The organism is Mycobacterium triplex, assembly GCF_000689255.1.
Lineage (GTDB): Bacteria > Actinomycetota > Actinomycetes > Mycobacteriales > Mycobacteriaceae > Mycobacterium > Mycobacterium triplex.
Genome location: NZ_HG964446.1, coordinates 4,370,264 through 4,427,934, shown reverse-complemented (window position 1 = coordinate 4,427,934; position 57,671 = coordinate 4,370,264). Strand labels below are relative to the sequence as shown.

General features: G+C 67.0%; 49 protein-coding genes, 3 tRNA genes and 3 pseudogenes (2 of these 55 running past the window's edge). 35 read left to right on the top strand and 20 right to left on the bottom strand.

Features of this window, described 5'->3' with window-relative positions; all coding sequences use genetic code 11:
* On the top strand, positions 1–918 hold the 3' portion of the coding sequence (locus BN973_RS20455; RefSeq protein WP_036470495.1) for a helicase HerA-like domain-containing protein. 621 nt of this gene lie to the left of the window's left edge; the window shows 918 of its 1,539 coding nt (coding positions 622–1,539); the start codon falls outside the window, past its left edge; the stop codon is at positions 916–918.
* 87 nt (positions 919–1,005) lie between these two features.
* On the opposite strand, the gene cmrA is transcribed toward BN973_RS20455, so the two are convergent.
* Complete coding sequence (cmrA, locus tag BN973_RS20450) at positions 1,006–1,812, bottom strand: mycolate reductase (protein WP_036470494.1); 807 nt, start codon at positions 1,810–1,812, stop codon at positions 1,006–1,008.
* A gap of 90 nt (positions 1,813–1,902) precedes the next feature.
* Here cmrA and BN973_RS20445 point away from each other — a divergent pair, with 90 nt between their 5' ends.
* A complete protein-coding gene (locus BN973_RS20445; RefSeq protein ID WP_036470492.1) occupies positions 1,903–3,252 on the top strand; it encodes an MFS transporter in 1,350 nt (449 codons plus the stop codon).
* On the opposite strand, the gene BN973_RS20440 is transcribed toward BN973_RS20445, so the two are convergent.
* The 4 genes from BN973_RS20440 to BN973_RS20425 all read right to left on the bottom strand — a co-directional run bounded on the left by BN973_RS20440 (position 3,249) and on the right by BN973_RS20425 (position 6,306).
* Positions 3,249–4,046: an MmpS family transport accessory protein gene (locus BN973_RS20440; RefSeq protein ID WP_036470490.1), complete on the bottom strand. Its 798-nt coding sequence runs from the start codon at positions 4,044–4,046 to the stop codon at positions 3,249–3,251. The two genes, BN973_RS20445 and BN973_RS20440, sit on opposite strands and share 4 nt — an antisense overlap.
* Positions 4,047–4,115: 69 nt before the next feature.
* Positions 4,116–4,760: an SACE_7040 family transcriptional regulator gene (locus tag BN973_RS20435; protein WP_036470487.1), complete on the bottom strand. Its 645-nt coding sequence runs from the start codon at positions 4,758–4,760 to the stop codon at positions 4,116–4,118.
* Positions 4,761–4,827: 67 nt separating this feature from the next.
* A complete protein-coding gene (locus tag BN973_RS20430; protein WP_051641381.1) occupies positions 4,828–5,319 on the bottom strand; it encodes a nuclear transport factor 2 family protein in 492 nt (163 codons plus the stop codon).
* Positions 5,320–5,370: 51 nt separating this feature from the next.
* Positions 5,371–6,306, bottom strand: coding sequence for an alpha/beta hydrolase fold domain-containing protein (locus BN973_RS20425; protein ID WP_084163475.1), 936 nt, complete (start codon positions 6,304–6,306; stop codon positions 5,371–5,373).
* Between the two features lie 242 nt (positions 6,307–6,548).
* On the opposite strand from BN973_RS20425, the gene BN973_RS20420 reads away from it, so the two are divergent.
* From BN973_RS20420 to BN973_RS20390, 8 genes and pseudogenes are all read left to right on the top strand, one after another.
* Complete coding sequence (locus BN973_RS20420) at positions 6,549–8,135, top strand: carboxyl transferase domain-containing protein (protein WP_036470485.1); 1,587 nt, start codon at positions 6,549–6,551, stop codon at positions 8,133–8,135.
* A 5-nt stretch (positions 8,136–8,140) separates the two neighbouring features.
* Entirely contained in the window at positions 8,141–10,132 is a 1,992-nt protein-coding gene (locus BN973_RS20415; RefSeq protein ID WP_036470483.1) for an acetyl/propionyl/methylcrotonyl-CoA carboxylase subunit alpha, read from the top strand.
* A complete protein-coding gene (locus BN973_RS20410) occupies positions 10,129–11,289 on the top strand; it encodes an acyl-CoA dehydrogenase family protein (protein WP_036470481.1) in 1,161 nt (386 codons plus the stop codon). Before BN973_RS20415 ends, BN973_RS20410 begins: the two co-directional genes overlap by 4 nt.
* Positions 11,286–11,793: pseudogene (locus tag BN973_RS30695) on the top strand (MaoC family dehydratase). Before BN973_RS20410 ends, BN973_RS30695 begins: the two are co-directional and overlap by 4 nt.
* Positions 11,793–12,609: pseudogene (locus BN973_RS20405) on the top strand (HpcH/HpaI aldolase/citrate lyase family protein). The pseudogenes BN973_RS30695 and BN973_RS20405 overlap by 1 nt, the downstream one beginning before the upstream one ends.
* Before the next feature lie 138 nt (positions 12,610–12,747).
* Positions 12,748–13,581, top strand: a complete 834-nt coding sequence (locus tag BN973_RS20400) for a mycofactocin-coupled SDR family oxidoreductase (protein WP_036470480.1) — start codon at positions 12,748–12,750, stop codon at positions 13,579–13,581.
* Between the two features lie 165 nt (positions 13,582–13,746).
* Positions 13,747–14,169, top strand: a complete 423-nt coding sequence (locus BN973_RS20395; protein ID WP_139830375.1) for a hypothetical protein — start codon at positions 13,747–13,749, stop codon at positions 14,167–14,169.
* 200 nt (positions 14,170–14,369) lie between these two features.
* On the top strand, positions 14,370–15,269 hold the full coding sequence (locus BN973_RS20390) for a bile acid:sodium symporter family protein (protein WP_036470478.1): 900 nt from the start codon (positions 14,370–14,372) through the stop codon (positions 15,267–15,269).
* Between the two features lie 3 nt (positions 15,270–15,272).
* Here BN973_RS20390 and BN973_RS20385 read toward each other — a convergent pair whose 3' ends face one another.
* On the bottom strand, positions 15,273–16,043 hold the full coding sequence (locus tag BN973_RS20385) for an enoyl-CoA hydratase (RefSeq protein ID WP_036470477.1): 771 nt from the start codon (positions 16,041–16,043) through the stop codon (positions 15,273–15,275).
* 113 nt (positions 16,044–16,156) lie between these two features.
* Here BN973_RS20385 and BN973_RS20380 point away from each other — a divergent pair, with 113 nt between their 5' ends.
* Entirely contained in the window at positions 16,157–16,426 is a 270-nt protein-coding gene (locus BN973_RS20380; protein WP_036470476.1) for a YdeI/OmpD-associated family protein, read from the top strand.
* Between the two features lie 6 nt (positions 16,427–16,432).
* Here the strand turns inward: BN973_RS20380 and BN973_RS20375 are convergent, their stop codons facing one another.
* Entirely contained in the window at positions 16,433–17,122 is a 690-nt protein-coding gene (locus BN973_RS20375; RefSeq protein WP_269147650.1) for a cutinase family protein, read from the bottom strand.
* A 112-nt stretch (positions 17,123–17,234) separates the two neighbouring features.
* Between BN973_RS20375 and BN973_RS20370 the strand changes: the two genes are divergently transcribed.
* Positions 17,235–17,981, top strand: a complete 747-nt coding sequence (locus BN973_RS20370) for a maleylpyruvate isomerase family mycothiol-dependent enzyme (RefSeq protein WP_232232122.1) — start codon at positions 17,235–17,237, stop codon at positions 17,979–17,981.
* A gap of 47 nt (positions 17,982–18,028) precedes the next feature.
* Entirely contained in the window at positions 18,029–18,631 is a 603-nt protein-coding gene (locus tag BN973_RS20365; RefSeq protein WP_051641624.1) for a TetR/AcrR family transcriptional regulator, read from the top strand.
* A 96-nt stretch (positions 18,632–18,727) separates the two neighbouring features.
* Here the strand turns inward: BN973_RS20365 and BN973_RS20360 are convergent, their stop codons facing one another.
* The 5 genes and pseudogenes from BN973_RS20360 to BN973_RS20340 all read right to left on the bottom strand — a co-directional run bounded on the left by BN973_RS20360 (position 18,728) and on the right by BN973_RS20340 (position 23,227).
* On the bottom strand, positions 18,728–19,360 hold the full coding sequence (locus BN973_RS20360) for a hypothetical protein (RefSeq protein ID WP_139830374.1): 633 nt from the start codon (positions 19,358–19,360) through the stop codon (positions 18,728–18,730).
* A gap of 1,729 nt (positions 19,361–21,089) precedes the next feature.
* A pseudogene (locus BN973_RS31780) lies at positions 21,090–21,635 on the bottom strand (PPE family protein); the annotation flags it as partial.
* A 335-nt stretch (positions 21,636–21,970) separates the two neighbouring features.
* Positions 21,971–22,258: a hypothetical protein gene (locus BN973_RS20350; protein ID WP_036470472.1), complete on the bottom strand. Its 288-nt coding sequence runs from the start codon at positions 22,256–22,258 to the stop codon at positions 21,971–21,973.
* A gap of 75 nt (positions 22,259–22,333) precedes the next feature.
* Positions 22,334–22,951: a GAF and ANTAR domain-containing protein gene (locus tag BN973_RS20345; protein WP_232232121.1), complete on the bottom strand. Its 618-nt coding sequence runs from the start codon at positions 22,949–22,951 to the stop codon at positions 22,334–22,336.
* Positions 22,952–23,150: 199 nt separating this feature from the next.
* Positions 23,151–23,227, bottom strand: a tRNA-Arg gene (locus BN973_RS20340).
* A 185-nt stretch (positions 23,228–23,412) separates the two neighbouring features.
* Between BN973_RS20340 and lipQ the strand changes: the two genes are divergently transcribed.
* The 5 genes from lipQ (at position 23,413) to BN973_RS20315 (ending at position 32,495) form a co-directional block, all read left to right on the top strand.
* On the top strand, positions 23,413–24,660 hold the full coding sequence (gene lipQ, locus BN973_RS20335; RefSeq protein ID WP_036470471.1) for an esterase LipQ: 1,248 nt from the start codon (positions 23,413–23,415) through the stop codon (positions 24,658–24,660).
* A gap of 183 nt (positions 24,661–24,843) precedes the next feature.
* Positions 24,844–26,316, top strand: a complete 1,473-nt coding sequence (locus BN973_RS20330; RefSeq protein WP_036470470.1) for a WS/DGAT/MGAT family O-acyltransferase — start codon at positions 24,844–24,846, stop codon at positions 26,314–26,316.
* Positions 26,313–28,079 (top strand): HAD-IB family hydrolase/lysophospholipid acyltransferase family protein, encoded by a 1,767-nt coding sequence (locus BN973_RS20325; protein ID WP_036470469.1) that lies wholly within the window; start codon positions 26,313–26,315, stop codon positions 28,077–28,079. Before BN973_RS20330 ends, BN973_RS20325 begins: the two co-directional genes overlap by 4 nt.
* Entirely contained in the window at positions 28,076–30,430 is a 2,355-nt protein-coding gene (locus BN973_RS20320; RefSeq protein ID WP_036470467.1) for a glycerol-3-phosphate 1-O-acyltransferase, read from the top strand. Before BN973_RS20325 ends, BN973_RS20320 begins: the two co-directional genes overlap by 4 nt.
* Before the next feature lie 37 nt (positions 30,431–30,467).
* Positions 30,468–32,495, top strand: a complete 2,028-nt coding sequence (locus BN973_RS20315) for a cytochrome c oxidase assembly protein (protein ID WP_036470465.1) — start codon at positions 30,468–30,470, stop codon at positions 32,493–32,495.
* Between the two features lie 250 nt (positions 32,496–32,745).
* Here BN973_RS20315 and BN973_RS20310 read toward each other — a convergent pair whose 3' ends face one another.
* Positions 32,746–33,987: an HNH endonuclease signature motif containing protein gene (locus BN973_RS20310; protein WP_036470464.1), complete on the bottom strand. Its 1,242-nt coding sequence runs from the start codon at positions 33,985–33,987 to the stop codon at positions 32,746–32,748.
* 193 nt (positions 33,988–34,180) lie between these two features.
* On the opposite strand from BN973_RS20310, the gene BN973_RS20305 reads away from it, so the two are divergent.
* From BN973_RS20305 to BN973_RS20285, 5 genes are all read left to right on the top strand, one after another.
* Entirely contained in the window at positions 34,181–34,663 is a 483-nt protein-coding gene (locus BN973_RS20305; RefSeq protein WP_036472775.1) for a single-stranded DNA-binding protein, read from the top strand.
* A gap of 85 nt (positions 34,664–34,748) precedes the next feature.
* Positions 34,749–36,425 carry an energy-dependent translational throttle protein EttA gene (ettA, locus tag BN973_RS20300; RefSeq protein ID WP_036470461.1) on the top strand — a complete coding sequence of 559 codons (1,677 nt, stop codon included), beginning with the start codon at positions 34,749–34,751 and terminating at the stop codon, positions 36,423–36,425.
* Between the two features lie 101 nt (positions 36,426–36,526).
* Positions 36,527–41,359, top strand: coding sequence for an NAD-glutamate dehydrogenase (locus BN973_RS20295; protein ID WP_036470460.1), 4,833 nt, complete (start codon positions 36,527–36,529; stop codon positions 41,357–41,359).
* Positions 41,356–41,769: an acyl-CoA thioesterase gene (locus tag BN973_RS20290; protein ID WP_036470458.1), complete on the top strand. Its 414-nt coding sequence runs from the start codon at positions 41,356–41,358 to the stop codon at positions 41,767–41,769. Before BN973_RS20295 ends, BN973_RS20290 begins: the two co-directional genes overlap by 4 nt.
* A 32-nt stretch (positions 41,770–41,801) precedes the next feature.
* Complete coding sequence (locus BN973_RS20285) at positions 41,802–42,428, top strand: hypothetical protein (RefSeq protein WP_051641623.1); 627 nt, start codon at positions 41,802–41,804, stop codon at positions 42,426–42,428.
* An 8-nt stretch (positions 42,429–42,436) separates the two neighbouring features.
* On the opposite strand, the gene BN973_RS20280 is transcribed toward BN973_RS20285, so the two are convergent.
* From BN973_RS20280 to BN973_RS20270, 3 genes are all read right to left on the bottom strand, one after another.
* Positions 42,437–43,453, bottom strand: a complete 1,017-nt coding sequence (locus tag BN973_RS20280) for an NAD(P)/FAD-dependent oxidoreductase (protein ID WP_051641622.1) — start codon at positions 43,451–43,453, stop codon at positions 42,437–42,439.
* A gap of 76 nt (positions 43,454–43,529) precedes the next feature.
* On the bottom strand, positions 43,530–45,098 hold the full coding sequence (locus BN973_RS20275) for a glycoside hydrolase family 13 protein (RefSeq protein WP_036470455.1): 1,569 nt from the start codon (positions 45,096–45,098) through the stop codon (positions 43,530–43,532).
* 26 nt (positions 45,099–45,124) lie between these two features.
* Positions 45,125–45,520 (bottom strand): globin, encoded by a 396-nt coding sequence (locus BN973_RS20270; RefSeq protein ID WP_036472773.1) that lies wholly within the window; start codon positions 45,518–45,520, stop codon positions 45,125–45,127.
* 143 nt (positions 45,521–45,663) lie between these two features.
* Here BN973_RS20270 and BN973_RS20265 point away from each other — a divergent pair, with 143 nt between their 5' ends.
* The 3 genes from BN973_RS20265 (at position 45,664) to BN973_RS20255 (ending at position 47,081) form a co-directional block, all read left to right on the top strand.
* Positions 45,664–46,335 carry an HNH endonuclease gene (locus BN973_RS20265; protein WP_036470453.1) on the top strand — a complete coding sequence of 224 codons (672 nt, stop codon included), beginning with the start codon at positions 45,664–45,666 and terminating at the stop codon, positions 46,333–46,335.
* 67 nt (positions 46,336–46,402) lie between these two features.
* Positions 46,403–46,627 carry an aa3-type cytochrome oxidase subunit CtaJ gene (gene ctaJ / locus BN973_RS20260; protein WP_036470451.1) on the top strand — a complete coding sequence of 75 codons (225 nt, stop codon included), beginning with the start codon at positions 46,403–46,405 and terminating at the stop codon, positions 46,625–46,627.
* Positions 46,614–47,081, top strand: coding sequence for a DUF5130 domain-containing protein (locus BN973_RS20255; RefSeq protein ID WP_036470448.1), 468 nt, complete (start codon positions 46,614–46,616; stop codon positions 47,079–47,081). Before ctaJ ends, BN973_RS20255 begins: the two co-directional genes overlap by 14 nt.
* Here the strand turns inward: BN973_RS20255 and pepN are convergent.
* A complete protein-coding gene (gene pepN / locus BN973_RS20250; RefSeq protein ID WP_036470445.1) occupies positions 47,078–49,657 on the bottom strand; it encodes an aminopeptidase N in 2,580 nt (859 codons plus the stop codon). The genes BN973_RS20255 and pepN overlap by 4 nt on opposite strands.
* A 119-nt stretch (positions 49,658–49,776) precedes the next feature.
* Between pepN and BN973_RS20245 the strand changes: the two genes are divergently transcribed.
* From BN973_RS20245 to BN973_RS30675, 4 genes are all read left to right on the top strand, one after another.
* Positions 49,777–50,400 (top strand): DsbA family protein, encoded by a 624-nt coding sequence (locus BN973_RS20245; protein WP_036470444.1) that lies wholly within the window; start codon positions 49,777–49,779, stop codon positions 50,398–50,400.
* A 60-nt stretch (positions 50,401–50,460) separates the two neighbouring features.
* A complete protein-coding gene (locus BN973_RS20240; protein WP_036470443.1) occupies positions 50,461–50,940 on the top strand; it encodes a ribose-5-phosphate isomerase in 480 nt (159 codons plus the stop codon).
* Between the two features lies 1 nt (position 50,941).
* Positions 50,942–51,736 (top strand): Fpg/Nei family DNA glycosylase, encoded by a 795-nt coding sequence (locus BN973_RS20235; protein WP_036470442.1) that lies wholly within the window; start codon positions 50,942–50,944, stop codon positions 51,734–51,736.
* A 131-nt stretch (positions 51,737–51,867) separates the two neighbouring features.
* Entirely contained in the window at positions 51,868–52,113 is a 246-nt protein-coding gene (locus BN973_RS30675; protein ID WP_232232120.1) for a hypothetical protein, read from the top strand.
* Between the two features lie 67 nt (positions 52,114–52,180).
* On the opposite strand, the gene BN973_RS20230 is transcribed toward BN973_RS30675, so the two are convergent.
* Positions 52,181–53,368 carry a serine hydrolase domain-containing protein gene (locus BN973_RS20230; RefSeq protein WP_036470440.1) on the bottom strand — a complete coding sequence of 396 codons (1,188 nt, stop codon included), beginning with the start codon at positions 53,366–53,368 and terminating at the stop codon, positions 52,181–52,183.
* A gap of 31 nt (positions 53,369–53,399) precedes the next feature.
* Positions 53,400–53,470: transfer RNA gene (locus BN973_RS20225), tRNA-Gly, on the bottom strand.
* Between the two features lie 134 nt (positions 53,471–53,604).
* Between BN973_RS20225 and BN973_RS20220 the strand changes: the two genes are divergently transcribed.
* The 4 genes from BN973_RS20220 to clpP2 all read left to right on the top strand — a co-directional run bounded on the left by BN973_RS20220 (position 53,605) and on the right by clpP2 (position 56,450).
* A tRNA-Pro gene (locus BN973_RS20220) sits at positions 53,605–53,681 on the top strand.
* Between the two features lie 38 nt (positions 53,682–53,719).
* Positions 53,720–55,111, top strand: a complete 1,392-nt coding sequence (gene tig / locus BN973_RS20215; protein ID WP_036470438.1) for a trigger factor — start codon at positions 53,720–53,722, stop codon at positions 55,109–55,111.
* A gap of 116 nt (positions 55,112–55,227) precedes the next feature.
* Positions 55,228–55,818: an ATP-dependent CLP protease proteolytic subunit ClpP1 gene (gene clpP1 / locus BN973_RS20210; RefSeq protein ID WP_036470435.1), complete on the top strand. Its 591-nt coding sequence runs from the start codon at positions 55,228–55,230 to the stop codon at positions 55,816–55,818.
* Positions 55,815–56,450 carry an ATP-dependent CLP protease proteolytic subunit ClpP2 gene (gene clpP2 / locus BN973_RS20205; protein ID WP_025737256.1) on the top strand — a complete coding sequence of 212 codons (636 nt, stop codon included), beginning with the start codon at positions 55,815–55,817 and terminating at the stop codon, positions 56,448–56,450. The genes clpP1 and clpP2 overlap by 4 nt, the downstream gene beginning before the upstream one ends.
* A 19-nt stretch (positions 56,451–56,469) precedes the next feature.
* On the opposite strand, the gene mmuM is transcribed toward clpP2, so the two are convergent.
* Positions 56,470–57,381 carry a homocysteine S-methyltransferase gene (gene mmuM, locus BN973_RS20200; protein WP_232232223.1) on the bottom strand — a complete coding sequence of 304 codons (912 nt, stop codon included), beginning with the start codon at positions 57,379–57,381 and terminating at the stop codon, positions 56,470–56,472.
* Between the two features lie 288 nt (positions 57,382–57,669).
* Between mmuM and clpX the strand changes: the two genes are divergently transcribed.
* Positions 57,670–57,671, top strand: a 2-nt sliver of a protein-coding gene (gene clpX / locus BN973_RS20195) for an ATP-dependent Clp protease ATP-binding subunit ClpX (protein ID WP_036470433.1). Its footprint extends 1,279 nt past the window's final position; a 2-nt sliver of its 1,281-nt coding sequence is all that appears in the window; its start codon straddles the right edge of the window (only 2 of its three bases are visible, at positions 57,670–57,671); its stop codon lies off the right edge, out of view.

Here is a 57,671-nt window from a genome sequence, read left to right as displayed (position 1 = left end):
CTGCGCGCGCTGGTGAACCTCGAAGGCGAGGGTGGCGACACGTTCTTCGGCGAGCCGAAGCTGGATCCGCAAGACCTGCTGCGCGTCGACAACCAGGGCCGCGGCACCATCTCGCTGCTCGAGTTCAGCGGTCAGTCTTTGCGTCCGGTGATCTTCTCCACCTTCCTGATGTGGTTGCTGGCCGACCTGTTCAACGAACTGCCCGAGGTCGGGGACGTCGACAAACCCAAGCTGGTGTTCTTTTTCGACGAGGCACACCTGTTGTTCACCGACGCGTCCAAAGCGTTCCTCGAGCAGGTCGAGCAGACCGTCAAGCTGATCCGCTCCAAGGGCGTCGGGGTGTTCTTCTGCACCCAGTTGCCCACCGATCTGCCCAACGATGTGCTGTCCCAGCTGGGGGCGCGAATCCAGCATGCCCTGCGCGCGTTCACCCCCGATGACCAGAAGGCACTGAGCAAGACCGTCCGCACGTATCCCAAAACCGATGTCTACGACCTGGAGTCGGCATTGACCTCGCTGGGTATCGGGGAGGCCGTCGTCACCGTGCTGTCCGAGAAGGGCGCACCGACACCGGTCGCCTGGACGCGGATGCGGGTGCCGCGGTCGCTGATGAGCGCCATCGGCAGCGAGGAGATCACCAAGGCGGCCAAGGACAGCCCGCTGCGGGCCAAATACGGCCAGACGATCCAGCAGCCGCCGGAACCCGAACTACCGCAACCACCTTCACCGGCACCGGATGCCCCGCCGCCGTCGTATCCGGACGGCTACGACATTCCGCCGATGCCGGAACCGGCCGAGCCGCCAGGCCCGGCCATGTGGGAGGAGGTGCTGAAGAATCCGACCGTGAAAAGCGGCATCAACACCGCGATTCGCGAAGCGGTCAAGGCTGTGTTCGGCACCGGCCGCCGCCGGAGGTAGGCCTTTGATCGCGAGCGTAACGCCACGGGGAAATACCGGGCGGATTTCCGGCGTCAGGTTACGCTCGCGGCGCGACGGCCCCAGCGACTAGCCGCCGCCGAGCTTCTTGTAGAAGGAGCCGACGATCGGCGCCACGATCGCGCGGGGGGCATACCCGCTGCCGACCGACATCGCCTTGGACGTCAAGCCCGGCACGACGCGCATCTTGTTGCGCTGCAACGCATCCAGTGAGAGCCGGGCGGTGTGCTCGGTGGAGATCCACAGGAAGTCGGGCACCAGCCGTTCGACCAGTGACCGCTCGGCATCCTCGGGCAGGTCGGTGCGCACCGGGCCCGGCGCCAGCAGCGTGACGTGCACACCGGTACGGCGCAGCTCACCGCGCAACGACTCGCTGAAGGTGTTGACGAACGCCTTCGAGGCGGCGTACGTCGCGTTGTAGGGGATCGGCGAGTTGCCGGCGGCCGAACCGGAAATCAGGATGCCGCCCGCGCCGCGCTCGACCATCCCGGGCAGCACCGCCAAGGTAAGGTCGTGCACCGCCACGGCATTGAGTTGCACCTGAGCCTTTTCACCCGCCGGGTCGAGGCCGGACAGCGGTCCGAAGGTGCCGGTGCCCGCGTTGGCGCACAGGATGGAGATGTTGCGGGCCGCCAACTCGTCGCACAATTTTGTCCGTTCCGCGGGGTCGGCGAGGTCGGCGGGCCGCACTTCCACGGTGACGCCGTACTTCTCGCCCAGCCGGGCGGCAAGGTCGTTGAGCTTGTCCTCGCGTCGCGCGGTGACGATCAAGTGGTGTCCGCGCGCGGCCAATTCCGTGGCCAGCGCTTCGCCGATGTTCTGCGAGGCTCCGGTGACAACGGCGCGTGCATCGGGGCTGGGAGCGGGTACCGGCATGCGCCAATCGTAGACAGCGGCCAACCGGATGCGGCAACGGCCGCAACCGCGCGCGGGCGGCTTGGCGGCTCAACAAATAGAGTGCCGGGCATGGGTCAGCCGGAACCGGGGACGGGCGAGATCGCGCGATCTCGGGTGGTGGCATGGGCGCTGTGGGACTGCGGGTCAACGGGTCTGAACGCGATCGTGGCGACATTCGTGTTCTCCGTTTACCTCACCAGCAGCGTGGGCGAGGGCCTGCCCGGTAGGACCACGCCGGAGAGTTGGCTGGGCCGCGCCGGGGCGCTGGCCGGGTTGACGGTCGCGCTGCTGGCGCCGCTGGTCGGCGTGTGGGTGGAGTCACCGCATCGCCGACGGGTTGCGCTGAGCGTGCTGACCGGCCTGGCGGTGACGCTGACCTGCTCGATGTATCTGATCCACGACCGCCCCGCCTACCTGTGGGCCGGGTTGGTGCTGCTGGGCGCGACGGCGGCCTGCGGTGACCTGGCCAGCGTCCCGTACAACGCGATGCTGCGTCAGCTCTCGACCCCGCAGACCGCGGGCCGGATCTCGGGTCTGGGCTGGGCGTCGGGCTACCTGGGCAGCGTGCTGCTGCTGTTGCTGATCTACACCGGCTTCATCGCCGGCTCCGGCGACGGGCCCGATGCGGTGAGGGGACTGCTGCGAATACCGGTGGCCGACGGGCTCTACGTCCGGGAGGCCATGCTGGCCGCCGCGGCGTGGCTGGCGGTGTTGGGGCTGCCGTTGCTCCTTGTCGCACACCGGCTGCCCGACACCGGCGAGGTGTACCAGCCGACAACCATGCTCGGCGGTTATCGCAAGCTGTGGACCGAGATCTCCGCGGAATGGCGCCGCGACCGCAACCTGGTCTACTTCCTGGGCGCCAGTGCGCTCTTCCGCGACGGGCTTGCGGCGATATTCGCCTTCGGCGCCGTGCTGGGCGTCAACGTGTACGGCATCTCGCAGGCCGACGTGCTGATCTTCGGTGTCGCGGCCAGCATCGTCGCCGCCGTCGGCGCGGTGGGGGGCGGTTTCGTCGATCACCGGATCGGGTCCAAACCGGTGATCGTCGGGTCGCTCGTGGCGATCGTCGTCTCGGCGCTCACCATGATGGTGCTCTCGGGTCCAGTGGCCTTCTGGGCGTGCGGGCTGCTGCTGTGTCTGTTCATCGGGCCGTCGCAATCCTCGGCGCGCGCGCTGTTGTTGCAGATGGCCCACAATGGCCGGGAAGGTGTGGCGTTCGGGCTGTACACGATGACGGGCCGGGCGGTCGCGTTCCTCGCGCCCTGGCTGTTCTCCGTGTTCGTCGATGCTTTCGGCGCGGTGCGCGCGGGGCTCGGCGGGATATCGCTGGTGCTGATTGCCGGGCTGATCGCGATGATCGCGGTCCGCGTCCCGCCGCGGAACACCGCCGCGGTCGAACCGGTCGAGCAGACCTAGCGCCCGGCGGCGTCGCAGACGGTGATGCCGGCCCCGAGGCGTTGGCGTACTTGCACGCCGTTCACGGTGACCGAGCAGGTGACGTTGTGGCCGATGTTGATGATCGTGACGCTGGCCGGATGAGCGGCCGACTGCGACAGGCTGACCTGCTTGGTCCACGGCAGCGAGACGTTGAACTCGGTCTGGATCACGTCACCGGTATCCCAGTAGGTGATGCTGATCGCGCGGCCCTCGCCGCTGACGGTGTAGACCACGTCCTGCATCGCGCCCGGGGTGGGCGCGGGCCCGGCGGAGCCGCTGGGCGGCGGCACCGGCAGCGCGGTCTGCGACGGCCGTGACGCCCGCGTCGACGGCGTCGGCGTCGGGCTCTGCGCACTCGATCCGGGCATGGCGGGCAACGGCGGCACCGCGGTCTGGGTTTTCAGCGCGCCGTTGGTGAGAACCAGCGCGATCAACAGCGCGACGAGCAGTAGCACCGCCGCGCCGGCGCCGATCAACAGCCAGCGGGGCGATTTCGGGCCGTCCGGCGGCGGGGGAGCCATGCCCCCCGGCGGCATCCCGCCCGGCGGCTGGTCTTGGTCTTGCTGCCAGTAGGCGGGCAGCTGCTTTGTCGGGTTGGTCTCGTTCGGGCTCGGCGCCCATTGCGGGGCATACCCGCCGTAGGTAGGCGCATACGGCGCTTGGTCGGCGTAGGCCGGATCAGCGAGCGGCGCGTTCGGCGGGCCAATCGGCCCGGTCGGCTCCCATCCCGCTGGAGGGGGACTAAACCGCTCGGGTCGCCGTGGATCGTTCATGCCCACCTCACAGATTGCAGGGTACCTAAGCCGAGCGGCTGGGCGCGGAATCTCGCGATGACGTCCACCTCAGCGGACTTGGCCTCCGGCGCCCAGTGCGGCGATCGTCATGGCCCGCATGACGGCGCGCGAGCGTGCCCCGCGGGCCGGCTTTTCCGCCGCCTTCATGCTGTGCGGCGTCGAGTTCAGCAAGCCGAACACCGCGTGCGCCGCCAGCCGGGCATCGGCTTCGGCCAGCGCCGGATCCAGCTCGCGCAGCACGCCGACCCACACCTCTACATATTGGCGTTGCGCCTTGCGCACCTGCCGCTCGGCGGCCGCGGGCAGGTGGGCCAGGTCGCGGTCCTGGATGCGGATCAGGTCCGGTTCGCCGAACGCGAAGTCGAGGTGAAAATCGATCAGGCCTTCCAGTGCGTCGGCCGCGTCGGCGTTGCGGGCGATCACATCGCGGGCCCCGGCAAGCAGCCGGGCGCTGATCCCCACCAGCAATTCGACCAGCATCGACTCCTTGTTGGGGAAGTGCCGGTAGATGGCCGGGCCGCTGACCCCGGTGGCCGCGCCGATGTCTTCGAGTCGCACCGCGAGAAACCCGCGCTCGGCGAAGAGTCGTTCGGCGGATGCCAGGAGTTGCAGTCGCCGGTCGGATTTCAACTGGCTGCGGCGATTCGGCGGTTCGGATTGACCGGTCGGGGTGTCCGGGGTGGACGTTGTCATGACGGCGCTGGGCCTACCTCCGAAAGTTTCGGTTAATCATCGCTAACGTAGCACGGGTTATCGGTGATTAACTCAGCTCGCGCAGATATCCGGACACCGCCGCGACGTCGGCGACCGGCAGACCCGGGTCGATCAGGTCCAATTGGCGGAGTAATGCGGCCTGGTCCCAGTAAAGCCGTTCGCTTTCCATCAGGTCGCCCCGGAACCGCACGATGACGACCGCCGGCACTTCCACGGTGTCGCCGGTCGGCGCCAGCCCCGGCAGCAGGAACGGCACGTCCTGGTCGTGGGTCATCCGCATGATGAACTCGTCGACAAGCAGACCGTCACCGCAAGATCGGGCGATCGGCTCAATGGTGGTGTCGGCGGGAATGCCGGGAATGAATACCTCGGCGTAGTAGCGACGCAGGTTCTCCTTCCCGGCGCCGCCGCTCATCGTCGGCAGGTGCATGACGGTCGCGTCGTCGGTCATGGTGGAGACGGCCAGGTCGGCGTCTTTGACCGCGAATTCGCAGGCCATGTGGTGTTCCCATAACTCGATCAGCTGGTCGCGATTCATGTGTCTTCCTTTCCGCAGCTCCTGTTACGTGGCGGCGAGGGTGCGACGACGCTAGTAACCCAGCAACTGATGGTAGATCTGTGAGCGCACCGCGCGGGCCTCCGGCAGCCACGAGGTCATGGCCCAATCGTGCATGCCGCCGTTGCGCAGGTCGAAAGAGAAGTCGGCATCCGGTGTGATGAGCGATTTCTGTTGCAGCGCAAGGGCATCGGGGCCAAGTACTTCTAGCGAACCGGCGTAGACCGCGGTCGGGGGAAGCCCGCTCAACGACCCGTACAGCGGGCTGACGAGTGGATCGGCCAGATCCAGGTCGGCGGCCCACAGCGCGAAACTCGATTTGAGTAACTCGGCGCTCAGGACCGGGTCGTTGACGGATCGGATGTCCGGGTTGCTCAACGTGGCATCGAGCAGCGGTGACAGCAGGACCATCCGCGCCGGGACGGTTGCGTTGCGCCGCACCAATTCCTGCGCGGCGCACAGCGCGATGCCACCGCCGGCGGAGTCGCCGTAGATGCTCACGTTGTTCGGCCCGTGCTGGCCGATCATCGAGGTGATCAGGTCGGCGATCCGCGGTACGACGGTGCCGGCGCTGCCGTGCGGTGCGAGCGGATAGGCGGGGACGACCACCGTCGCCGCGGTGTGGCGGGCGATGGCCGCATAGTCCCGCCAGTGCAGGACGGTGGCCTCGCACACGAAGGCGCCACCGTGGATGGCCAGCACGTGCTTGCCCGACGGCGCCTCGGGCCGCAGTGTGCACAGGTCCCAGCCGCTGAACTCGCGGTACTGCACGGTCACGCCCCGGGTGGCATTGCGCGGCGGCCGACGGCTGGCCAGCAATTCGTTGACACGGGTGCTCAGGTCGACACCGACCAAACCGGCCAACGAGCGAAGCAGCCTGAACATGGGGGCGCTGATCCGGGCCTGCAACGAAGGCCGACCGGTGAATCCCGACCGTGCACCGGTCGCATGGGCAGGCGTGTCAGGCATGACTTCCCCTGAGGTGACAGCATTTTCTCGGCGGCGATGACCGATCAAAATGTAAGGAATTTCGCTGTCTCAGGAAAGCAAACCTCTGTTGTCTTTCGTCATCGGTTTGCCCGTCCGGCGTCGTACTCGTCCCTGGACGCGGCGACGGCGCCGATGGTATTCTCTGCGTCAGTTAATGAAGATTAACTGAAGTGCGACGGCGAGGAGGCTGCTTCGGCAATGGACGAGCTCCTGGAGCGGTCATGAGCGCGTCGGTCAAGGTCGCACCTTCGTTCGCCGACGAGCACCGTCGGCTGGTCGACGAGTTGAACACCAAACTGGCGGCCGCGGCGCTGGGCGGCAATGAGCGCGCCCGCGAACGTCACGTCAGCCGCGGCAAGCTGCTGCCGCGCGAGCGGGTGGACCGGCTCCTCGATCCCGGCAGCCCGTTTCTGGAACTGAGCCCGCTGGCCGCGAACGGGATGTACGACGACGAATCCCCCGGGGCCGGGATCATCACCGGCATCGGGCGGGTCTGTCAGCGCGAATGTGTGATCGTCGCCAACGACGCGACGGTCAAGGGCGGCACCTACTACCCGATCACGGTCAAGAAGCATCTGCGCGCCCAAGAAGTCGCGTTGCAGAACCGGCTGCCGTGCATTTACCTGGTCGACTCCGGGGGCGCCTTCTTGCCCCGCCAGGACGAGGTGTTCCCCGACCGCGAGCATTTCGGGCGGATCTTCTACAACCAGGCGACCATGAGCGCCAAGGAAATTCCTCAGGTCGCCGCGGTGCTCGGCTCCTGCACGGCCGGTGGTGCGTATGTGCCGGCGATGAGCGACGAGGCCGTCATAGTCCGCGAGCAGGGCACGATCTTTTTGGGCGGTCCGCCGTTGGTCAAAGCCGCTACCGGAGAGATCGTTTCGGCCGAAGACCTCGGCGGCGGCGACCTGCACTCGCGAGTCTCCGGGGTCACCGACCATCTCGCCGACGACGACGAGGACGCCCTGCGCATCGTGCGTGCGATCGCGGCGACGTTCGGTCCGCGCGAACCCAGCCCGTGGGAGGTGCGGCCCACGGTCGAGCCCAAGGGGGCGCAGACCGAGCTCTACGACGTCGTCCCGCCGGATCCGCGGGTGCCCTACGACGTGCACGAGGTCATCCTGCGGCTGGTCGACGGCAGCGAATTCACGGAATTCAAGGCAAAATACGGCAAGACGCTAGTGACCGGATTCGCCCGCATCCATGGCCATCCCGTCGGCATCATCGCCAACAATGGCGTGCTGTTCAGCGAATCCGCGCTCAAGGGAGCGCATTTCATCGAGTTGTGCGACAAGCGCAAGATCCCGCTGCTGTTCCTGCAGAACATCGCCGGCTTCATGGTCGGCCGTGACTACGAGGCCGGCGGCATTGCCAAGCACGGCGCCAAGATGGTCACCGCGGTGGCGTGTGCCCGAGTGCCCAAGCTGACCGTCGTGATCGGCGGATCCTATGGCGCGGGCAATTATTCGATGTGCGGCAGGGCCTACTCGCCCCGCTTCCTGTGGATGTGGCCCAATGCCCGGATTTCGGTGATGGGCGGCGAGCAGGCCGCCTCCGTGCTGGCCACGGTGCGCGGCGAACAGCTCGGCGCGGCGGGCAAGCCGTGGTCGAACGAGGAGGAAGAAGCGTTCAAGGCGCCGATTCGCGCGCAGTACGAGGACCAGGGCAACCCGTACTACTCGACGGCCAGGCTCTGGGACGACGGCATCATCGACCCTGCCGATACCAGAACGTATGTCGGGCTTGCCCTTTCGGTGTGCGCCCAGGCGCCACTGGAACCCGTCTCCTACGGCGTCTTCCGGATGTGAGTGCGATGTTCGAGACCGTATTGGTGGCGAACCGCGGCGAGATCGCGGTGCGAGTGATCCGGACGTTGCGCCGGCTTGGGATCCGGTCGGTCGCGGTCTACAGCGACGCCGACGCCGAGGCGCGACATGTGCTGGAGGCGGACGAAGCGGTACGGCTGGGGCCCGCACCGGCGCGCGAGAGCTACCTCGATATCGAGAAGGTGCTCGACGCCGCGGCGCGCACCGGGGCTCAGGCGATCCATCCCGGTTACGGGTTCCTTTCCGAGAATGCCCGTTTCGCCGTCGCGTGCGAGGGCGCCGGCGTGGTGTTCCTGGGCCCGCCGGCCCGCGCGATCGAGGTGATGGGCGACAAGATCACCGCCAAGAACGCGGTCGCCGCCTTCGATGTGCCGGTGGTGCCCGGGGTGGCGAAATCGGGGCTGACCGACGACGAGCTCGTCGCCGCGGCCGCCGAGGTCGGCTATCCGGTGCTGATCAAACCGTCGGCCGGCGGCGGCGGCAAGGGCATGCGGCTTGTTCAAGACGCGGCCCGGCTAGGCGAGGCGCTGGTCGGCGCGCGCCGGGAGGCCGCGTCCTCGTTCGGCGACGACACGTTGTTCCTGGAGCGATTCGTGTTGCGGCCCAGGCATATCGAGGTGCAGATACTGGCCGACGGCCACGGCAACGTGGTACATCTCGGCGAGCGTGAGTGCAGCCTGCAGCGGCGTCACCAGAAGGTCATCGAGGAAGCTCCCTCGCCGTTGCTGGATCCGCAGACCCGCGCACGCATCGGGACCGCCGCCTGCAACACCGCCCGCAGCGTCGACTATGTCGGGGCCGGCACGGTGGAGTTCATCGTCTCGGCCGAGCAACCCGACGAGTTCTTCTTCATGGAGATGAACACCCGTCTGCAGGTGGAACACCCGGTCACCGAGGCGATCACCGGCCTCGACCTGGTCGAGTGGCAGCTCCGGGCGGGTGCCGGCGAGAAGCTCACGTTCGCCCAAGACGACATCGAACTGCGCGGGCACGCGATCGAGGCGCGGGTCTACGCGGAGGATCCGGGTCGTGGCTTCCTGCCCACCGGCGGGCGCGTTCTCGAGGTCTTCGAACCCTCGGGTCCCGGTGTGCGAGTGGACTCCGCACTGCTGGCGGGCACCGTGGTGGGCAGCGACTACGACCCGATGTTGAGCAAGGTGATCGCCCACGGAGCCGATCGCGACGAGGCGCTCGCCGCACTCGACCGCGCACTGGCGCGGACGACAATCCTTGGCGTGCAGACCAACATCGAATTCCTGCGTTTCCTGCTCGCCGACGAACGCGTGCAGGCCGGCGACCTGGACACCGCGCTGCTCGAGGAGCGGCTGCCCGACTTCGCGCCGCTGCCCGCACCCGACGATGTGCTCGCGGCCGGCGGTCTCTACCGCCAATGGGTGTTGGCCCGTCGCGCGCAGGGCAACCTGTGGGCGCAGCCGTCGGGTTGGCGCGTCGGCTCCGACGCCGCGCCGGTGCGCACCGAGGTGCAGACGTCGCTGCGCACCGAGACCGTCTCGGTGTGGGGCGGGCCCGAGGGCGGGGTCGTGCAGGTCGGCAACGGCACAATCTATGGCGCGAGTGTGCAGCTCACCGGGCAACAGATCAGCGTGACGCTGGACGGACTGCGCCGGGAGTACCGCTGGGCGGAAGCCGATCGGCACCTCTGGATCGCCGACGGGCGCGGCACCTGGCACCTTCGCGAGGCCGAGGAACACAAGATTCACCGTGGCGCGGCAGCGCGACAGGCCGACATTCTGAGCCCGATGCCCGGCAGTGTGATTGCCGTGCAGGTCGATTCCGGCGCCGAGGTGTCCGAGGGCGACGCGGTGGTGGTCGTCGAGGCGATGAAGATGGAACACGCGTTGCCCGCGCCGGTGTCCGGAAAAGTGGAGGTGCTGGTGTCCGTCGGCGATCAGGTGAAAGTCGATCAGGTGCTGGCGCGACTGGTGCCGGATTCAGAAACAGAGGATCAGGAATCATGACTGCAACCGCAGGGACGTTGTCCAAGGAATACGAGGACCTTCGCGACACCGTCGCCGAGTTCGCGCGCACCGTCGTCGCTCCCGTATCGGCCAAACACGATGAGGAGCACAGCTTTCCGTACGAGGTCGTCGCCAAGATGGGGGAGATGGGGCTGTTCGGGCTGCCGTTTCCCGAGGAGTACGGCGGCATGGGCGGCGACTACTTCGCGTTGTCGCTCGCGCTCGAGGAACTCGGCAAGGTCGACCAATCCGTGGCGATCACGCTGGAGGCCGGGGTGGGTCTCGGTGCCATGCCGATATTCCGATTCGGCACCGCCGAACAGAAGGAGCGGTGGCTGCCCGACCTGGTGGCGGGTCGCGCGCTGGCCGGCTTCGGGCTGACGGAGCCGGGCGCGGGTTCGGACGCCGGCGGCACGCGGACCACCGCCAAGCTCGACAACGGTGACTGGGTGATCAACGGATCCAAGCAGTTCATCACCAATTCGGGGACCGACATCACCTCGCTGGTCACCGTCACGGCGGTCACCGGCAGTCTGGCCGACGAGAAAAAAGAGATCTCGACCATCATCGTCCCCAACGGCACAACGGGTTTCACCGTCGAACCGGTCTACAACAAGGTGGGCTGGAATGCGTCGGACACTCACCCGTTGACCTTCGCCGACGCCCGCGTTCCGGAGGAGAACCTGCTGGGCGTGCGCGGCAAGGGGTACGCGAACTTCCTGTCCATCCTTGACGAGGGCCGCATCGCGATTTCCGCGCTGGCGACCGGTGTGGCGCAGGGCTGCGTCGACGAGAGCGTCAAGTACTCCAAGGAGCGCCAGTCGTTCGGCCAGCCGATCGGCTCCTATCAGGCGATCAGCTTCAAGATCGCGCGCATGGAGGCACGCGCACACGTCGCCCGCACCGCGTATTACGATGCAGCCGCAAAGATGTTGGCGGGTAAGCCATTCAAGAAGGAGGCGGCCATCGCCAAGATGATCTCGTCGGAGGCGGCGATGGACAACGCCCGCGACGCCACCCAGATCCACGGCGGATACGGGTTCATGAACGAGTATCCGGTGGCGCGTCACTACCGCGACAGCAAGATCCTCGAGATCGGCGAAGGGACTACCGAAGTGCAACTCATGCTGATCGCGCGTTCGCTGGGACTGTCATGAGCTTGCCGGACCAAGCAGGCAAGTCGGTTGTCCAGCGGGGCTTGTGGTTTGAGGAGTTCGAGACCGGCACGACGTATTTGCACCGGCCCGGCCGGACCGTCACCGAGGCCGACAACGTGCTGTTCACCACGCTGACCATGAACACCCAGTCGCTGCACCTCGACGCGGCGTGGGCCGCGCAGCAGCCGGGCTTTCGCGGGGAGCGGCTGGTGAATTCGATGTTCACCCTCTCGACGCTGGTCGGGCTGTCGGTCACCCAGCTGACCCTGGGCACCATCGTGGCCAACCTCGGCTTCTCCGAGGTGTCCTTCCCGAAGCCGGTCTTCCACGGCGACACCCTGTACGCGGAGACCGTCTGCACCGGCAAGCGGGAGTCGAAGAGCCGCCCCGGCGAAAGGCATCGTCACCCTCGAGCACACCGGCCGCAACCAGCACGGCGATATCGTTGCGCGCGCCGTCCGCACCACCCTGGTGCAAAAGCGACCATCCGAAAAGGAGTCCTGATGGATCTGCGTGCCGCCGGTCCCGGGTGGCTGTTTCTGCCCGGCCGATCGTCCCGAGCGTTACGCGAAGGCCGCCGCCGCGGCCGACGTCGTGATCCTCGACCTGGAGGACGGCGTGGCCGAGGCCGACAAGCCGGCCGCGCGCAAGGCGTTGCAGGACACCCCGCTGGACCCCGAGCGCACCGTGGTGCGGATCAACGCGGCCGACACCGACGAGTACTCGCGGGATCTCGAGGCCCTGAAGGGGACGGCGTACACGACGGTGATGCTGTCCAAGACCGAATCGGCCGCGCAGGTGACGGCGCTGGCTCCGCTCGACGTGATCGCGCTGCTCGAGACCCCGCGCGGCGCGGTGTTCGCGACCGAAATCGCCGCGGCGCCGGGCACGGTGGCGTTGATGTGGGGTGCCGAGGACCTGGTCGCCGCGCTCGGCGGCAGCTCCAGCCGCAATGCCGACGGCAGCTATCGGGACGTCGCCCGGCACGTGCGGTCGACGGCCCTGCTCGCGGCGAACGCTTTCGGACGGGTGGTGCTCGACGCGGTGCACCTGGACATCCCGGATCTCGACGGTCTACGCGCCGAGGCCGAAGACGCCGTGGCGCTGGGGTTCGGCGGTACCGTCTGCATTCACCCGACTCAGGTCCCGGTGGTGCGCAAGGCATTTCGGCCCACCGAGGAGAAGCTGGACTGGGCACGCCGCGTTCTGGCGGCAGCGCAGAACGAGCGCGGGGTGTTTGCTTTCGAAGGGCAGATGGTCGACTCGCCGGTGCTCAAGCACGCGGCAGCCCTGGTGCGGCGAGCCGGAGACTTCGCCTAGCGCTGCCGCCCGGGCGTGGCGGACGCAAATTCGGCGAACCCGCGCGTTTTGAAAACATAAATTGTCGCCTCCGGGCCTGGTAATCGGCGGATACTCGGGCTGACGCTTGTCAGCATGCGTCGATCGCTCGGAGGGGCCATGGCAATGCAGTTCGACGGCAAGGTCGCGTTCATCACCGGCGCCGCCCGCGGGCAGGGCCGCTCGCACGCGGTTCGGTTCGCCGAAGAGGGTGCCGACATCATCGCGTTCGATCTGTGCGAGCAGATGGACAGCGTTGCGTACCCGATGGCCACCCCCGAGGACCTCGACGAGACCGTCAACCTGGTCGAGAAGGCGGGCCGGCGCATCGTCGCGGAACAGGGTGACGTCCGGGACTTCGACCGGCTCAAGGCCGCCGTCGCCGCGGGCGTCGCCGAGCTGGGCAGGGTCGACTTCGTGCTCGCCAATGCCGGGATATTCCCTGCTTTCGGCGACCAGGGTGGCGACATGTCGGCGTTCGTCGACGCGGTCGACACCATGCTCAACGGGGTCTACCACACGATCGAGGCGGCGGTTCCGGCTCTGGTGGAACAGGGCGACGGCGGTGCCATCGTGATCACCAGCTCGGCGGCCGGCTTGAACAGTTTGTGCCCGACGTTCAGTGTGCGCAACCACGGCTTCGCCGGCTATCACGCCGCCAAACACGGCGTGGTGGGTCTGATGCGGTATTTCGCAACCACCTTGGCGGAGAAGAACATTCGCGTCAATGCGGTGCATCCCTGCGGGGTGGCCACGCCGATGCTGGTCAACGAGCCGGTGGCGCGACGCATCGCCGAATACCCGGAGGGCAACGTCGCATTGGAAAACCTGCTGCCGGTCCAGTTGATCGACGCGATCGACGTGACCGAGGCGATGGTCTATCTGTGCGGGCAGTCCGGCCGCTACATCACCGGTATCTCACTTCCCGTGGATGCGGGCTACACCGCCAAATAACGGCCCGTGCAGTCGGTGGTGACGTTGCGAAACCGGTGTTTCGCGTCTTAACGAGATCGCAAAAAAGCGGAAACATTCGCGAACGCCCAGGTCGCAAATCTGTCGTAATCTTTGATCCGAACAGTTGCTCGCTGCACTGACTAGCTCCACGGAAGGAACGAAATCATGACCATCGCTCGGGGCTTCGCCGCAACCGCCATTTGCGCCGGGTTAGCTGTCGGTTCGGCCGGCACAGCGTGGGCTACACCGACGATGAACGGCAGCTACACCGAGACCGTGACGACGCCGAGCGGCAAGTCCATCGACAACAGCTGGGCGGTCAACTCCTGCGGCGACGGATGCCTGTGGATCAAGGCCGGGCTGGGCGCCAGCCAGGCTCGACTGATCGATGGTCAATGGGTGCTGGACACGATGAGCAACGTCAGTTGTGCGGACGGTTCCTACACCATCTATGGCACCACCACCCACACGGTGTGGGACCCGAACACTCTTGCCGGCACGTCCGCACACACCTACATCACCGGAGCCTGCGGCAACCCGCCCGGATACACCCAAGTCGACCAGATTCAGATCAAGTCGGCGTCCTGACCCAGATCGGCTCGTTAGCCCCTGAAACCCTTGGGATTCAGGGGCTTTGAGCTATCGCCCGCACGGCGTGCGTGGGGCCCGTGTCCGCGGTGGCGACGGCCGGCCGGTTGCCCGCCGGGCGCAAAGCTGCTGTATAAGGCAAGCTAACTGACTGCGCCGACCAAACCGCCGTCGGCCGCGCACCGAGACCGTGGAGCGTTATGGGCAACCAGTACTTTCCGTTGGTCATCGCGGTGGTCATGCTCGCCCTGGGGCTGACTCTGACCGTGGATGACTTCAAGCGGGCCGCCACGCTGCGGCGACCGCTGGCGGTGGCGCTGCTCTGCCAGACCCTGCTGCTGCCGAGCCTGTGCCTGCTGATCGCCGAGGCCTTCCACCTCGAGCCGCATCTGGCGGTAGGGCTGATGCTGATGGCCGCCACGCCGGGCGGCACGATGGCGAACATCGTCAGTCATCTGTTCAACGGGGACCTGGCGCTCAACCTGACGCTGGCCGCGATCAACGCCGCGCTGTCGGTGGTGGCCCTGCCGGCGATCCTGGCCGCGTCGATGACGTGGTTCCTCGGTGAGGGCCGCTTCATCCCGCTGCAGCTGGACAAGTTCGTCACGGTGTTCGCGCTGGTGCTCATCCCCACCGCGATCGGCATCGCGATACGCCACCGCTTCCCCGAGCTGGCCCGGCGGTTGAAGACGCCGGTCAAGATCGCCGCGGTGCTGCTGCTGGTCGCCGCGATCGTCGGGGCGATCGCCCAGGGCGAGACGACGCTGATGAACAACTTCGGTGTGGTGAGTGGGGCGGTCGTGTCCTTCTGCGCGGTCAGCTTGACCGTCGGCTATCTGGTGCCGCGCTTGATGCGGCTGGGCCCGCCCCAGGCGATTGCCATCAGCCTGGAAATCGGGCTGCACAACACCGTGGTCGCGCTGGGCGTGGCGCTCAGCCCGCAATTGCTCAACAGCGTTGAAATGGCAACTCCGGTAGCCATTTACGGCGCTCTGTCGCCGCTGATGGCCCTGACGTTCGTGGGCGCGGTCCGGATCCTGGACCCGGCGTTTCGGGTCAAGGCCGAGCCGGAGACCGTCGCGAGCGAGCCCGGCGCTTAGGCCTTACTTGCGCCGCGCCGCCGCCAGCCGGTCCGCGAACTCCGGTGACTGGATCGAGGCCACCTGTGGCCCCAGTTCGGTGCGCATCGCGAACTCGTGGTGCTCGTTGTCCAGCGATCCGGGGCTGGCGGTGGCACGCATACTGGCCTTGGTTGCCAGCACCACCTCGCGCGGGGCCGACGCGGGTCCGGCGGCCAGTTCCAACGCCGCGGCGACCGGATCGTCGGCAACGCTGAGTGCCAACCCGTGCCGCACGGCGGATTCGGCGTCCAAGCGCATGCCGAACAGCAGAGCGGCACGGGCGACCTGCGGGCCCACCGCCCGCTGCAGCATCCAGGTCGCGCCACCGCCGGGGTGCAGCCCCAGCTTCTGGAAACGGGGATCGAACAGTGCGCCGGGCCCGGCGATGCGCACGTCGGCGGCCAGCGCCAGGTTCAGGCCGGCACCGACCGCGGCGCCGTTGACCGCGGCGATCGTCGGCAACGTGCAACTGCCCACGGCCATGAAGCCGTCGTAGAGCTGCTGCAGGCCCGATTCGGCGGCTCCGGAGCCCGCGGCCCCCAGCGCGCTCAGGTCGGCGCCGGCGCAAAACGCCTTGCCGGCCCCGGTGACCACGACGGCGTGCACACCCGGGTCGGCCTCGGCTCGTTCGACGGCGGCGCGCAGCTGCGCTGAGCTCTCACCCGTCAGCGCATTGCGGCGATCGGGGTCGTTGACGGTGATCAGTGCGACGCGATTGTCCACGCTGAACAAGATGAGATCGGACTGAGCCATCGGGAACCTCCGCGGTCGATCGTTGGGCGAGCTAAAGGGTACTTCGGGCCCCCGCCGCACAGCCCGGGGTGGCGATACCCGCTCGCGTCGCAAGCCTGGTTAATCTGACTCAGGTGAGCGGCAACCAGGTGCCCGGTGGGGTGGTGCACAAGCTGCCCGCCGATCTGCGCGAGGCATTGACCGCGAACTCGACCGCACTCGCGGCGTGGAAGGACATCACGCCGCTGGCGCGCAACGAGTTCATCTGCTGGGTCGAGGACGCCAAACAGGCGGCGACTCGCCAGCGCCGCATCCGGCGAACCCAGGAAGAGCTGGAAGAGGGCCAGCGCCGGCCCTGCTGCTGGCCGGGCTGCAAGCATCGCGAGCGCACCGGCAAGCCGTAGCGGTCCTCAGAGTCGGCTCGCCACGAAAGTCGCGGCCTGACTGGGCATTCCGGAGTGCGCGTAGGACAGGTGCACCGGCGAAAACAGCTCGTCATGTGAAGGCAGCGCCAGGGCCCCGCCCGGTGTGCACACCGGGTCACCGGGCGCGCACAGGTCAATGGCCTTGGCGCCGTACCACGGGCTGACCTCGTTGACGGGCGCCCCGAGGTAGCGGTCCGACGGATTACCGAACAGGGCGAGCGCGGCGACGTGGTCGGCTTGGTCGGCCGTGAGGATGTCGGGGATCAATCCCGCAATCGGCGCTCGGGCGATGGTGGCCTCGTCGATCGCCATGGCGCCCAACGAATATCCGCCCAGCACCAGCTTGGTGGCGGGGCAGCTCGCGACCATGGATTGAACGTGAGCGTGTACATCGCTGCCGCCCGCGGATGCCGACGGGGCGAAATCCTCGCCGGCGGGGTAGTTGACCGGATACACGCCGATGGACCGGCCGCCGACCTGCGAGCGCAGGGCATCGATGAATTGCTGGCCGACCACACCGACGCCGGGCGGCTCGTTGGTGGCGCGGGCGAAGGTGACCTCGACGTCGGGGCAGGGGGCAGCGGATGCCGGGGCGACGAGGGTGATTGCGTTCAGTGGCGCTGCCCACGTCAGCACCGCGACACCCAGTGAAGAAGCGAACTGGCGTGCGTTCACGCCCCCATGCTGGCACATCGCCCAAAGACGCTGAAAGGCCCGGCTTGCTAGATATACATACGGTCTGTATCTTCATACATACCGTATGTATCTAATTGAAGGTGGGTTTCGCGTGAGTGACGTACTGAGAGCGATCGAAGAGGACCGCAAAGCCGTCTTGGCGGCGTGCGCGCAAATGCCGGAGTCGTTGTGGGCGAAGGAAAGTGGCTGCCCGGGCTGGTCGGTGCAGGATCTGCTGTCGCACATGGCGTGCAGCTTCTGGCTGGCCGTCGACCCGACCAAACTGCCCGATCCGGGAGGATTGCCCGCCGAGCGCGCGGCGGACCTCTATGTCGAATCGCGTCGGTCGATGACCCCGGAAGAGACGCTGGCCGACTACGAGCAGGTCAGCCGGCAGGGCCTGGAGATGCTGGCCGCGGTCGCGGGCCAGGACTTCGAGGTTCCGCTGGGTGACGTCGGTACCTATCCCGCCTCGGTGATACCGAACGCGTTCGCCTTCGAGGAGTTCATTCACCTGCGGTACGACCTGTTTGCTCCCAACGGGCCGATGGAGGGGGAGCCGCCGCCCGCCGACGAGCTGCGGCTCGCCCCGACGCTCGACTGGATCGAGGTCGCCTTGCCGCAGCAGAACGCGGATCTGCTTGCAGCGCTGGGAAACTCGGTCGAGGTGCGCCTTGACGGCTTGTGCGCGCGGACGCTGCGCATCGGCGCCGGTACGGACGTCGACGCCCACATCACCAGCGATTCCCTGGCGTTCGTGCGATGGGTCACCCAGCGGAGCACCTGGGGCGAGTTGGGCGTGCGGGCCGATGGGGATCCGGCAACCCTGGAAATAGTCCGCAAGTTGACGGTCATCTGAGGACCGTTGGCGCCGATCCTGCGTCGGCATGCGGTATGTATGAAGCCATGCAGGAAAGGCGGCGCACGCAGGCCGAACGTGCGGCCGACACGCGTGACGCGCTGATCGCCGCCGCCCGCCCGTTGTTCGCATCACCGGGCTTCGCCGACGTCTCGCTGGAGACCATCGTGCGCACTGCCGGGGTGACCCGCGGTGCGCTCTACCACCATTTCGCCGACAAGACGGAGCTGTTCGCCGCGGTGCTCGAGAAAGTCGAGGGCGAAATGTCCACGCGGATGGGTGCGGCGATCGCCGCCGCGGGGGAGACCGACCCGGTCGAGATCATGCGCCTGGGCTCGGCCTTTTGGCTGGACGCCTGCGCGGATCCCGAGGTGCAGCGCATTGTGCTGATGGACGCGCCCGGGGTGCTGGGGTGGGACCGCTGGAGCGAGATCGGGCAGCGCTACAACATCGGGTTGGTGCGGAGCCTGATCAGCGACGCCATCGAGTCCGGGAGCATCCCGCCGCAGCCGGTCGAGGCGACGGCCTTGACGATGCTGGGAGCCCTGCGCGAGGCAACGCTCTATATCGCCCGCGCCGACGATCAGCGGCAGGCGCGCGCCGACGCCGGCGCGGTGATCGATCGGCTGGTCGACTCCCTGCGCGCCTAGCGCCCCGTCCAGCGGCGCGGCAAATGCCTTTGTCCTGCGCAACAAGCACCCGGCTCTATTGCTCCAGGTGATTTCCTGAAATAGAAGTGCGTCGTTTCAAGCAATCGATATTGGGTCCAAACCGAAATCGGTTCGTACGGCCTCTACAAAGTCGCTGACGGCCGCACTCGAGGCCTGTTTCCAGTTATTCGTCGGTATGCCGGTCTCGGAAATGAGGGCAGCAAAAAGTGTGACGGTCGCGGCGTATTGTGCTTTTTGGAGTATGTCGTTAGGCATAATCAACTTCATTTCTGCCATAACGCTATTTAGTTCAACCATTTGAGGCGCCGCGGCGAGCGCCGCGCGAAAAGTGGCGGCCGCAATTTGCTCAAGTATGGGAGGAGTGGGTTCCGCTGCGGGCGATAGCAGCTCGAGCGCCTGGGAAGCCGTCGACGCGGCCGCGCCGGCTTGTACCTGCTCGACGAGATTCTTGACGTGTTGATTGGACGACACTAGTTCATCGAGCTCTGTAGATAATTCCCTGAACCTCGACGAGCTGATCTCGCCCTGCACGATATCCAAGATTTTCACGAAGCGAACCGATACATTGCGCATCAATACGTCATGCTGCCTTTTGGTTTCAAGGGTTTCCCCTCGATGAAATGCGGCCTTAGAGGACATGAATGTCGTGAAGCCGCCAACTCCGGCACCTAGCAACGTCGCAAGCGAAGTGAGTACAGCCTGATCCATGTGCATATGCGTAAATGTAGACGGTTGCCAGCCGGACTGCTCCCCGAGCGCCAAATCCGCGCAGCCGACCCTGGTGCGGGCGGCGCCACCCCCGGAACCGACCGCTCCATAGCCCCCGTCGGGGGCCTCGTCCCACATTGTCCGAGCCGCCGACGGCGCGGCCGGCGATGCTGAACGCCGGACCACCCGGATCGAACGCGGCGTGGCTGTCGTCGTCTCAGGCCGACGCTATCGGGTCCAAACCGAAATCGCTTCGCACCGCCTCGACAAAGTCTGTGACGGCCGCAGTCGAGGCTTGGCTTCCGCTGCTCGCCGGTGCGCCGGCCGGGGAAATATGGGCGGCGAAAAGTGTGACGATCGCGGCATACTGAGCTTTTATCAGGACATCGCGAGGCATGGTCAACTTCATTTCTGTGATAATGTCATTCAGTTCGGCCATTTGAGGTGCCGCGCCAAGTGCCGCGCCGAATGTGGCGGCCGCAATTTGCTCGAGTTCTGTTGTACCAGAAAGGATTTGGAGCGCCTGATCGGGTGTATCCGCGGCACCGGCTTTTACCTGCTCGAAGAGGCTTCTGGCGGCGGGATGGGACGACAATAGTTCATCAAGTCCCGCGGATAATTGTAACGCCGACGACGAACTAATAACGCTCTGTACTAGATCCAGACTTTTCACGAAACGAAGTGATGTCTCACGTATTAATGCTTCATGCTGTATTTTGGTTACAACAGTTTCGCCGCGATAAAATGTGGCTTTGGTGGAAGCGAATGCCGTAAACCCGCCACCACCGGCACCTAACAGCGTCGCCCCCGACGTGAGCACGACCTGATCTGTGTGCACGAACGGAAGCGAGCCCGGCGGCTCGCCGAGCGCCACGTTGGCCGCATCTCCCGGAGGTTGCACGTCCGTAATCCACTGCAGGGGATCCCCGAGGGCCGCCGGCCCCCCGATGGGCGCCGGCCCCCCGGCCGCTGCTACGGCACCCCCGGGAGCCGCGAGCGGCGCAGCCAACCCAGGCAGGGCGTGCGGCGGGGCGATTCCGGGTGCGGCCTGCGCCACCCCCGAAGCCGTTTGCGGTTGGGCCCCCGGCGCTGACTGAGCCCCCGGAACCTGCTCCGCAGGTGCCGAGGTCGTCCCGGACGTCGTCCCGGATGTCGTCCCGGATGACGATGTTCCGGACGTCGATGTGCTGGCTGACGTCGTCGTGGACGTCGAGGATGTCGCCGGTGCGGTGGTCGCCGGGGCCGCCGCGGCCGGTGTCACCGTCGTTGTCGGCGTCACCACCGGCGCCGCCGCCGGCACGATGGTGCCTTCGGTGACCGTGACGGACGCGCCCTGAACGCCGCCCGTGAGGGAGCCACCGGAGGTGAAGGTGACCGTGGAGCCCTGGGGGACGGTGACCGAGCCGGAGGTGACAGTGAAGTTGCCGTAGGGAACGAAGGTGTCGCCCGCACCGAGGACGAGTTTGTAATCGGAGAATTGGACGATGGTGTCGTCGGTGGCGGCGGTGACGATGCCTTGGGGGACATTGACGACGGAGCCCTGGCCGACCGTGAGGGTGCCCTCGTCGACGGTGACCGTGGCGCCGCCCTCGCCGGCGGTGTACGTGGAGCCGGGGTCGATCTGGGTCGGAGGGGGCGACTGCGGGTCGCCGCAGTGCCTCCAGCCCGAATCGTGGCGCCCGCGCCGGCCGCCGTCGCGGCCGCGTTGGAAGCCGTCGCGGCCTCGGCGCTGGGCATTTCGGCCATCCGACTTGGTGGTCTGCGGTGGCTCGTCGAATGCTTGCAGGGTGCTGGCGGTTTCGGCCGCTGCCGCATAGCCGTACATGGCGGTGGCGTCCTGGGCCCACATCTGTGCGTACTGGGCTTCGGTGGCCGCGATCGCCGGGGTGTTCTGCCCGAAGAAATTGGTCGCGATCAACGCCATCAACATCGCCCGGTTGGCCGCGATCACCGGCGGTGGCACCGTCATCGCAAACGCCGTGTCGTAGGCCGCCGCCGCCGCGTGGGCCTGGACGGCGGTCTGCACCGCCGCGGCCCCGGTGGCCGACAGCCACCCCACATAGGGTGTGGCCGCGGCCGCCATCGCCATCGACGACGGGCCAAACCACATTTGGCCGGTCAGCCCCGCGATCACAGCGGAGTAGCCCAATGCGGTGGACTCCAGCTCGGCGGCCAGCGCGTGCCAGCCCGCCGCCGCGGCCAGCATCGGCCCAGCCCCCGGCCCGGCATACATGAGCCCGGAGTTGATCTCCGGCGGCAACAGGGCAAAATCCATGTGTTTTCGCTTTTGGGAGTCGTGCGCGCTGATTTGTCAGCAGGAGCGTACTCGCCAATGCCGGAAATTGACGCTCCTCAGAGAAACCCCGAGTGACGGCTCGCTTAACGGTTGAATTCGGCGGTCGACCGGGATCTTGGCACGCGAAAAGGATGCGGTCGCTGGATCTTTCGGGACTGTGCCGATTCATCGTCCCCAGCCGACTTCACGCATCGCCAGGTGAGGATGCCACGGCACCGGCGCGGGCCGACCGCAACCCAAATTTACGTTGACCGTGCCAATTCTCGACCACCCCGTTGGCATCCGCAACTCGGCCGGCAGCAAACGATCGAGCGTCAGTCGCCCAGGCTGTCGGCGACCCGGCGAAGCAGCTTCCCGATGGCCGGCCCGTCCGGTAGTTGCGCTTGATTGTCCAGATCGGTCGCGGCGTCCCTGAGCTGGTCAGCGGTCACGAACACCTCGAGAAGTCTGCTGCGTACCGCGCTCCTGGTTGGCGGGAGGCTCAGGGCCTGCGCTATTTCCGCAGCGGTGCCCACGAGGTGAATCCGTTTGGAACCGACTTCATGTATCACGTAGATGTCCCCGAGGAGTTCGATCTCGTGGACGACAGGATTGGAAGTCATTTGGTCTAACCGCCCTTCACATCTCCCGGCGCACACAAGCGATTCGTTGCCGCTTGGTCTTCGGACGGGCGCGAGTCAGGTGGTGCCTCGGGTCTTGACGACCGTGCGGGCGATGTCGACCAGTCTCTGGTTGGAGTCCTGCGACAACTTGCGGAGAAGGTCGAACGCGGCAAACGCATCCAGGTTGAAGCGCTCCATGATGATCCCTTTGGCTTGACCGATGACGTCGCGTGTACTCAACGCGTCGTCGAACTGCGCTTCCGCCGCCGCGCCGAACAAGGCAACGGAGGCGTGCTGGGCCAAGAGTTCGCCCGTGAACACAGCGTCTTCGGAAAACGCGCCGGCTTCATCGCCGTACAGGTTGAGCGCGCCGAGGTTCTGTGAAGTAACGAAAAGTTGGAAACTGAGCAGGCTTCGTGCGCCGTACTCGATTGCGGCCTCGCAGAATTTCGGCCAGCGAGTTTCGGTCGCCATGTCGCTGATCAACACCGTGCGGCGCTCGCGCAGCGCGCTCAGGCAAGGTCCCTCATTGACCTCCGACTGCAGGGTGTCCAGCTTGGCCACCAGCGGATCGCTGGGCACGCGCGCCTCGACCGCATTCCCGTGGACCAGCGATATGCCCGCCCAGGTTGCACCGGACACGATCGCGACTGCACCCTCGACGATCGACTGAAGTGTCGCCTCGGTGTCCACCTGGTTCTGCATTTCGATGGCAAGCCGACCCATCGCGCTTGCCAAGTCGTTGCTCGACCTGCTGCCCACAGTCACAGCGATACGTGTTCCACCGGCGCTTGTTGAATTAAACCTTGGCGGGCATCACAGGCCTTTGCTCGCCGGCGGTAGGCGAACGCCTGAGCGAAACCATACGGCGGATCTCCTGCGGACAAACTGCTGGTGCCCCCGGCACGACTCGAACGTGCGACCTAGGGATTAGAAGGCCCTTGCTCTATCCACCTGAGCTACGGAGGCAATGCGCAGGTCAGTCTATCCAACTCGCGGGGACACCCCGACTCGCCGACGCGACACGCTCGAAAAGCCTTGCCCCACCGTCAATACCGGTTATTGTATTGGACCTCGACACACGTACATCACCAGCTGGCAATCAGCTGTTAACCGCAACGAGGCGTGTGCCTAGGGTCGAGGAGAGCCGTTCAATGGGCGTGGCCATGAGCATGACTGCGCGGTACGCGAGGGCGGGCGCCCAGGCGTTTCGCCTGGTAGCCGATGCCAGAGGGGCATCCCGGGCGGCTGGCCTGCTGCTGCGCGGCTCGCCGTTTGCGCTGGGCTGGTTCGCCGGCTGGCTGACCACCGAATTTCCCCCGCAGGTGGTGACCGGGCACGCGTTGTCCCGGATATCGACTCCAGCCATCGGTCGCGTCGGCGCTTCCTGGGCCGGACAGCGTGCGGAGCAAACTCTCACCGCCGCCCTCGAGGAGGCTTTCGGGCCGGATTACGCGGACCTGGTGAGCCATCCGACCTGCGAAGGAAGCGAGTGCGCACCCCGCGGCGGGCTGTTGCACCGACCGGGGCCGCACGCCCGTTATGCGGCTCAGACATCAGACATTTCGTACGGTCCGGGCGGTCGCGACAACCTGCTCGACATCTGGCGCCGGCATGACCTGGCGCCGGGCCACCGTGCACCGGTGCTGATCCAGGTCCCGGGTGGGGCGTGGGCCGTCAACGGCAAACGCGGCCAGGCCTACACGCTGATGAGCCGCATGGTCGAACTCGGCTGGATCTGCGTGTCGATCGACTACAGCAAGAGCCCGCGGTCCATCTTCCCGGCGCACCTGATCGACGTGAAGCGGGCGATCGCCTGGGTTCGCGAGAACATCGCCGACTACGGCGGCGACCCCGGCTTCATCGCGATCACCGGCGGCTCGGCCGGCGGCCACCTGGCCTCGTTGGCCGCGCTGACCCCCAACGACCCAAGGTTTCAGCCCGGGTTCGAATACGCCGACACCACGGTCCAGGCTGCGGTGCCCTACTACGGCGTCTACGACTTCACCAACGCCGAGGTCATGCACGAACTGATGCTGCCGTTCCTCGAACAGTTCGTCATGCGGGCCCGATACGCCGACACGCCCGAGCGATTCGCCGAAGCGTCGCCGATCAACTACGTGCACGACCAAGCGCCCCCGTTCTTCGTGCTGCACGGCGAGAAGGACGAGCTGGTTCCCTGCACGCAGGCCCGCACCTTCTGCGCCGCGATGCGCGCCGCCGGAGCCCCACTCGTCGCACATGCCGAGCTCGCCAACGCCCACCACGCGTTCGACATCCTGTCCACGGCCCGGTCGCGGCTGGCCGCCAAGGCCGTCGCCGATTTCCTCGGCATCGTCTACGGGCGCCGGGCGACCGCACTGCTCGATTCGTGGCCGTTGTCGGCGACATCGGCCAGCTGAGTTGCGCAGTCAACTGCCTGCCAAAACGCTGCGTCCACCGGCTCGCTGCGCCGGCAGCAGCGACTGAATCGTGCCTTTCACCAGTGCGTCAACGCGACTAGCGTTGGTGGAGCTATCCGGTTGGCGGAGCTGAGGCAGGAGGCTTGACGGCGGTGACAAGCGTGGCGCGTCGATCCGGCGATCATGACTGAGCCCGAGGGGACTCTCGGATTGTCCGACGAGCTCGGGCCGGTCGATTACCTGCTGCACCGAGGCGAAGCGAATCCGCGTACCCGGTCGGGGATCATGGCGCTGGAACTGCTCGACACGACGCCGGACTGGGAGCGATTCCGCACCCGGTTTGAAAATGCGTCGCGAAAAGTGTTGCGGCTGCGCCAGAAGGTGGTGGTGCCGACGCTGCCGACGGCCAACCCGCGCTGGGTGGTGGACCCCGACTTCAATTTGGACTTCCACGTCCGGCGAGTCCGCGTGTCCGAACCCGGCACGCTGCGTGAGGTGTTCGATCTCGCCGAGCTGATCCTGCAGTCGCCGCTGGACATTTCGCGGCCGCTGTGGACGGCGACCCTGGTCGAGGGTCTGCCCGACGGCAAGGCCGCGACGCTGCTGCACGTCAGCCACGCCGTCACCGATGGGGTCGGCGGTGTCGAGATGTTCGCCGAGATCTATGACCTCGAGCGCGATCCACCGGCGCGGCCGACGCCGCCGCTGCCGGTCCCGCAGGATCTGTCGCCCAACGATTTGATGCGAGAGGGCTTCAACCACTTGCCGGTCGCCCTGATCGGCGGTGTCTTGGGGGCAGTCTCTACAGCGGTGTCGGCGGCCGGGCGGGTGCTCATGGAACCGGTGTCGACGGTGTCGGGGATCGTGAACTACGCCATCTCCGGCATCCGGGTCGTCAACCGTGCCGCCGAGCCGTCGCCGCTGCTGCGCCGGCGCAGTCTGGCCACTCGTTCCGAGGCGATCGACATCCCGCTCGCCGATCTGCACAAGGCCGCCAAAGCCGGCGGTGGGTCGATCAACGACGCGTATCTCGCCGGCCTGTGCGGCGCCTTACAGCGCTACCACCAGGCACTCGGCGTCCCGATCGGCTCGCTGCCGATGGCGGTGCCGGTCAGCTTGCGCGCCGACGCCGACACCGCCGGCGGCAATCGGTTCACCGGTGTCAACCTGTCGGCGCCCGTCGGTGCCGGCGATCCGGTGGCCCGGATGCGCAAGATTCGCGCCCAGATGACGCAGCGCCGCGACGAGCCCGCGATGAACATCATCGGCTCGATGGCGCCGGTGCTCAGCGTGCTCCCGACGGCCGTGCTGGAGGGAATCACCGGCTCGGTGGTCGGAGCCGACGTGCAGGCCAGCAATGTCCCCGTCTACCCGGGGGACACCTACATCGCCGGCGCAAAAGTCTTGCGGCAGTACGGTATCGGCCCGCTGCCCGGTGTGGCGATGATGGTGGTGCTAATTTCGCGTGGCGGGTGGTGCACCATCACGGTGCGCTACGACAGAGCATCGGTACGAAAGGAAGCCTTGTTCGCTCAGTGCCTGTTGGAGGGCTTCGACGAGATTCTCGCGCTGGCCGGCGATCCGGCGCCGCACGCGGTGCCGGCATCGTTCGCTGCGCGACCCAATGTGTTGTCCGAATCGATGTCGGGCTCATGAGCGCGGCGAAAGACCGCGGGATACCAGCGCCCCCAAAGGATTTGCGGTTGCCCGGCTCGGTCGCCGAGATCCGCGCCAGTCCCCCCGGGCCCAAAGTCGGTGCGTTCTTCGACATGGACGGGACGCTGGTCGCCGGGTTCACCGCGGTGATCCTCACCCAGGAGCGCTTGCGCCGGCGGGACATCGGCGTCGGCGAGCTGCTCAGCATGGTTCAGGCCGGTCTGAACCACCGGCTCGGGCGCCTCGAGTTCGAAGATCTGATCAGCAAGGCATCCGAGGCGCTGCGCGGCCGGATGCTGACCGACCTGGACGAGATCGGCGAGCGGCTCTTCGCACAACGGATCGAGTCGCGGATCTACCCGGAGATGCGTGAGCTGGTGCGCGCCCACGTGGCTCGCGGCCACACCGTGGTGCTCAGTTCGTCGGCGCTGACCATCCAGGTCAACCCGGTGGCCCGCTTCCTCGGCATCACCAACACGCTCACCAACAAGTTCGAGGTCAACGAGGACGGGTTGCTGACCGGCGAGGTCGTCGAGCCGATCCTTTGGGGGCCGGGCAAAGCCGCTGCGGTACAACGGTTTGCGGCCGAGCACGACATCGACCTGAAAGACAGCTACTTCTACGCCGACGGCGACGAGGACGTCGCGCTGATGTATCTGGTCGGCAATCCGCGGCCCACCAACCCCGAAGGCAAGATGGCCGCCGTCGCCAAACGCCGGGGTTGGCCGGTCCTGGAATTCAGCAGCCGGGGCAGCGTCGGTATCCGGCCACAGGTGCGCACGCTGGCCGGCATCGGCTCGATGTTCCCGGTCGCGGCCGGAGCGCTGGGGGTCGGCCTGCTGACCCTGAGCCGACGGCGGGGGGTGAACTTCTTCACCTCGACCTTCCCCCAGACGCTGTTGGGCGCCAGCGGCGTGAGCCTGAACGTCATCGGCAAGGAGCACCTGACCGCACAACGCCCGGCGGTGTTTATCTTCAACCACCGCAACCAGGTTGACCCCGTCATCGCCGGAGCGTTGGTGCGCGACAACTGGGTTGCCGTCGCTAAGAAAGAGCTGCAGAAGGATCCGATCGTGGGCACCCTCGGCAAGCTGACCGACGGCGTGTTCATCGACCGCGACGATCCGGTCGCCGCGCTGGAGACGATGAAGACCGTCGAAGAACGGGCCAAAAAAGGCCTCTCGATCCTGATCGCCCCCGAAGGTACCCGGATCGACACCACCGAGGTCGGGCCGTTCAAGAAGGGGCCGTTCCGCATCGCGATGGCGGCGGGAATTCCGATCGTGCCCATCGTGATTCGCAACGCGGAGATCGTCGCCGCCCGCAACTCGACCACGATCAACCCCGGCACGGTCGATGTCGCGGTGTTCCCGCCGATCCCGGTGACGGACTGGACGGTGGAGACGCTGCCCGAGCACATCGCCGAGGTGCGCCAGCTGTATCTGGACACCCTGGCCAACTGGCCCGAGGACGAGCTGCCCGAGGCCGAGCTGTACTCCGGCAAGGAGCCGGCCAAAAAGACCCCGGCCAAGCGTTCCGCCAAGGCCGCCGCGACCAAGGCCCCGGCCAGAAAGGCTGCGGCAAAAAAGGCCGCGCCACGAAAGTCGGCGGCCAAAGCGACCAAGGCCGCCGCCAAACCTCAACCGGCGCAGCCGAATCCGAATGAGTCGGAGGTTGCACTCAACGACGGTGCGGCGGTGCAGCCCGGCACGGACCAGCCCGGTAGCGCCGAGTCGACGTCTCCGCCCCGAGGGCGCACGTGACACAACCGGCCGCAGATACCAGCGCAGTCCTGACCGCGCGAGATTCGCTGGTGTTGGCGTCCATGGAGTCCGCCGTCGAAACGCAGCTGGTGATGGAATGGCTGAGCCAGCAGCGCGCCCGGAATCCGGAAGTGAAGTTCGACGTGCTCAAACTTCCTTCTGGCGATGCGCCGCCCACGGCGCTGAACCTGCTTGTCGACCGACTCGAATCCGGCGAAGACCGCTCGATCGTGCCGGTACGGGTGTTCTGGCTACCGGCACCGGATCGCGGCAGGGCGGCGAAGCTGGCAGGGTTACTTCCGGGCTGGGATCCCTACCACCCCAACCAACGTCGCCAGCGCAACATCCTGAGCAAGGATCGCCACCGCGCCCGGGTGGTGGCCGGCGAGGCGGCCAAGGCGTCCGAACTCCGCCAGCAATGGCGCGACACCACCGTCGGCGGGGACGAACGCGATTTCGCCCAGTTCGTCACGCGCCGTGCCCTTTTGGCGTTAGAACGGGCCGAGTATCGAATCCTCGGGCCGCAGTACAAGTCGCCGCGACTGATGAAGCCGGAGATTTTGGCGTCCACGCGGTTTCGCGCCGGACTGAAGAAGATCCCGGGCGCCAGCGTCGAAGAAGCGAGCAAGATGCTCGACGAGTTGGCGACCGGGTGGAGCCGGGTGTCGGTCGACCTGGTTTCCGTTCTCGCCAGGGCGATTTGCCGCGGCTTCGAACCGGAGATCGACTACGACGCGTTCCAGATCGCCGCGATGCGCACCGGGTTGGAAGTTCACCCGGCGGTGCTGCTGTTCTCACACCGGTCCTACATCGACGGCGCGGTGGTGCCGGTCGCGATGCAGGAAAACCGGTTACCGCCGGTGCATGTGTTCGCCGGCATCAACCTGTCCTTCGGGTTGATGGGGCCGCTGTTGCGGCGCTCCGGCGTGATCTTCATCCGCCGCGACATCGCCGACAATCCGCTCTACAAGTACGTGCTGCGCGAATACGTCGGCTACATCGTCGAGAAGCGATTCAACCTGAGCTGGTCCATCGAGGGCACCCGCTCGCGCACCGGCAAGATGCTGCCCCCAAAGCTCGGCCTGATGTCGTATGTGGCCAACGCGTATCTTGATGGCCGCAGCGAAGACATTCTGCTGCAACCGGTTTCGATCGGCTTCGATCAGCTGCACGAGACGGCCGAATACGCCGCCTACGCACGCGGCGGCGAGAAGACGCCCGAGGGCGTGCTGTGGCTGTACAACTTCATCAAGGCGCAGGGTGAACGCAACTACGGCAAGATCTACGTCCGCTTCCCCGAAGCGGTCTCGATGCGCCAGTACCTCGGCCCGCCGCACGGCCCGTTAGCCCAAGATGGGGACGCCAAACGTCTTGCGCTGCAAAAGATGTCGTTCGAAGTTGCGTGGCGGATCCTGCGGGCAACGCCGGTGACGGCGACGGGTTTGGTGTGCGCGTTGCTACTCACCACCCGGGGCGCGGCCCTCACGCTCGACCAACTGCACCACACCCTGCAGGACTCGCTGGATTACCTGGACCGCAAGAACACGCCCGTATCGAATAGCGCGTTGCGGCTGCGCACGAGCGACGGGGTGCGCGCGGCCGTCGACGCATTGTCCAACGGGCACCCGATCACTCGCGTCGACAGCGGCCGCGAGCCGGTGTGGCTGATCACCCCCGACAAGGAGCACGCCGCGGCGTTCTACCGAAACTCGGTCATCCACGCCTTCCTGGAGACCTCGATCGTCGAACTCGCCCTGGCGCATGCCCGGCACACCGAAGGCGATCGCATGGAAGCCTTCTGGTCTCAGGCGATGCGGTTGCGGGATCTGCTCAAATTCGACTTCTACTTCGCCGATTCGACGGCCTTTCGCGACAACATCGCCGAAGAAATGGCATGGCATGACGATTGGGAAACTCACGTCGCGGCCGGCGGCGCCGCGATCGACGCGTTGCTGTTCGCCAAGCGGCCGTTGATGTCCGACGCGATGCTGCGGGTGTTCTTCGAGGCCTACGAGATCGTCGCCGACGTGTTGCGCGATGCGCCGGCCGATGTCGGGCAGCAGGAACTCACCGAGGCCGCACTCGGGGTCGGTCAGCAATACGTGGCACAGACCCGGGTGCGCAGCAGCGAGTCGGTGTCTACGCTGCTCTTTGCCACCGCGCGCCAGGTCGTCGCCGATCAGGATCTGATCGCACCGGCGGAGGATCTGGCCGAACGCCGCACTGCCTTCCGCCGGGAATTGCGGGCGATCCTGCGGGATTTCGGCTACGTCGAGCACATCGCCCGCAACCAATTCGTGGCCCGCGAATTCCAGGCACGCGAGGAGCGAACCGCTCGCCCGGCTGGGTAGCACGGGCTTTGCGGGCGCCCGCCCATACTCTGGATGTATGACGGTTGGCCAGTCCGCAGCCAAGGCCAGAGAGCTGGTGTGGCCGCTGCTTACCGGCGTCGCGGTGCTGGCCGGCTGCACCGCCGCCGGGATCGGGGCGCTGTCGCTGGCCGATACGCTGACCGCCACCGGGTTGCCCGATCCGGGCCCGGCGACAACCCTGGGCCTGCCGTTCGTCCGGGCCGCGGGTGAGATCGCCGCGGTGCTGGCGGTCGGATCGTTTCTCTTCGCGGCGTTTCTGGTGCCGCCGCAGAAGTCCGGCGTGCTCGACGCCGGCGGGTACCGGGCGCTACGGGTGGGAACGGTCGCGTCGGGCGGGTGGGCGGTGTGTGCGTTCTTACTGATCCCGCTGACCATTTCCGATGTATCCGGTCACCGGTTGACCGAGATCCTCAATCCGGTGCGCCTGTGGACGCTGGCCAGCCTGGTCAACACCGCATCCTCGTGGCGCTGGACCGCGTTCCTGGCCGCCGCCGTCACGTTGGCCAGCTTGGCGGTGCTCCGTTGGTCGTGGACGCCGCTGCTGCTGGCCGGGTCGGTGATCACGCTGATCCCGCTGGGGCTGACGGGACACTCGTCGGCCGGCGGCTCGCACGACCTGGCCACCAACAGCCTTCTGATCCACCTGCTCGCCGCCAGCCTGTGGGCCGGCGGGCTGCTGGCGCTGCTCGCGCACGCGGTGCGGGGCGGCGACTACCTCGCCCTTGCGGCGCGGCGCTTCTCGACGATCGCGCTGTGGTGCTGGGTCGCGATGGCGCTCAGTGGCGTGATGAACGCCTTGGTGCGGGTGTTGCCGTCGGACCTGCTGACCACGCCGTACGGGCGGCTGGTGCTGGCCAAGTTCGTGGCGCTATGCGCGCTGGGTGTCCTGGGCTGGCGTCAACGGCGCGCCGGAGTCGTTGCGCTGCAACGTGATCCCACGTCACGCAGCGGCCTGATTCGGCTGGCGCTGGTCGAGGCGGTGCTGTTCGGCGTGACGTTCGGCATCGCCGTCGGGCTGGGCCGCACCCCGCCCCCACCACCGCCGATCCGCCTGCCGTCGATTCCCGAGGCGGAGATCGGCTACGACTTCGACGGCGGGCCGACGGTGGCGCGCATCCTGCTCGACTGGCGCTTCGATCTGATCTTCGGTACGGCCGCAATCATTTTGGCCGCGCTGTATATCGCGGGGGTGCTGCGGCTGCACCGCCGCGGCGATCACTGGCCGTCCGGCCGGATCCTGGCCTGGTTGCTGGGCTGTGTGACCCTGCTGTTCGTGACTTCGTCCGGCGTCGGCCGCTACATGCCGGCGATGTTCAGCATGCACATGGCCGCGCACATGGGGCTGTCGATGCTGGTGCCGATCCTGCTGGTGCTGGGCGCGCCGGTCAGCCTGGCGCTGCGGGCGTTGCCCGCCGCGGGCCGCGACGATCCGCCGGCCATGCGTGAATGGCTGCTGGCCGCGCTGCACAGCCGGGTGTCGCGCATCCTGACCAATCCGATCGTGGCGACGGTGCTGTTCGTCGCGGGCTTCTACGGCCTGTACTTCACCTCCATCTTCGACAACGCGGTCGCCAGCCATGCCGGGCATCTGGCGATGAACGTGCACTTCCTGGTCAGCGGCTACCTCTTCTATTGGGTGGTGATCGGCGTGGACCCGACACCGCGGCCGATCCCGCCGCTGGCCAAGGTGGGCGTGGTGTTCGCGTCCTTGCCCATGCACGCGTTCTTCGGTGTGGAACTGATGGGCACCCCAACCGTGCTGGGGGAGGCCTACTACCGGTCGCTGGGCTTGAGTTGGCACACCGATCTGCTGGGCGATCAACGCCTGGGTGGCGGAATCGCTTGGGCGGCAGGCGAAGTGCCACTCGTGATCGTGATGCTCGCGCTGCTGGTGCAGTGGGCCCGCAGCGACGCGCGGACCGCACGGCGTCTTGACCGGGCGGCCGACCGCGACGACGACGCCGACCTGGCCGCCTACAACGCCATGCTGGCCGAACTGGCTCGCGGGTCAGGGCCAAGGCCTTCGAGCGATCCGCGAGCGTAACGGCACGGCGATTTCCGGCGCAAATTTCCGCAGTGACGGTACGGTCGCGCATCCGTCGGGAGCGGATGGATGCCTATCTTCGCCGCGGGCGCTTTGGATTCGGGGTGACCGGCGACCGAATGGCTCCAGCGGCTCGCGTGCGAATTAAACGTGCCCGCAAGCGCATTCGTGTATCGCACTCCCGCTAGTGCTTCGGTGCCGTTACCCGACTTGGCGCATGTTGGTGCGCCTGTCACGAACGAATGTCTGCCTAGTTGGTGGGGGGTGGTGGTTGTGGTTGGAAGGGTTGGTACCACCACCAGTGGGCGGGTTCGCCGGTGGGTCCGGGGCAGGGTGGCACATCGGGTGGGGGACGTTTTGGTGGGCGGGCGAGTGATCCCGGGCGCAGCTGTTGGCCGGTGCTGTCGGTGATGGTGAGGTGGTCGGCGGGTCCGGTGATGGTGATGCCGCCGCGGTGGTGCAGGCGGTGATGATACGGGCAGAGCAGGACCAGGTTGGCCAGTTCGGTGGGGCCGCCGTCTTCCCAGTGCACGATGTGGTGGGCGTGTAGGCCGCGGGTGGCCCCGCAGCCGGGCACCGCGCAGGTGCGGTCGCGGTGTTGCAGGGCGCGGCGTAGCCGCCGGCTGATCAGCCGGGTGGTGCGCCCGGCGCCGATAGGCTCACCGGCGCGTTCGAACCACACTTCGCCGGTGGCATCACAGGTCAGGTAGTGGCGTTCGGCGTCGGACAGCAGCGGGCCCAGATGCAGCGCCGCGGCCCGCTGGGCCACATCGAGGTGCACCACCACGGTGGTGTGCTGGCCGTGCGGGCGGCGGGTGGCCTCGGCATCCCAGCCGGTCTGCACCAGGCGCAGAAACGCCTCCACAGTCCCCGGGAATGGGGGCACCAAATCACCGGCGCTGGTGGCGTGGTCCTGTTTGTATTCGGTGATCAGGGCGTCGCGGTGCGAGGCCAGCGCCGCCTCGAACTTCGCCGCATCGGGGTGGGGCAGGGTGATCCGCCAGCAGGTGGACTCCTCGGTGGCGGTTTTGCTGATCGAGGCGGGCGGGGCCGGCCGGGCCGGCTCGGGGTGGGGTCGTGGTTCGAGTTTGACCGCGGTGCGCAGCTGGCTGACGGTGGCCACCGAGGCCAGTGCCGCGTAGTGCTCATCGGATCCCTGCCCCGCCCCGCCCGCGATCACCCCGATCTGATCCAGCGACAGCCGACCCTCGGCCATCCCCGCAGCGCAGCGCGGAAACTCGTCGAGCCGGTGGGCCACGGTGGCGATGGTGTGGGCGTTGGCCGGCGACGACCCGGTCTTCCAGGCCACCAACGCCGCCACCGACCGCGCACCGGTCATCCCCCACAACCCGTCGTGGTCGATCTCCGCGGTGATCTGCACAATGCGGGCATCAATGGCATTGCGTTGACCGGTCAACTCCGCCAACTCGCCAAACAACACCTCCAGCCGCTCCTTAGGGCTCACCACCACGCAAGACGACCCGATCGACATAACCCGATCCTCACAGCCGACTGCGACAACCTCGGCCCAGGGCCCCTGGTCCCGGGTGGCCAGACGAGTCCTTATCCCCAGTCACGAGTTTGTCCACAGACGCTGCCGACCATCGGACCGGACCGCCGGTGACTCGTCGGTGCGCCCGCGCTGAATGGGCAGCAGTCACACGCAATACGAAAGGAACCAAGTCATGTTCGAAACACCGCTCACCGTGGTCGGCCACATCGTCAACAATCCCGAGCGCCGGCAGGTCGGAAGTCAGGAGGTCATGAAGTTCCGGGTAGCCAGCAATTCGCGCCGCCGGACCGCGGACGGCGGTTGGGAGCCGGGGAACTCGCTGTTCATCAACGTCAATTGCTGGGGCAAGTTGGTCACCGGCGTCGGGGCCGCGCTCGGTAAGGGCGCACCGGTGATCGTGGTCGGCTTCGTCTACACCAGCGAGTACGAGGACCGTGATGGCAATCGGCGTTCGTCGCTGGAGATGCGCGCCACGTCCGTCGGGCCCGACGTCTCACGCGCGATCGTGCGGATCGAAAAGCCCGGCTACACCGGCCCCGACGCGGAACCGGCCGGCGCGGTCGCCGACACCGCACCCGAACCGGTCGCCCAGGACGACTCGGCCGAATCCGGCGACGGCGCCGAGGACCCCAGCCCGCTGTCTCTGTCCGCCTAGCCGACGGCGTCGGGTCGGCGCCGTTGGGTGATGCCTAGGATGGTCCGCGAGATCTTCTCGAACACCAGAAAGGCAAAACCGCGGCATGGCTGAGTTCATCTACACGATGAAAAAGGTCCGCAAGGCGCACGGCGACAAGGTGATCCTGGACGACGTCACGCTGAGCTTTTTCCCGGGCGCCAAGATCGGTGTCGTCGGCCCCAACGGCGCCGGCAAGTCGAGCGTCTTGCGGATCATGGCCGGTCTGGACAAGCCGAACAACGGCGATGCATTCCTGGCCAACGACGCCACGGTCGGCATCTTGCTGCAGGAGCCGCCGCTGAACGAGGAGAAGACCGTTCGCGGCAACGTCGAAGAGGGCTTGGGCGAGATCAAGGTCAAGCTCGACCGCTTCAACGAGGTCGCCGAGCTGATGGCCACCGACTACTCCGACGAACTGATGGAGGAGATGGGCCGGCTGCAAGAGGAGCTGGACCATGCCGACGCGTGGGACCTCGACTCGCAGCTGGAGCAGGCGATGGATGCGCTGCGCTGCCCGCCGCCCGACGAGCCGGTGACCAACCTCTCCGGCGGTGAGCGCCGCCGGGTGGCGCTGTGCAAGCTGCTGCTGTCCAAGCCCGACCTGCTGTTGCTCGACGAGCCGACCAACCACCTGGACGCCGAGAGTGTGCAGTGGCTCGAACAGCACCTGGCCAGCTACGCGGGCGCGATCCTGGCCGTCACCCACGACCGTTACTTCCTGGACAACGTCGCCGAATGGATCCTGGAACTCGACCGCGGCCGCGCCTACCCCTACGAAGGCAACTACTCGACCTACCTGGAGAAGAAGGCCGAGCGGATCGCGGTCCAGGGCCGCAAGGACGCCAAGCTGCACAAGCGGCTCCAAGAGGAACTGGCCTGGGTGCGCTCCGGCGCCAAGGCGCGCCAGGCCAAGAGCAAGGCCCGCCTGCAGCGCTACGAAGAAATGGCCGCCGAGGCGGAGAAGACGCGCAAGCTCGACTTCGAGGAGATCCAGATCCCCGTCGGCCCGCGGCTGGGCAACGTGGTGGTCGAGGTCGACCACCTGGACAAGGGCTACGACGGACGCACCCTGATCAAGGATCTGTCGTTCACCTTGCCCCGCAACGGCATTGTCGGCGTGATCGGCCCCAACGGCGTCGGTAAGACCACGCTGTTCAAAACCATCGTCGGTCTCGAAGAGCCGGACAGCGGCACCGTCAAGGTCGGCGAAACCGTCAAGCTGAGCTACGTCGACCAGACCCGCGCGGGCATCGATCCGAAGAAGACCGTGTGGGAAGTCGTCTCCGACGGGCTGGACCACATCGTCGTCGGCCAGAGCGAGATGCCGTCGCGGGCCTACGTATCGGCGTTCGGATTCAAGGGCCCCGATCAGCAGAAGCCGGCCGGTGTGCTGTCCGGTGGCGAGCGCAACCGGCTCAACCTCGCGCTGACGCTCAAGCAGGGCGGCAACCTGATCCTGCTCGACGAGCCGACCAACGACCTCGACGTCGAAACCTTGGGTTCGCTGGAGAACGCCCTCGAACAATTCCCCGGCTGCGCGGTGGTCATCTCGCACGACCGCTGGTTCCTCGACCGCACCTGCACGCACATCCTGGCCTGGGAGGGTGACGACGACAACGAGGCCAAGTGGTTCTGGTTCGAGGGCAACTTCGGTGCATACGAGGAAAACAAGGTGGAACGACTCGGAGTCGAGGCCGCCAGGCCGCACCGGGTGACGCACCGCAAGCTGACGCGGGACTAGTGTCACCTTTGCCAGCAGCCGCAACGACGCGCCCGGTTCGGTCGCCGAGAAGCGGGGTGACTGAGCGTAGTGCCATCCGTCCTGAGTAGGGAGCTAACGGCATGACGATCGGTTCCGGACCGAAGCAGAAAACTACGCCGTGGACCGCATTCTCCTCGATGTCGGACGTGCCCGAGTGGATCTCCAAGGCCTACATCGAGACCTATCGCGGCCCCCACGACAAAGAACCCGGAACCCTCGAAACCGGCGTCATCGACCTGAACATCCCGGCCGCCATCCTCACCCCGGCGTTGCTGAGTGCCCATTACCGGCTCGGCGAGCACCGGCTGCCCGGCGAGAGCTGCGTCGCGGTCTACCCGCCCGAGGATCCCGCGGGCTTCGGGCCCGCGCTGCAGGTCGTCACCGACCACGGCGGCATGCTGATGGACTCCGTCACGGTGCTGCTGCACCGGCTCGGCGTCTCATACTCCGCGCTGATGACCCCGGTGTTCGACGTCCAGCGCAGCCCGTCGGGCGACCTGCTCAGCATCGAACCGAAAGCGCCCGGCACACCGCAATACGTCGGCGAGGCCTGGATCCACATCCAGTTCGTGCCCTCCGTCGACACCAAGGCGCTCGCCGAGGTCGAAAGGGTGCTGCCGAGGGTCCTCAGCGACGTCCAACAGGTGGCCGCCGACGCGGCGGCGATCATCGCCGCGCTGAGCAACCTGGCCGCAGACGTCGAGAACAACGTCGGGGGGCGCTTCACCGCGCCCGACCGCGAGGATGTCGCGGCGCTGCTGCGCTGGCTGGGTGAAGGCAACTTCTTGTTGCTGGGTTACCAGCGGTGCCGGGTGCACGACGGCCTGGTCTCCGGCGACGGGACAAGCGATCTCGGCGTGCTGCGCAGCCGCACCGGTTCGCGCCCCCGGCTGACGGACGACGACAAACTTCTGGTCCTGGCCCAGGCCACCGTCGGCAGCTACCTGCGCTACGGGGCCTACCCCTATGCCATCGGGGTGCGCGAATACGTCGACAGCGGCGTGATCGAGCACCGCTTCGTCGGATTGTTCACCGTCGCAGCGATGAACGCCGACGTCTTGGAGATCCCGTCGATCTCGCGCCGGGTCCGCGAGGCGCTGGCGATGGCCGACAGCGACCCCGTGCACCCGGCTCAGTTGATCCTCGACGTGATCCAGACCGTCCCACGTTCGGAGCTGTTCACCCTCAGCGGAGAACGGCTCTTTACGATGGCCAAAGCCGTGGTGGATCTGGGATCCCAACGGCGCGCGTTGTTGTTCGTGCGCGACGACCGGCTGCGCTACTTCGTCTCCTGCCTGGTGTATGTGCCCCGCGATCGCTACACGACGGCCGTGCGGCTGCAGATCGAGGACATCCTGGTTCGCGAATTCGGCGGGACGCGATTGGAATTCACCGCGCGCGTCAGTGAATCGCCTTGGGCACTAATGCATTTCATGGTGAGACTGCCCGAAGATGCGGGCCCGGTCGACGTCTCCGAGAAGAACCGGATGCGAATCCAGGCGCTGATCAGCGAGGCCGCGCGCACCTGGTCGGACCGCCTCGTCGCCGCCGCACCCACGGGAGCGATCTCGCATGCCGACGCCGAGCACTACGCGAGCGCCTTCTCCGAGGGCTACAAGTCGGCGCTGACGCCCGACGACGCGATTGGCCACATCAGCATCATCAAGGAGCTGACCGACGATTCGGTCAAGCTGGTATTCGCCGATCGCGGCGAGGAAACCGCGCAATTGACCTGGTTCCTGGGCGGGCACAGTGCCTCGCTGAGCCAGCTGCTGCCGATGCTGCAGAGCATGGGTGTGGTGGTGCTCGAGGAGCGCCCGTTCACGGTCGTCCGGCCGGACGGATTGCCGGTGTGGATCTATCAGTTCCGCATCTCGCCGCACCCGACCATCCAGCTGGCGCAGACGCAGGCCGACCGGGACGCGACGGCGGAACGATTCGCCGAGGCGGTCACCGCGATTTGGCACGGCCGCGTCGAGGTCGACCGGTTCAACGAGCTGGTGATGCGCGCCGGGCTGAGCTGGCAGCAGGTCGTGCTGCTGCGCGCCTACGCAAAGTACTTGCGGCAGGCCAACTTTCCCTACAGCCAGGCCTACATCGAATCGGTGCTCAACGAGCACCCCTCGACCGCGCGATCGCTGGTGCGGCTGTTTGAAGCGCTTTTCGATCCCAGCACCGCGGGATCGGCGACGAGCCGCGATGCGCAAACGGCCGCCGCCGCGGTCGCTGCGGACATCGACGCGCTGGTCAGTCTGGACACCGACCGCATCCTGCGCGCCTTCGCGTCACTGGTGCAGGCGACGTTGCGCACGAATTACTTTGTGACACGCGAAGGTTCGGCCCGGGCTCGCAACGTGCTGGCGATCAAGCTGGATGCCCAGCTGGTCGACGAGCTTCCGCTGCCGCGGCCCAAGTACGAAATCTTCGTCTACTCACCGCGTGTCGAGGGCGTGCACCTGCGGTTCGGCCCGGTGGCGCGCGGCGGGTTGCGCTGGTCGGACCGGCGCGACGACTTCCGCACCGAGATCCTCGGCCTGGTCAAGGCGCAGGCGGTCAAGAACGCCGTCATCGTGCCGGTCGGGGCCAAGGGTGGGTTCGTCCTCAAGCGACCGCCGCTGCCCACCGGGGATGCCGCGGCCGACCGCGACGCGACCCGCGCCGAGGGCGTCGCCTGCTATCAGCTCTTCATCTCCGGATTGCTCGACGTCACCGACAATGTCGACCACTCCACCGGCAAGGTCAGCCCGCCACCGCAGGTGATTCGCCGCGACGGCGACGACGCCTACCTGGTGGTCGCCGCGGACAAGGGCACCGCCACCTTCTCCGACATCGCCAACGACGTCGCCCACTCCTACGGCTTCTGGCTGGGCGACGCCTTCGCGTCCGGCGGATCGGTCGGCTACGACCACAAGGCGATGGGCATCACCGCCAAGGGCGCCTGGGAAGCCGTCAAGCGACACTTCCGCGAGATGGGCGTCGACACCCAAACCGAGGACTTCACGGTGGTCGGCGTCGGCGACATGAGCGGCGACGTGTTCGGCAACGGCATGCTGTTGAGCAAGCACATCAGGCTGATCGCCGCCTTCGATCACCGGCACATCTTCTTGGACCCCGACCCCGACGCGGCGGCGACGTGGCTGGAACGCCGGCGGATGTTCGACCTGCCGCGGTCCAGCTGGGAGGACTACGACAAGTCGTTGATCAGCGAGGGCGGCGGGGTGTACAGCCGCGAGCAGAAGGCGATCCCGATCAGCCCGCAGGTGCGCCTGGCGCTCGGCATCGACGACGAGATCACCGAGATGGCTCCGCCCAACCTGATCAAGGCGATCCTGCTGGCGCCGGTGGACCTGCTGTTCAACGGCGGCATCGGTACCTACGTCAAAGCCGAGTCCGAGTCCGACGCCGACGTCGGCGATCGTGCCAACGACCCGGTGCGGGTCAACGGAAACCAGTTGCGCGCCAAGGTGATCGGCGAGGGCGGCAACCTGGGCGTGACGGCCCTGGGTCGCATCGAGTTCGACCTGGCCGGTGGGCGGGTCAACACCGACGCGATGGACAACTCCGCCGGCGTGGATTGCTCCGACCACGAGGTCAACATCAAGATCCTGATCGACTCGCTGGTCACCGCCGGCAAGGTGAACGCCGACGAGCGCAGCGCGCTGCTGGAATCGATGACCGACGAGGTCGCCAAACTGGTGCTCGCCGACAACGAGGACCAGAACGACCTGGTGGGCACCAGCCGCGCCAACGCCGCGAGCCTGCTGCCGGTGCACGCGATGCAGATCAAGTACCTCGAGGAGAACGGCGTCGACCGCGAACTGGAAGCGCTGCCGTCGGAGAAGGAAATCGCGCGGCGCACCGAGGCCGGTCTCGGGCTCACCTCGCCCGAGCTGTGCACGCTGATGGCTCACGTCAAGCTGCTCCTCAAAGCGGAGATGCTGACCACCGAGCTACCGGAGCAGGACGTCTTCGCCTCACGGCTGCCCCGGTATTTCCCGACGCCTTTGCGCGAACGGTTCACCCCGGAGATCCGTACTCATCAGCTACGCCGCGAGATCGTCACGACGATGCTGATCAACGACATGGTGGACACCGCCGGCATCAGCTATGCCTACCGACTCACCCAGGATGTCGGCGTCGGGCACATCGACGCGGTGCGCACCTGGGTCGCCACCGACGCGATCTTCGGTATCGACCAGATCTGGCGCGGCATCCGCGCGGCGGATATCCCGGTCGCGGTGTCGGACCGGATGACCCTGGATACCCGACGGCTGATCGACCGGGCCGGACGCTGGCTGCTCAACTATCGCCCCCAGCCGCTGGCCGTCGGCGCCGAAATCAACCGGTTCGCCGCCAAGGTCAAAACGCTGACCCCGCGCATGTCGGATTGGCTGCGCGGTGACGACAAGGCCATCGTCGAACAGGAAGCCGCGGCGTTCGCCGCCCAAGGCGCGCCCGAAGAGCTGGCCTACCTGGTGGCGGCCGGGCTGTACCGCTTCAGCCTGCTCGACATCATCGACATCGCCGACATCACCGAGACCGATCCCGCCGACGTCGCGGACACGTACTTCGCGCTGATGGACCGGCTGGGCACCGACGGCCTGCTCACCGCGATCTCCGCGCTGCCGCGCTACGACCGCTGGCATTCGTTGGCGCGCTTGGCGATTCGCGACGACATCTACGCCTCGCTGCGATCGCTGTGTCTCGACGTGCTGGCGGTGGGGGAACCGGACGAAAGTGGCGAAGAGAAGATCGCGGAGTGGGAGCACATCAGCGCGTCCCGGGTGGAGCGGGCGCGGCGCACGCTCACCGAAATCTATGCCAGCGGCGGCAAGGACCTCGCGACGCTGTCGGTGGCCGCCCGGCAGATCCGTCGCATGACCCGCACCAGCGGGCGGGGGACGTCCGGGTGACCATCGGATACGTCGCGTCGGTGCCGGTGCGCTGGTCGGACATCGACATGTATCAACACGTCAACCACGCCACGATGGTCACGCTGCTGGAAGAGTCACGGGTTCCCTTCCTCAAGCCGGCCTTCGAGGTCGATATCTTGGAGATCGGCCTGCTGATCGCCGACGTGCGCGTCACCTACAAAGCGCAGCTGAAGTTGGTGGATTCGCCTCTGCAGGTGACCATCTGGACCAAGCAGCTGCGGACGGTCGACTTCACGCTGGGCTACGAGGTGCGGTCGGTCAGTGCCGATCCGGAGTCCAAGCCGGCCGTCATCGCCGAGTCGCAGCTGGCCGCCGTTCACATCCAGGAGCAGCGGCTGGTGCGACTTTCGCCACAGCATCGGGAGTATTTGCAACGGTGGCTGCGTTAGCCGATCGCGGATTGTGGCTGGGCCCGGCATCGATGCAGGCCCACCGCGCCGACCTGGCCGCGTTCGTCGATCACGCTGTTCGCCTTGACGATGCCGCGGTCGTTCGGTTGCGGGCTCGATCTTCGGGCTTGCTAACCGCCTGGATGGCAACGGGTTTCGACGTGCTGGCCAGCCGGGTGGTGGTGGGCCAGCTGCGGCCCGAGGATATGACGGTCGCCGCGGACGGGCTGGCGCGCGGGCTGTCGGCGATGGACGGCACCGGCTACGTCGATCCGGGTTTCGCGATGGACTCGTCGTGGCGCAGTGCGCTGCCGCCGGAATCCGGCTTCACCTACCTCGACGACGTGCCGGCCCAGGTGATGATGGACCTGGCGCAAGAAGGCGCCCGGCTGGCCAAGGAGCACAGCAGCTCGCACGGTCCGCCGGCGTCGCTGCTCGACCAGGAGGTGATCCGGGTCAGCTCGGCCGATGTCAGCGTGGGGCTGCCGATGCGTTGTGTGTTCGCTTTGACCGCAATGGGTTTCCTGCCGCAGTCAAGGGATGCAATCGATGCGAGCGAAATGATCCGGGTCCGGACCCTTCCGGCCTGGTTGCGTCTGGACGCGCGCTTCGGTTCGGTCTACCGCCGACGCGGCGAGGCCGCGATGACGTTGCTGTGAGCGGTGCGTCAGGTTCGGTACAGCAGCCACAGCGGCAAAACGGCATCCAGGTAATCCATGAATTTCTTGAGCCCCACCCGGTATTGCCCGAATCCGTATGGATCTTCCGCGTATTCCGGAAAAGCGATGCCCAGCCCGAAGAGCCCCGGGGCCAGGATTCCGTTTCTCCGGTTGTAATCCAGCACGCCCCACTGCGGTGTCTCGGGCAGCTTTCTGCGCTCAAAGCCGACGGTGTAGACCGCGCGATCGCATTGGGCGAGTAACTCGTCGAATTCCGGGCTGGACACCCAACATCTCTCCAGCCGCTCCGGGTAGACCCCGTCGATGTTTTCCCGAGCCCACGCGGCCGCTCGGCCCTTGAGGCCAGTGTCGTCGAACAGGATCCAATCGTCAAGATACACAGCGTATTTCAATGGGCTCTGGTAGAAGTTGATCACCCTCTTGACGGGGTGGCGCAGCAGATTGGGCAGCACGATCATCGACGAGTGCGACGAGCCGAAGACGGCGACCGTGGCGCCGTCGAGCGACCGCTCGGCGAGCCGGTCGGGATCCAGCGCGACCTCCACCGGAATCTCGTCGAGGCCGGGGTAAGCCAGCTTCTTGGGGACGGCGCCGACGGCGAGGATCACATTTTCGGAGACGACTTCTTGTCGGTCGGTTTCAATTCTCCATCGCCTATTGCCCAGGAAAAGCGCTGTCGCCGTGGTTTGAAAAGCGTCTACCCGCTCGCGCAACTGCGCGGTGATCCACACCAACGGATCGGCGACCAGGTCGAGGGCGCACGTGTCGTTCGGGTCGACATCGTGCAGTGGCAGCGGCGGTGCCTCCGAGAACCGAAACGCCGCAGAGCCATTCAGGAAGTTCAGGAAGGTCTCGGCAATGGTGTTACTCGACACCGCACGCCACTTCTGGCCGAGATCGCCTGCCGCAAAAGCGGGATCGATCCAGGCGATCTTGGCTGCGGCGATGCCCCGATCTAAAAGCCTTCCGACCGCGGCAATTCCGGCGGGGCCGGCTCCGATCACTGCCCACGCATACGCTGCCATGTACCACATATAGGCCAGGGCGGGCCGCGGCGCGAATCGGCCCGCCGGCGGGAGGCTAGACCAACCAGGCCGCCGCGTCGGCCGGCAACTGACCGTCGACCAATGGGGCGCTGGCCAAAACGAGTTCGCCGGCCGGCAGTGGCATCGGACGCTTTCCGGTGTTCAACGCGCAGACCAGACCCGCGGCGCCGCGCCGGAATACCAGCGCGTCGTCCGTTACGGTCAGCCACTCCAGCGCGCCGCCGCCGAATTCGGCACGCTCCCTGCGCATTTTGAGCGCGGTGCGGAAAAACGCCAACGTCGAGTTCGGATCGGCGTCCTGCTTCTGGACCGTCAGCGGCGCCCAATCCGCGGGCATCGGCAACCAGGTGTCGGGCGAACTGGAGAACCCGAACGGGGGAGTGTCGCCCGACCACGGCAGCGGCACCCGGACCTTGTCGCGGCCCCGCTCGGTGTGGCCCGAGCGTTCCCAGGTCGGGTCCTGCAGCACCTCCTCGGGCAGGTCCAACACGTCGGGCAACCCGAGCTCCTCGCCGTTGTAGATGAACACCGTGCCCGGCAGGGCGAGCATCGCCAGCAACATCGCCCGCGCCCGGCGCGTGCCGATCTCGCCGCCGCCGTAGCGGGTGACCTCACGGTCGATGTCGTGGTTGGACAGCGTCCAGGTCGGGACGGCGTCGTAGATCTTGGTGGCCGCGAGTGAATTCTCGATCGCGTCGTGGATTTGGGCGGCGTCGAAGGCGACCTTGGTCAGCCGGAAGTTGAAACCGAGATGCAGTTCGTCGGGCCGCAGGTACTCGGCCCAGAGCATGTTGTCCATCACCCACACCTCGCCGATGGCCACCGCGCCGGGATACTCGTCGACGATCTTGCGGATCTTGCGGTGGATGTCGTGCACGGCCGGGTTGTTGAAACGCGGGTCGTCGTCGGCATGCGACAACACCTTGACGGTTTCCTTCGCGTCGGGCAGGCCGGCCGGTTTGGCCATGCCGTGTGCCACGTCGATGCGGAAGCCGTCCACGCCGCGGTCCAGCCAGAACCGCAGTGACGTCTCGAAGTCGTCGAAGACCTCGGGGTTGTCCCAGTTCAGGTCCGGCTGGTGGGTATCGAACAGGTGCAGGTAGTACTGGCCGGGGTTGCCGTCCGGCTCGATCACCCGCTCCCAGGCCGACCCGCCGAACACCGACGTCCAGTTGTTCGGCGGCAGCTCGCCGTTCGGCCCCTTGCCGTCGCGGAAGTAGTACCGCTCCCGGGCGTCGGTGCCGGGGCCGGCGGCCAGCGCGGCGGCAAACCACGGGTGCTGCGAGCTGGTGTGGTTGGGCACCACGTCCATGGTGATCTTGATGTTGCGCTCGTGTGCCGCCGCGATCAGCCGTTCGATCGCGGGCATCCCGCCGAACAGCGGGTCGATGTCACGGGGATCGGCGACGTCGTAGCCGTGGTCGGCCATCGGCGAAACGGTGACCGGGCTGAGCCAAATCGCATCGATGCCCAGCCGTTCGAGGTGGTCCAGGTGGGCGACGATGCCGTCGATGTCGCCGACCCCGTCGCCGTTGCTGTCGGCGAACGATCGCGGATAGATCTGGTAAAAAACCGCGTTCGACCACCATGCTGCGGGGCTCATGAATGCTCCGTTTCAGTTGCTGGGCATCAAAACGATGAATTGACGAGTGAGTGTGCGGCCATTTCCAAATAGTCGAGCAACTCTCGGCGATGCTCGTCGTCGAGGGTCTGTGCGTCGATCGACGCGACGGCGGTGTGCATGCACCGCAGCCACGCGTCGCGCTCGATCGGGGTGATCCGGAACGGCACGTGCCGCATTCGCAGCCGGGGGTGTCCGCGCTGGTCGGAATAGGTGCGCGGGCCGCCCCAGTACTGCTCGAGGAACATGCGCAACCGCTCTTCGGCGCCCGCCAGGTCGTCGGGGGGATACAGCTCGCGCAGGATCTCGTCCTCGGGGACCTGGGCGTAGAAGCGTGCCACGATCGTTTTGAAGGTCTCAGCGCCGCCGACGGCGTCGTAGAAGGACTGTTGTACCTGATCCATCACCCCCCATTGTGGTGCATCGGCCGGTCGGCGCAGTCAAACGGGCCGAGTCGCTACTGCTGTTCACCGGCTCGACACGGCGAGCACCTGCAATTAGGCGTGCGATTGGCGACGAATCATGGTGGACTATCCGCGGAGGATTTATGGCGCAGGGCAAGAGACGCCGCGGCCACCGAAGTTCAGGGGCCACGGCAGGGTTAACCGGGCCCCCAACCGCGTCGTCCCTGCATAGCGTTTCCCACCGCCCCATCCCGACCGTCGAGACCCATCCGCCCAACCGGCACGAGAGCGCCTCGATCTGGAGCCGGCGCCGGGTGCTGCTGCTGAATTCCACCTACGAACCACTGACCGCGCTGCCGATGCGGCGGGCGATCGTGATGGTGATCTGCGGCAAGGCGGACGTGGTGCACGCCGACCCCGGCGGACCCGTCATCCACTCGGCGAGCGAGTCGATCGTGGTCCCGTCGGTGATCCAGCTGCGGTCCTATGTCCGGGTGCCGTACCGGGCCCGCGTCCCGATGACCCGCGCCGCGCTGATGCACCGCGACCGTTTCTGCTGCGCCTACTGCGGCGCGAAGGCCGACACCGTCGACCACGTCGTGCCCCGCAGCCGCGGCGGCGACCACTCCTGGGAGAACTGCGTCGCCTGCTGCTCGACCTGCAATCACCGCAAGGGCGACAAGCTGCTCGCCGAACTCGGTTGGGCACTGCGCCGCGCGCCGCTGCCGCCGACCGGACAGCACTGGCGACTGCTGTCCACGGTCAAGGAAATGGATCCGTCCTGGGCCCGGTACCTCGGCGAGGGCGCGGCCTGACCGCCAATCTTGTGTCCAGGCGCGCCGCGGGATCGCTCGGTGGGATACGGTTTCCGTCGTGAGCGCTATGGAGATTCACCTGTACTTGGTTGGAATCCCGGCGTTGCTGGTGATCGTGCTGGCGGCGCTGATCTGGTCGCGCAAGGGGCCGCACCCCGCGACCTACCAGATGTCCGAACCGTGGACGCATCCGCCGGTGCTGTGGGCCGCCACCGACGAATTCGTCGGCCACCCACACGGACATCACGCATCGGAGTTCTCAGTCGGAGGTGGCGCCAGTGGCACATGGTGAGGTAGCGACGAAAGCACCGGCCGAACTGCCGGTGGGCTTTGCGATCACCTCCAGCGGACGGGTCTCCGGCGTCACCGAGCCCGGTGAGCTGTCGGTGCACTACCCGTTCCCGATCAAGGACCTCGTTGCCATCGACGACGCCCTGAAATACGGCTCGCGCCAGTCGATGACCCGGTTCGCCATCTACATCGGCGATTTGGGTAGCGACACCGCCGCCCGGGCTCGCGAGATCCTGGCCGACGTGCCGACGCCGAACAACGCGGTGCTGCTGGCCGTCTCGCCCGACCAGGCCGTCATCGAGGTGGTCTACGGCGCGGAGGTCCGCGGCCGGGGCGCCGAGTCGGCGGCCCCGTTGGGCGTGGCCGCGGCCTCGTCGGCATTCGAGCAGGGCCACCTGGTAGACGGGCTGGTGAGTGCGATCCGCGTGCTCAGCGCCGGGATCTCGCCGGCCTAGGCACCGTCGAACGTGCGGGCCCGCAACGCCCGCTTCACCCCGGCCTGCCCCTCCAGCACCAGGCGGCGCAGGGCCGGGGGCACTTCGGATTCCGGCGCGGCCAGGAATTCGTCGGCGGCGGCGATGCCGTCCTCGCTGATGTCCCAGGACGGGTACAGCCCGATCACCACGGTCTGCGCGACCTCGCTGGACCGGCGCGCCCAGACGCCGGGGATGGCCTGGAAATAGCGCGCGGCGAACGGCTTGAGCAACTCGCCCTGGCCGGGCGCCCCGAAGCCCGCGATGATCGAGCGGGCCGACGTGGTGGGCACGGTGTCGTCCTCGACCACCGTGGTGAACGCCTGCTCCTTGACCTCGAGCTGGGGGCGGGCCGCGGCCGCCTGAGCGCCGTGGCGCTTGCCCGTCGCCGTCGGGTCGCGCCGCACCTCGGCGTCGATGAACGGCGTCTCGGTGCCGTCGGCGTCGATATCGCCGGCGGTGGCCAGGGCGGTCACGATGCGCCAGCGCAGGTCGGTGTCCACCTCCAGGCCGGCCAGTCCCAACTCGGACGGCTCGCGTTCCAGCAGATCGGCCAGCGCCGCGATATGCCGGTCGGACAGCACCGACGAGCACAGCGTGTTGACGAACGCGAGCTGGTGATCCGATCCCGGTTCGGATGCGCGGGCCAGCTCCAGCACCCGATCGGCGAACCGCGGCCAACCGTGCTCACGAGCCCACCCCGGCTCGGCGTAAGCGCCCAGCGCGGTCTGCGCCTGCAACAGCAGCCGTTGTGCCACACCGACTTCCGTCTCGGCCTGCACACCTCCGGAGACCAGGGCGACGAAGTCGCGGGCCCGCAGTTCGGCCTCGCGGGTCATCTCCCACGCCGCCGACCACACCAGGGAGCGGGGCAGGGGTTCGGCGATGTCGGCGATGCGCTCCAGCGCGGTCCGCAACGATCCGGCGTCCAGGCGCAGCGAACAATAGGTGAGGTCGTCATCGTTGACCAGAATCAGCTTGCCCGACGAAATACCAACCAGCCCAGGGACTTCCGTCTCCGGCCCGTCGACGTCGAGTTCCTCCCGGTGTACGCGCACCAGCTTGCCCGCGCCGTCGTCGTCGTAGATCCCGACCGCCAGCCGGTGCACCCGGGTCTCGCCGGCGCCCGGAGTGGCGCCGCTTTGGGTCAGCACGAACCGGGTGAACTTTCCGTCGACGTCGGTGTCGAACTCCGCGCGCAGCGTGTTCAGCCCGGTGGTTTTCAGCCACTGCTGGCCCCAATTCGACAGGTCACGGCCCGACGCCTGCTCCAGCGCGGACAGCAGATCGTCGAAGGTGGCGTTGCCGAACGCATGCGTGCGGAAGTACGCGCGCAGCCCGGCCAGAAAATGCTCCAGCCCGACATAGGCGACCAGCTGCTTGAGCACCGAAGCGCCCTTGGCGTAGGTGATGCCGTCGAAGTTCACCTCGACGGCGGCCAGGTCGGGGATGTCGGCGGCGATGGGGTGCGTCGACGGCAACTGGTCCTGGCGATACGCCCACGATTTTTCGACGGTCGCGAACGTCGTCCAGGCTTCCGTGAATTCGGTTGCCTCGCTTTGGCATAACACCGACGCGAACGTCGCGAACGACTCGTTCAGCCACAGGTCGTCCCACCACGTCATAGTGACCAGGTCGCCGAACCACATGTGCGCCATCTCGTGCAGCACCGTCTCGGCACGCCGCTCGTAGGACGCACGGGTGACCTTGCTGCGAAAGACGTAGTCTTCCAGGAAGGTCACCGCCCCGGCGTTTTCCATTGCGCCGGCGTTGAATTCGGGGACGAACAGCTGGTCGTACTTGCCGAACGCGTAGGGCAGCCCGAAGTTGCGGTGGTAGAAGCCAAAACCCTGCTTGGTTTGGGTGAACAACCGATCGGCGTCCATGTGCGGCGCCAGCGAGGTCCGGCAGTAGATGCCGAGCGGGATCTCGCCGTGCTCGTCGCGGTAGGAGTCCTTCCACTGGGCGTACGGGCCCGCGATCAAGGCCACCAAATAGGTGCTCATCCGCGGGGTGATCGCAAAACTGTGCACACCGTGGTCGATCGAGATGGTGGCGCCGTTGGAAATCACCTTCCAGTGCGCCGGCGCGGCCACCCGCAGGTCGAATGTGGCCTTGAGGTCGGGTTGGTCGAAGCAGGCGAACATGCGCTTGGCGTCGGCGGTTTCGAACTGCGAGTACAGGTAGGTCTCGTTGTCGACCGGGTCGACGAAGCGGTGCAGCCCCTCGCCGGTGTTGGAGTAGCGGCAGTCGGCGTCGACGACGACGACGTTGCGGTCGGCCAGGCCGCGCAACGGGATGCCGGTGGACTCGTCGTATCCGGAGACGTCGACCTCGCGCCCGTTGAGGGTGGCGCTGCGGACGGTCTCGGCGGCGAGGTCGATGACCGTGTCGGCGCCGGCGAGGGCGTCGAACACCACCGTGGTAATGGAGCGGAAGGTTCGTTCGCCGGGCCCGCCGTTTCCGTCGGTGACGTCGAGGTTGATCTGATAGCTGTCGACGGTGATCAAAGCCGCACGTTCGACGGCTTGGTCGCGGGTCAGGTTAGGAAGGGCCACCCGTCCAACTTAGTAGCGTCGCAAGCACACGGTGCGGAACGGGAACACGCGCGCGGCGACTACGGTTGTGCTGGACGGTGTTCTAACCGTTCCCGATCTGTTCCGGAGAGGACTGCGCAATGTCCGAGAAGGCCCCCGCGAAAAACAAGGCCGATTTCTGGTTCGACCCGCTGTGCCCGTGGGCATGGATCACGTCGCGCTGGATCCTCGAAGTCGAAAAGGTTCGCGACATAGAGGTGAACTTCCACGTCATGAGCCTGGCGGTGCTCAACGAGAACCGCGAAGACCTGCCCGAGCAGTACCGCGAGAACATGAAGCGGGCGTGGGGACCGGTGCGGGTGGCGATCGCCGCCGAGCAGGCGCACGGCGCCGAGGTGCTGGCCCCGCTCTACACCGCGATGGGCACCCAGATTCACAACAAGGGCAACAAGGAGCTCGAAGACGTCATCAAGCTGGCGCTGGACGAGGTCGGCCTGCCGGCCGAGCTGGCCGCCGCGGCCGACAGCGACGCCTACGACGAGGCGCTGCGCAAGAGCCACCACGCCGGCATGGACCCGGTCGGGGACGACGTGGGAACGCCCACCATCCACGTCAACGACGTGGCGTTCTTCGGGCCGGTGCTGTCGCGGATCCCGCGCGGCGAAGAGGCCGGCAAGCTGTGGGACGCCTCGGTGACGTTCGCGGCCTACCCGCACTTCTTCGAGCTCAAGCGGTCGCGCCACGAGGCGCCCGAGTTCGACTAGATCGGATGGCGTACCCCCCGCGCGTTGCGTCGGCCGGCGCGGCGGGTAAGGATTGCGGGCATGCGCGTCTACCTGGGTTCAGACCACGCTGGATTCGAGCTCAAGCAAGCGATCATCGAGCACCTGACCAAGACCGGACACGAGCCGATCGACTGCGGCGCGTTCACCTATGACGCCGAGGACGACTACCCGGCGTTTTGCATCGACGCCGCGATCCGCACGGTGGCCGACCCGGACAGCCTGGGCATCGTGATCGGCGGGTCGGGCAACGGCGAGCAGATCGCGGCCAACAAGGTGCCGGGCGCCCGCTGCGCGCTGGCGTGGAGTGTGGAGACCGCGTCGCTGGCGCGTCAACACAACAACGCGCAGCTGATCGGGATCGGTGGTCGGATGCACACTGTGGCCGAGGCGCTGACGTTCGTCGACGCCTTCCTCACCACCCCGTGGTCGAAAGCCGAACGCCACCAACGGCGTATCGACATTCTCGACGAGTACGAGCGCACTCACCAGGCCCCGCCGGTGCCCGGCGCGCGGGCTTAAGGTGCCCGAAGGCCATACGCTGCACCGCTTGGCGCGGCTGCATCAACGGCGCTTCGGGGGTGCGCCCGTCGCCGTGTCCAGCCCGCAGGGCCGCTTCACCGCGGCCGCGGTCGACGGCCGCGTGCTGCGCATCTCGAACGCCTGGGGCAAGCATCTGTTCCATCACTACGCCGACGGCCCGGTCGTGCACGTGCACCTCGGTCTCTACGGAACGTTCACCGAATGGGAACGCGCCGAGGAGCTTCCGGAGCCGGTCGGCCAGGTACGGATGCGGATGGTGGGCGCCGAGTACGGGACCGACCTGCGCGGCCCCACGGTGTGCGAGGTGATCGACGAGGCTCAGGTCAGCGACGTCGTCGCGAAACTCGGCCCCGACCCGTTGCGCAGCGACGCCGACCCGGCGTGGGCGTGGAATCGAATCACGAAGTCCCGCAGGCCTATTGGTGCATTGCTGATGGATCAGGGCGTGATCGCCGGGGTGGGCAACGTGTACCGCAGCGAGTTGCTGTTCCGCCACCGCATCGACCCGTACCGGCCCGGTCGGGCGGTCAGCGCAGCCGAATTCGATGCGGCCTGGACCGATCTCGTCGCGCTGATGAAGGTCGGCTTGCGGGGCGGCAAGATCGTCGTGGTGCGCCCCGAACACGACCACGGCCCGCCGTCCTATGCGCCCGACCGGCCCCGCACCTATGTGTACCGGCGCGCCGGTGAGGCGTGCCGGGTGTGCGGCGGGCCGATCCGCACTGCAGTGCTCGAGGGCCGCAACGTGTTCTGGTGCCCGAACTGCCAGAAGTGACGGCTTCGGATTGGCAGGAAACTGACAGGAAGAAACGCTGGCGTCTATAGTTTTCGAGCGCGATATCGTGGGTAGAAGTTGCGCTTGTGAAACCGATACCGCGTTTAGCTGCAACGATTTTGGCGGGAGCCGTGTTGGCTCTGGCGGGGGTGGGCGAGGCCGCCGAGGCTGCCGCGCAGCCCGGCCCCTTCCCGCAATGGTGCCCGGGGGAATTCTGGGACCCGGGCTGGGGGAACAACTGGGACTGGAACAACTGCCATGACTGGCGCGGAGGGCCGCCGGGGCCGCCCGGAAATCCGTGGGACCGCGGGCCCGCCGGACCTTGGGGCCCGGGCGGTCCGGGCGGGCCGCCGCCGCCTCCCGGATGGCACCCCTGATCCAAGTCCACATCAACAAGCGCGCCCTGCCGACACCGTTCGGCAGGGCGCGATTATCGCTACTGCGTCAGACGTCGACGCCCAGCACGGCATAGACCTCGTTGGACAGCGCCAGGCTGCGCGGGTCCGCGTTGGCCTTGGTGGCGTCGAAGCGATTCGCCACATACGCGTAGCCGATGCCGTGCTCCAGGTCGACGAACCCGAACGAGCCGCCCAGCCCGCCGTGGCCGAAGATGCGTGGGTTGGGTCCGTTGACGCAACGCTGGTTGAGCATGTAGCCCAGGCCCCAGCCGTGGTCGGCGACCCGCGGGCCGAGCACCAGGTCGGTCTCCAGGCCGCCCTGGCATTCCCGGATCAGATCCATGTGCTCGCGGCTGAGCAGCTTCCCCTGGGCGAGGGCGTTGTAGAACGTGGCCAATCCCAGGGCCGACACCTGGCCGTTGGTGCCGGGAAATTCGAGCCGGCGCCACAGGTCGAGGTCGTAGGAGCTGACCTCGTCGTCGGGCGCCCAGCCCATGGCGACCGCCAGCCCCGCCTTGGGATGCTCGTCGAGGCTGGTCGGATGGTTGGGCACATGCGCGATCAGGTCACGCATGTGCGGCTTGTTCACCCGCTCGGCGCAGCGCAGCTGCTCGGCGTCGGAGAGCCCGATGTGGACATCGGCGCCCAGCGGCCCGGCGATCTCGGTGCGCAGGTACTGGCCGATCGTTTGGCCGGTGACCCGGCGGAACACCTCGCCGCAGATGAAGCCGAAGGTCGTCATGTGGTAGCCCTGCGCGGTGCCCGGCTCCCACCACGGCTCGGCGGCGGCGATTTGTTCGCAGGCGTAATCCCAGTCGGTGACCTGTTGCCAGCTCATCGGCGCGCGCGGCCCGATGACGCCGGATCGGTGGCCCATCACCATCGCCAGCGTGATGTCTTCCTTGCCGGCCTGGCCGAACTCCGGCCAATGGCGGGCGATCGGCGCGTGCAGGTCCAGCTCACCACGGTCGACCAGCTGATGGACGCAAGTGGCCGACAGGCCCTTGGTGCCGGACAACACCGTCGTCAAGGTGTCTTGCTGCCAGGGCCGGGTGCCGGCCTCGTCGGCCCAGCCGCCCCAGAGATTGACGACGAGCTCCCCGTCGACCCAGACGGCGACGGCCGCGCCGTGCTCGAGACGCTCGGCGAAATTGCGTTCGAAGGCGCCGCGTACTCCGGCGAAGTCGGACGCGCATGAGCCGTGAATGTCCACGTCCAATGCCAGGTCGCTCATGGCGCCTTTCTGTGGAGCACTACCTACCCCGAGCGGGCGACGGGAATCGAACCCGCGTAGCTAGTTTGGAAGACTAGGGCTCTACCATTGAGCTACGCCCGCATGTATTAGTCGAGCGTGACTGTATCTGGCGGCGAACATCAAATCTAATCGACGCGGCCTTGTGACCGCTTTGTTAGGTCTGCGAGGCCGTTGGTAGGCCGACGTCGCCGAGCCGTAGGATCGCGAGGTCAGCGCGGGGTGTAGCGCAGCTTGGTAGCGCATCCGCTTTGGGAGCGGAAGGCCGCAGGTTCAAATCCTGTCACCCCGACCATTCGCGCCGCACCACCGAGAAGAACGAGGAGCACACCCGTGAAGAGCAGCGTCGAGCAGTTGAGCCCCACCCGGGTGCGCATCAACGTGGAGGTGCCGTTCACCGAACTCGAGCCCGACTTCCAGCGCGCCTACAAGGAGCTGGCCAGGCAGGTCCGGCTGCCCGGGTTTCGCCCCGGCAAGGTGCCGACGAAGTTGCTGGAGGCCCGCTTCGGCCGCGAGGAGATGCTCGACCAGGTCGTCAGCGAGGCGTTGCCCACCCGGTATGGGCAAGCGGTCAGCGAGACCGAGGTGCACCCGATCGGGCGCCCCGAAATAGAGGTGACCAAAAAGGAGTACGGCGAGGACCTCGCATTCACCGCCGAGGTCGACGTCCGCCCCAAGATCACCCTTCCGGACCTGTCCGCGCTGAAGGTGTCGGTGGACCCGATCGAGGTCAGCGACGACGACGTCGACGCCGAGCTGCAGTCGCTGCGGGCCCGGTTCGGCACCCTGACCGGGGTGGACCGTCCGGTGGCCGACGGCGACTTCGTGTCGATCGACCTGTCGGCGACCATCGACGGCGAGGAAATCCCGGGCGCGGCCGCGGAGGGCCTCTCGCATGAGGTGGGCTCCGGCCGGCTGATCGAAGGTCTCGACGACGCGATCATCGGTCTGTCCGTCGACGAGTCCAAGGAATTCACCGCCAAGCTCGCGACCGGGGAACACGCCGGCCAGGACGCGCAGGTGACCGTCACCGTCAAGACCATCAAGCAGCGCGAACTGCCCGAGCCCGATGACGAATTCGCGCAATTGGCAAGCGAATTCGACACCATCGAGGAACTGCGCACCAACCTGCGCGACCAGGTGGCCAACCTCAAGCGCGCCGAGCAGGCGGGCAAGATCCAGGAAGCGACGATGGACGCCCTGCTGGCGCAGGTCGAGGTGCCGCTGCCCGAGGGCATCGTCGCCGAGCAGTTCGACAGCGCCATGCACGGCGCCATCGACAGCGTCAACCACGACGAGGCGAGGTTCGCCGAGGTGCTGGCCGAGCAGGGCAAGACACGCGAGGAGTTCGAAGCCGAGACGCGCAGCGCGGTGGAGAAGGACGTCCAACGGCAGCTGTTGTTCGACGCGCTGGCCGACGAGCTGCAAGTCCAGGTTGGCCAGGACGACCTGACCGAGCGGCTGGTGGCGACCTCGCGGCAGTACGGCATCGAGCCGCAACAGCTGTTCTCCTACCTTCAGGAAAACAACCAGCTGCCGGCCATGTTCGCCGATGTGCGGCGCGGCCTGGCGATCGCCGCGGTGGTCTCGAGGGCGACGGTCACCGACACCGACGGCAACACGATCGACACGAGCCAGTTCTTCCCCGACCGGACGAAGAGCGACGCCGAAGCCGAGGACTCCGATGACGCTGACGACGGGGCCGGCGAGCCCGGTGAGGAATGACGCAACCTTGACGCTGTGAGCGAACGCGGGGTGCGTGGCCGCGAAACGGCGCGCTCGGTTGGTTAATGTCGTCAGTACGGATCTGAAAGAAAGCAGGTAACCCGGTCGTGACTGATATGCGTTCGAATTCGGTGGGTCTCAACCTCACGGACTCGGTGTATGAGCGCTTGCTCTCCGAGCGCATCATCTTCCTGGGTTCGGAGGTGAACGACGAGGTCGCCAACCGGTTGTGCGCGCAGATTCTGCTGCTCGCCGCCGAGGACAGTGACAAGGACATCAACCTCTACATCAACTCCCCGGGCGGATCGATCAGCGCGGGCATGGCGATCTACGACACCATGGTGCTGGCGCCGTGCGACATCGCCACCTACGCGATGGGCATGGCCGCCTCGATGGGCGAGTTCCTGTTGGCGGCGGGAACCAAGGGCAAGCGCTTCGCGCTGCCGCACGCGCGCATCCTGATGCACCAGCCGCTGGGCGGGGTGACGGGTAGCGCGGCCGACATCGCCATCCAGGCCGAGCAATTCGCCGTCATCAAGAAGGAGATGTTCCGGCTCAACGCGGAATTCACCGGCCAGCCGATCGAGCGGATCGAAGCCGATTCGGACCGCGACCGCTGGTTCACCGCGCCGGAGGCCCTGGAATACGGCTTCGTCGACCACATCATCACCCGCGCCGCCCACATCAGCAATGGAGAAGCCCAGTGAACCCCGAAACCCAACCCCAGGCGCGTTACATCCTCCCCTCGTTCATCGAGCACTCCAGCTTCGGTGTCAAGGAGTCGAACCCTTACAACAAGCTGTTCGAGGAGCGCATCATCTTCCTCGGCGTGCAGGTCGACGACGCGTCGGCGAACGACATCATGGCGCAGCTGCTGGTGCTCGAGTCGCTCGATCCCGACCGCGACATCACCATGTACATCAACTCGCCCGGTGGCGGGTTCACCTCGCTGATGGCGATCTACGACACGATGCAATACGTGCGGGCCGACATCCAGACGGTCTGCCTCGGTCAGGCCGCTTCGGCGGCCGCGGTGCTGCTCGCCGCCGGCACGCCGGGTAAGCGGATGGCGCTGCCCAACGCGCGGGTGCTGATCCACCAGCCGTCGCTGTCCGGGGTGATCCAGGGTCAGTTCTCCGACCTGGAGATCCAGGCCGCCGAGATCGAGCGGATGCGCACGCTGATGGAGACCACGCTGGCCCGGCACACCAACAAGGACGCCGCGGTCATCCGCAAGGACACCGACCGGGACAAGATCCTGACCGCCGAAGAGGCCAAGGACTACGGGATTATCGACACCGTTCTCGAGTACCGGAAGCTGTCCGCGCAAACCGCTTAAGTTTTCGCCGAACGTGCTCTCATGGCGAGCTTTCAGCCGATTTCCCGCCACCAGAGCACGCTCGGCGCGTCACTGCCGCGATGTCGGCCGGCCCGACCCGGCAGCATCCGCCGATGATGGCCGCCCCGGCCGCGATCCACTGCCCGGCCAGCTCTGCGGAGAACCGCGACCGGCCGACCCACTGGCGCTGGCGACTATCCCAACGCTCGCCGCTATTCGGGTAGACGATCACCGGCTTGCCGATCGCCGACGCGATCTCGATGGCTCCCAGCACGTCGTCCGGGGCGCAGCAATTGACGCCGACCGCGACGATCTCGTCCACGCCGGCCGCCACCGCGAACGCCTCGCCGAGCGACTGGCCGGCGCGCGTTGTGGTCCCGTCGATCGTGTAGCTGAGCCAGGCCGGCACGCCGACCGTGCGCACCAGCCCGACGAGGGCTTCGGCTTCGTCGGCGTCGGGCACGGTTTCGCACGCCAGCACGTCGGCTCCCGCGGCGGCCAGGATCTCCAGTCGCGGCCGATGCCATCGCGTCAGCGCCGACACCGAGAGGCCGTAACGCCCGCGGTATTCGGACCCGTCGGCCAGCGCCGCGCCATACGGCCCGATCGAGGCCGCGACTAGCAGGCCGGCGGCGCCGTTCTCGTCACGCGCCAACCGGGCGAGTTCGACGCTACGGCACAACAATTCGACGGATCGGTCGCGGTCAATCCCGTGGGCCGCAAAGCCTTCGAACGATGCCTGGTAGCTGGCGGTCGTCGCGATCCTGGCGCCGGCCCGAAAGTAGGCGTCGTGCACCGCGACGATTTCCTCCGGGGCATCCGACAGCAGCCGCGCCGACCACAGCGGGTCGGACAGGTCGTGACCGCGCGCTTCCAGCTCGGTGGCCAGGCCGCCATCGCTGATCAGCACGGATTCGCCCGCGCCGAAAATTCCCGCAGCCAATCCCACCCCGCCACTGTATGGTGGTGGCCTGGCAACCAGCTCGTTTGGTGTTAGCAGCCTCGGTGGGGTAACGACCGCGACACGCCAAAGACACGGAAAGCGCGTCTGCGCCAGTGACGGGGGTTGTCGGGCTATATGTTTTCGGACAGGCATGAATACCACCGACGCGATTCGGCGCTAATGGTCGCGGCGGGCCCGATCCAGCGGGTAGCGTCGGGGGAACACATGCGGCACGTTAAAAGACGTACGGCAACAGGAAGTAGGCACTGAGGCACCAT

Excerpts from the sequence above, each read along its gene's own strand:
- cmrA (WP_036470494.1), bottom strand. The coding sequence starts at position 1,812 with ATGCCGGTACCCGCTCCCAGCCCCGATGCACGCGCCGTTGTCACCGGA.
- BN973_RS20445 (WP_036470492.1), top strand. The coding sequence starts at position 1,903 with ATGGGTCAGCCGGAACCGGGGACGGGCGAGATCGCGCGATCTCGGGTG.
- BN973_RS20440 (WP_036470490.1), bottom strand. The coding sequence starts at position 4,046 with ATGAACGATCCACGGCGACCCGAGCGGTTTAGTCCCCCTCCAGCGGGA.
- BN973_RS20435 (WP_036470487.1), bottom strand. The coding sequence starts at position 4,760 with ATGACAACGTCCACCCCGGACACCCCGACCGGTCAATCCGAACCGCCG.
- BN973_RS20430 (WP_051641381.1), bottom strand. The coding sequence starts at position 5,319 with ATGAATCGCGACCAGCTGATCGAGTTATGGGAACACCACATGGCCTGC.
- BN973_RS20425 (WP_084163475.1), bottom strand. The coding sequence starts at position 6,306 with ATGCCTGACACGCCTGCCCATGCGACCGGTGCACGGTCGGGATTCACC.
- BN973_RS20420 (WP_036470485.1), top strand. The coding sequence starts at position 6,549 with ATGAGCGCGTCGGTCAAGGTCGCACCTTCGTTCGCCGACGAGCACCGT.
- BN973_RS20415 (WP_036470483.1), top strand. The coding sequence starts at position 8,141 with ATGTTCGAGACCGTATTGGTGGCGAACCGCGGCGAGATCGCGGTGCGA.
- BN973_RS20410 (WP_036470481.1), top strand. The coding sequence starts at position 10,129 with ATGACTGCAACCGCAGGGACGTTGTCCAAGGAATACGAGGACCTTCGC.
- BN973_RS20400 (WP_036470480.1), top strand. The coding sequence starts at position 12,748 with ATGGCAATGCAGTTCGACGGCAAGGTCGCGTTCATCACCGGCGCCGCC.
- BN973_RS20395 (WP_139830375.1), top strand. The coding sequence starts at position 13,747 with ATGACCATCGCTCGGGGCTTCGCCGCAACCGCCATTTGCGCCGGGTTA.
- BN973_RS20390 (WP_036470478.1), top strand. The coding sequence starts at position 14,370 with ATGGGCAACCAGTACTTTCCGTTGGTCATCGCGGTGGTCATGCTCGCC.
- BN973_RS20385 (WP_036470477.1), bottom strand. The coding sequence starts at position 16,043 with ATGGCTCAGTCCGATCTCATCTTGTTCAGCGTGGACAATCGCGTCGCA.
- BN973_RS20365 (WP_051641624.1), top strand. The coding sequence starts at position 18,029 with ATGCAGGAAAGGCGGCGCACGCAGGCCGAACGTGCGGCCGACACGCGT.
- BN973_RS20360 (WP_139830374.1), bottom strand. The coding sequence starts at position 19,360 with ATGGATCAGGCTGTACTCACTTCGCTTGCGACGTTGCTAGGTGCCGGA.
- BN973_RS20350 (WP_036470472.1), bottom strand. The coding sequence starts at position 22,258 with ATGACTTCCAATCCTGTCGTCCACGAGATCGAACTCCTCGGGGACATC.
- lipQ (WP_036470471.1), top strand. The coding sequence starts at position 23,413 with ATGGGCGTGGCCATGAGCATGACTGCGCGGTACGCGAGGGCGGGCGCC.
- BN973_RS20330 (WP_036470470.1), top strand. The coding sequence starts at position 24,844 with ATGACTGAGCCCGAGGGGACTCTCGGATTGTCCGACGAGCTCGGGCCG.
- BN973_RS20325 (WP_036470469.1), top strand. The coding sequence starts at position 26,313 with ATGAGCGCGGCGAAAGACCGCGGGATACCAGCGCCCCCAAAGGATTTG.
- BN973_RS20315 (WP_036470465.1), top strand. The coding sequence starts at position 30,468 with ATGACGGTTGGCCAGTCCGCAGCCAAGGCCAGAGAGCTGGTGTGGCCG.
- BN973_RS20310 (WP_036470464.1), bottom strand. The coding sequence starts at position 33,987 with ATGTCGATCGGGTCGTCTTGCGTGGTGGTGAGCCCTAAGGAGCGGCTG.
- BN973_RS20305 (WP_036472775.1), top strand. The coding sequence starts at position 34,181 with ATGTTCGAAACACCGCTCACCGTGGTCGGCCACATCGTCAACAATCCC.
- ettA (WP_036470461.1), top strand. The coding sequence starts at position 34,749 with ATGGCTGAGTTCATCTACACGATGAAAAAGGTCCGCAAGGCGCACGGC.
- BN973_RS20295 (WP_036470460.1), top strand. The coding sequence starts at position 36,527 with ATGACGATCGGTTCCGGACCGAAGCAGAAAACTACGCCGTGGACCGCA.
- BN973_RS20285 (WP_051641623.1), top strand. The coding sequence starts at position 41,802 with ATGCAGGCCCACCGCGCCGACCTGGCCGCGTTCGTCGATCACGCTGTT.
- BN973_RS20275 (WP_036470455.1), bottom strand. The coding sequence starts at position 45,098 with ATGAGCCCCGCAGCATGGTGGTCGAACGCGGTTTTTTACCAGATCTAT.
- BN973_RS20270 (WP_036472773.1), bottom strand. The coding sequence starts at position 45,520 with ATGGATCAGGTACAACAGTCCTTCTACGACGCCGTCGGCGGCGCTGAG.
- BN973_RS20265 (WP_036470453.1), top strand. The coding sequence starts at position 45,664 with ATGGCGCAGGGCAAGAGACGCCGCGGCCACCGAAGTTCAGGGGCCACG.
- ctaJ (WP_036470451.1), top strand. The coding sequence starts at position 46,403 with ATGGAGATTCACCTGTACTTGGTTGGAATCCCGGCGTTGCTGGTGATC.
- BN973_RS20245 (WP_036470444.1), top strand. The coding sequence starts at position 49,777 with ATGTCCGAGAAGGCCCCCGCGAAAAACAAGGCCGATTTCTGGTTCGAC.
- BN973_RS20240 (WP_036470443.1), top strand. The coding sequence starts at position 50,461 with ATGCGCGTCTACCTGGGTTCAGACCACGCTGGATTCGAGCTCAAGCAA.
- BN973_RS20230 (WP_036470440.1), bottom strand. The coding sequence starts at position 53,368 with ATGAGCGACCTGGCATTGGACGTGGACATTCACGGCTCATGCGCGTCC.
- clpP1 (WP_036470435.1), top strand. The coding sequence starts at position 55,228 with ATGCGTTCGAATTCGGTGGGTCTCAACCTCACGGACTCGGTGTATGAG.